Consider the following 57671-nt stretch of genomic DNA (forward strand, 5'->3'; position numbering starts at 1 on the left):
ACTCTGGAACATCAGATCGAGGGGTACCCCTTTTTCCAGGGCCTGCATCTGGGTGGTGACATGGGCCAGGACCACACACTGGGTGGGAACCTCGTACAGTTCCCTGAAATCGCAGAGGGCGCCCATGACGCGCTGAAAATTCTCGACATTATCTTCCACGGGGTTCACACCAAAACAGGCATCCCCACAGCCAAAGGAGAGGCCCTCTTTGAGTGAGGATAAAATGCCTTCGATGCTGTCTGTGGGATGATTGGGCTGATTTCGATAGGAGACGGTACCGGGTAGGCCAATGGTGGTGTTGCAGTGAGCGGATATTTTGATCTTTTTTGCTGCGTAGACAAGGTCCATGGTAGACATCAGCTTGGCGGCGGCGGCGATCATCTCGCTGGTCAGGCCCCGGCTGAGGTTCAGGAGATCCCCCTGGCGACGGGTTTTGAGAATCGTCTCGCGCAGTTCGGCCACGCTCCAGTTTTTCACTTTCTCATACAAGGTGGTGTTCAAACCATCGTAGATGGCCCGGGTCACTTCGTCCCCCTCATAGGGGATCACCGGGTTTTCGTAAATATCTTTCAGCTGCAGATTAGCGAGGCAAAGCTTGGCAGCCACGCGCTCGGTTGCGGATTCAGCAGCGATACCGGCCAGGGCGTCGCCGGACTTTTCATTGTTGGCTTTCGCCAGGACGTCACGAACCGATGAAAAAGAAAAAATCTTGTCACCGATCTGGCTTCTTAAATTCACGTGCACACCTCCTTGCGTTTAACGGACGCATCCGCGTTGACTTACACTCACTCTCTCAAATTGAGGAAGATAGTTTCTTAGATTATCCTTTTATGCTAAAATTTATATCAATGTCGAAGGCCTCACCTGTGACCGCGGGCCTTCGACAGGTTCCTAAGGCGTACGCCCCGGATTCAGCCCCGGCGCGTGCGCTTTTCTTTTTTTTCAGTTAGAACTGAGACAGCTGTCCATTTTCTTTAAGGAAGTTCACCACCTTGGTGGGGGTCTTAAGGGCAGAAGCCTTGGGCGCGAGACGCTTGTTCAGATCTGCCTGGGTGGCAACAAAACCTGGAGATTTCTTGTAAAGCACAGGCTGAATCATCCAGTTCCCGGGCAGAGAATCGCCGATCTGCTCCACAAGCCCTTTCTGGTACCCCATGGACTCAAGACGGGTGATCCAGAGGCGGTTCTCGGCTCGATCCAGCATGGGCAGGTCGTTTGAGCTGTCGCCCCCGATAAGAAAGGGACGCTCTTTGGTGATATACTTGATAATGTTGGCCACTTTGCCGAAATATCCGGTGATGGGATAAACAACCTGGCTGGTCAATTCGTAGTTGGAGAGCTCTTCACGATCCAGATTCGCGTACTTGGCGTTGCTCTTCACAAGAAGCTGATCTTTGTAAAGTTTTCCGTCACGCTTGTCTTTCAGGAGAACGTTCACACCGATAACGTGATCGGGCGCAATGGCGATACCCTTACCGAACTTGGCCTCAAGGCGCTTGTTGAGGTTTTCGGCAACCATCCAGCGAACGGTCCAGATGTTGGAGGCAGAACAGACATACACGTCGTAACCATTTTTAAGCAGGGTGCCATAAAGTTCCACCATTTCGGGGTAGAAAAAGGGCATACGATACCCGTTGATCTTGGTCTCTTTCAGATCGGCAGCACCGGAATCCTGGCTGGCAATGTTGTTGCCGAAAGCCTTCTCACTGAAAGGGATAATCTGATCAGGGGTCATGCCAGCCATGATCTGAACGACCCAGGCGTAGCTGTTGGCGTAAGGAGTCTTCTCACCTTTCTGGTGCTTGGTAGCTGAGAGAAAATCTTCGTAGAACTCCGGGAGGCTCTCGACGGTATCGAGAGAAACCCTCTTGTCACCGAGGACAAAGGAGGGGGTGATATCACGGGAAACCTTCTCCAGTGAGAGCTGCCCGGCTTCCACCATGGCAGCGAAGGTGGCTTCGCCGATATCACGGCAGATGGAGGTGTTATCAAAGTCAAAGGCGGCCTTTTTGCCCTGGAAGGCATTTTCGGCAATGATTTTTTCCAATCTGGCTTTGACTGCAGGATTCCAGTTGCTCTCTTCAAGCTTGACCACGGGTGCCTTGGGGGTGGTCTCAACACCCGCCTTAACACCACATCCCGTCAGCAATGTTCCGCCGACGAACAGGGCTCCTACCATCCACGCCATACCTTTCTTGAACATCATACTTAAAACTCCTTTACGATTTAATATTACAGCAGACACACACCCATCCAAACAGGGTGCATGTTCATCAGATTCATCATTCTCGTACGTTCAGAGTTGTTGTATTTCAGTGAGCCTGAACCACGATACGGGCAGGCATCGAGGTTCAGGTTCACGGGGGAGCCAACGCTCCCCCATGATGCCGGCCGGGCAAAAGGAGACCCGGCCTGAGCGTCCTACATAAGCTGCGCCTTAAGATCATCGCTTGGAGAGGGGATGACCACGTGGTTGTAAACGGGTCCAGAATCGCCCACGCCCTCAACACCTGCGGCAACAGAGGCCTTTACGGAGCCCACATCGCCGGTCATGGTAACAAAGGATTTCCCCGCAAGTCCGGCGGCAAAACGGATCTCAATAAGGTCTACCTGGCCGGCCTTGGCAGCGGCGTCGGCGGCGACAATACAGGCCGCCACGGTATAGGTCTCGATGACACCCAGAGCATTAATCCGGGGCACAATGGTGACGCCAGAGAGGGCGGGCAGCACCATGGGATGGATGCTGGGGATAACAAACCAGTCGATGACCAGGTCGCTTCCCATCTCACGGCCTGCGGCCACGGAGCTTTTGACGGAGCCGGTGTCACCGGCCACCATCACCAGGTACCGTCCGGGACAGGTGGGACGGGCCATCACCAGGTCCACGGTGGCGGCCTTGCTCATCTCGTCTGCGACCTGAATGCCCAGGGCGATGCTGTTGAGTTCCACCACACCGATCGTTCTGTAATTCATACGCTTACCTCTTTATTTTCTAAAACCGGATCACCCGGCCTCTATCCATTTAAAAAGACGAACGGTGTCGCCCTACCCTCTTGAGATCCTCACCACGCCGCCCTCAACCGAGGTGACGATACCGTCAATACTGGCGTGGACCCGGGCTCCCAGGGCACCCTCGGGAATCTCGCCGATCAGGTCCCCTTTGGCCACACGGTCGCCCTCTTTCACCAGGCACTGGGCCGGAGCACCGATATGCTGGGAAAGTGGAATGGCGACACGTTCAGGCACGAAGGCCTCTTCGGGCATCCCTGGGTGGGTGTCGTACTTCAACACATCCAGGCGCTGCATCAATCGCTTGGTGGGCACGTAGCGGACATCGCGCATGGGATGGTTGGTCGGTTCTTCACCGGTGCCCTCCCAACGAATGCCCTCTTTCATGAGCTCTTTCTTGATGAGCATGTTCACTTCACGAGGTGAAATCCCCATGGGGCAGGCGAATTTTTCGCAAATACCGCACTCACAACAAAGGAGGGCTTCCCTGCGCGCTCTGGGATCCTGCACCAAAGCGGAGAGGGACCGCATCAGCTTATGGGGGTGAATGGAGTGCCCCAAAAGATTTCGCGGACAGAGCTCGGTGCAGTGGGTGCACTGGCAGCAGACGGTGCCGGTAATGCGCTTGAGGGCTTCCGGGTCCTTGATCTTGCCCTTGACCACGTTATGCTCGGGGTCCAGAACAATGAGGCCACTGGTGACTTTGGTAACGGACTGATTCGTGTCGGGAAGCACGCGCCCCATCATGGGCCCGCCGTCCACCACCCGATACTCGGGAATTTTCGAACCGCCGGCAAAGTCGAGAAGATCGGAGACGATGGTGCCCACGGGAACCTTGACCACCATATCCCGGCCCACTTCCCCTGTGACCGTCACGTAACGCTCGGTCAGCGGAACCTCTTTCATGGCATGGGCCACGTTGTAGAGGGACTCCACGTTGCTCACCACCACACCGACCTGAAGAGGAATCCCGGCCTCGGGCACGGTGCGACCGGTGACCTCACGGACGAGGACCTGCTCATCCCCTGCGGGATAAAAATCCCGCAGCTCAAAGACTTCAAGGCGACCGGTGATGTCTTTGGCCACGGCGGCTTTCACCGACTCCATGGCATGGGCATGCTTGCCCTTGAGGCAGATCACGCCCCGCTTGGCGCCCGTGGCATCGAGGACAGTGTTGAGCCCCTCCACGAGAACATCCACCTCGTGCTCCATGATGTAGGGATCACTCATGAGCAGGGGCTCACAGGAGGCACCGTTCACCAGAACGGTGTCCACCTCGGCATTGATCTTGACATGCGTCGGGAACCCGGCGCCGCCGGCGCCTACCACGCCGGCCTGTTTTACCTTCTCTACAATCTGATCTTTCATATGAAATTCCAATGGTTGATCTTGCCTTATTAATACGCTTTTCGAAGCAACTGCCGAAGGTCCCTCAGGGAAGGACGCCGCGGGTTGGTTCCGGTGCAGGCATCATCCATGGCATGCCGGGCCATGGTCTCAAGAGAGTCCTGAAAGTCGCCCTCATTGATCCCCAAGCCACTGATCCTGTTGGGGATATCCATCTGGCTGTTGAGCCATCGCACCGCTTCGATCAAACTCTCGTTGCCCTGTTCCACGGTCTCACAGGGGAGCCCGAGTTTCCTGGCGATGGTTCGATATCGATCCCGCACGTCAAAGCTGTTAAAGCGGATAACGTAGGGAAGGATCACGGCATTGGCTTTGCCATGGGGGATATGAAACAGCCCGCCCAGGGTGTGGGCGATGCTGTGGGTCACACCGAGGCCGCTGTTGTTGAAGGCCATCCCCGCCATGCAGGAGGCCAGAAGCATATTCTGGCGCGCCTCCATGTCATCCCCGTTGCGATAACACCGGAGAAGATACCGGAATACATACTTGATGGCGTGCACAGCGTAGAGGTCGGTGAAGGCGTTGGCTGGAGTCGAGACAAAAGCCTCCAGGGCATGAGAAAGGACATCCATCCCGGTGGCAGCGGTCACCGACGGAGGCACAGACCGGGTAAAGCGCGCGTCCAGCACCGCCATGTCCGGAACAATGAGATCATCCATGAGGGGAATCTTCATCTGCTGCTCGGTGTCGGTGATCACGGTGACCGCGGTCACTTCAGAGCCGGTGCCGCTGGTGGTGGGAACGACCACCAGCTGGGGCTTGCCCTTGGAAGGGTCGGCTTTGTAGGCGAAATACATAATCGCCTTGGCCGCATCAATGGACGAGCCACCCCCTAAGGCAATGATCAAATCCGCGCCATCGGCCAGAAAATTGACCGTGCCTTTTATTACCGTTTCAAGGGAAGGATCCGGCTCCACCTTATCGTAAACGCTGCTGCTGATGTTTGCACGTTCCAGCCCACTGATAATGCGGTCGGCAAACCCTATCTTCACCATAAAGGGATCGGTGACGATAAAGGCGTGCCGCCCCGTCAATTTCTCCAAGGTGTTGATGGCATTTTCGCCGTAGCAAATCTGGGTGCGTCCGTTAAATTGGGTCACGGTCAAACTCCTTAAGCTTACTGCTCTTCCCAGTTGGCGGGATAGGTAACGTACATGAACCGTGCGTACTCAGGCACACTGAAAGCGATGGAGGTGTCTTTGGGAATAAAGATGATATCCCCTTTATTTCCAACGATCTTGCGGCCGTCGATAACAATCTCCAGGGTGCCGTCGATGATGTAATCCACTTCATCGTACTTCAGCGTCCAATCAAAGGAGGTGGTCTTCATCTCCATAACGCCGCATCCAAGACGGGGGCTCTCGTCAAGTGTGACGATATCCGAAAGCAGAACCTGGTCGCCGGCTTTGCCGGTATCAAAAGGAGCGGGCTTCACGGTGCTGGTTTTCACACAGAGAACGCCGCTTTTTTTATCCACGACCTTCTCAAATGCCGGAGTATTCGCTCCGCCCAACTGCTCAGACACAACTTTTCGAATCAGCTCTTCAAGGACTTTTTCGTTAATATCCATTTTGAACTCCTTTTCCGCCTCAGCGGTCCACTCAAAGTGAATGATTTTCCACTTTTGGTTGGCATATTTTCAGGGGGTGCGGTCTTTCGTTCCCCTTTGCTTGTCTGGAGAGAGGGATAAACACGTTTAATAAAACTTGTTCTTGGTTCTTCGTTCTTCGTTCAAGGTATTCGCTTCGCTCATGGCCAAATTTGTAAACGTCGAAGCATATGAACTCATCACTCTTCTTTTTTGTGACGGAGCGCAGCGACTCCTCAACCAAGCACCAAGAACGAATGCTTATCGCCCTCTCCAGGCAAACAAAGGCGGCGGCACACACAACCTGTGCCGCCACCCGAAAAGCTTAGGCTTCCTTCTTTTTGGGAAGAATCAGCTCCACTTCTGAGTGAGGACGGGGAATCACATGAACGCTGATGAGCTCACCCACACGGTCGGCAGCGGCGGCGCCTGCATCGGTGGCTGCCTTGACGGCGCCTACGTCACCACGAACCATAACCGTTACAAGACCAGACCCGACCTGCTCACGGCCCACCAGTTCAACGTTGGCTGCTTTGACCATGGCGTCCGCTGCTTCGATGGCGCCTACAAGACCTTTGGTTTCAACCATTCCAAGTGCTTTCATATTCTCTCCTCCTTAAAAAATAGGTATTTTCTGCTGTTAAATTATGATGCCTGCATCAGCATGACGCTGAAAATATCTTGCGAAGGGGACCACCCCCCTATCCGCAAGAACCATTTCAATTATGCGTTTTCCTTGATTATCTCAACGACCTTGCCACTAACCGCCTTCACCTGTGCTTCATCGGTGATGCCATACTCTTTTTTCAAGAGTGCAGCGACGGTGGCTTCAAGCTGATCTTCTTCCGATCTCTCCGGCTTCGCCCCATAGACTATGGTCACGCCTTTGTTCCGTAAAAAATCTTTGGCGCCGGGGGTAAGGATAATCGAGCCATCCATGTAGAAGTTACCGCCACAGACGAGCGTTTCCACGTCCTTTTCGCTCACAAGTTTCTTTGCCATAATTTACCTCGTTATTTTTGCGATCCGCCCGTAAACTTAAGCTACGAACGCCTCACCAACGCGTTGACGACCGAGGAGTCGGGCGAGGGAATCACCACTGCCTCCACAAGGTCTTTTCCAAGGGTCTCTCTTGCCGCGGCAATCGACTCCTCCACGGAGGCCACATCACCCGTCATCACAAAATAGGATTTCCCGTTGATACCGTTTCCCGTCACAATCCTCGCAAGGAAGGCGGTGGATCGTTTAACGGCTTGATCGGCCGCTGCGACCCCCGAGGAGGCCGTCCGGCACTCCACCACGCCGATGGCGCCGTGGCCGGAGACAGAAAGGCTTCGTTTCAGGGCCTCGACCACCTCGGGCGAGATGCCCCCGATGGTATAACTTCCCGCCAGGGCATACCCAGCCTCTTCGGCAGCTTTGACCGAGGTGGCCACAGATTCACGATCGCCCGAAACATAAATCATAAAGCGCCCGGAGCAGATGGTTCCCGCCTTCACCAGGGTCACCCCGGCAGCTTTCACCATAATATCGGCCAGAACGGCCCCTGCCGCGATGCTTCTGCTCTCTATGAGTCCCAGCGAATCCATGCTCTATACCCCTTCCTGAACCTCGACCTCATCGATAATTCCGACGATGGTGGCGTCCACAGGTGCATCGGTAATGTGCCCTGCGTTTCGGGCAGAACTTCCGGTGGCCACCAAAACGCGATCCCCGATGCCTGCACCAATAAAATCAACGGCTACCAGACTATCAAGTTCCTCATTGGTGCTGGCGTCCAGACGCCTGACCACCATCAATTTCATTCCGGTCAGGCCCTCTTCCTTCCGAGTGGCCCATACATTTCCGATCACTTTGCCAACGATCATCTTCGTCGCCTCATTGTCTTGGGTTTGGGTCGAGCCTCAAAAAGGCCCTTTCCCGAGTTATCCCCGGATAATAGTCAGTCCAAGGTCTCTGGCGCTCTCCACGGCAAGGGGCGTCACCTGAGCGTCACGGGGGAGCAGTAACTCACGCGCCCCTTTCTGCTTGGCTGCGGCCACATCCGCGTCCGTCACGAGGAGTTTCCGAAGTCTGACGGCCTCACGCTGGGTCGTATCAAACGCTTTAAGGCCAAAGGAAGCCAGAGCCGCCTCCTGTCCCTCAAAAAGACGCATCAACCCTTCAGGGGCTGTCTGATCGTACCGCTTGTAGTCAAACTCCATCACCTCCACCTCCTGACCGGCGAGGAGAGCCGCAAGGACGATCTCCATCAAGGGTCCGTCGGCCTTGCCTGCGGCCATATCGGCCATATGACGGATGGAGAGAAAAGGGACAATGCGGCGTATTTTTGCCTCAGAGCCCGGGTCCTCATCGGGATAGAGAAAGGTGTGCTCCTTGCCCAGCCGTTTTTGGGCGGCCTGGCATTTCGGACAGGTTCTATCGCCGATGATCAGCACACGAGGGGTTTCCCCCTGTCCGTTGACCTGCTTGAGGACTTCGGCTGCAATGGCTTTTACCAGTGCTTCAACATCCATGGTTCATCTCCTGTTCGCCTTGAAGCGCAGAGCTCAGGGCAATGCCCATGGGGGTCACCAGAAAAGGATTGGCCGGCTTGTGTACGGGGATCCCGAGCTCATTTTCGAACACAGTCTCCATGCCGGTCAGGCAGCAGGTGCCGCCCACGAGATAGACAGAGGATATATTCCGTCCCTCAATATGCCCTTTCACGATGGTGGCCATCTTCTGGATCACGGGACGGACCGCGGCAAAAATCTCTTTATGCCGGGAGTTATCCTTCTTGATCGCCTCGGCCTCTTCAAAGCTCACCTTGTAGGCGCCCGAGAGAACGAGAGAGAGATGGGTTCCGCCCGTGGCTTCATCGGCCACGTAGACCACCTTACCCTCCTCAATCACGGAGAGGCCGGTGGTTCCGCCGCCGATGTCCACGATGACACCATTTTGAACCCCGAGGACGGCGTTGGCCGCCGTGGGCTCGTCCAGCAGGTTGGTCACTTCCATCCCCGCGCCTTCCACCACATAGCCGTGGGTCTTGCAGTCCGACTCCCCGGTCCCCGGAGGAACCGCAATGGCGGCCTTCTCCAGTTCCCGTCCGAGACGTTCCTCCAGCTGGGCTTTCAGGCGTTTGACCACCCGCATGGCCCCGATGTAATCCACCACGAGGCCATCTTTGATGACCTGGGCGAACTCCATGGCACAGGCCACAGGCTCCCGTTTGCTGTTCATCACCACCAGAACGATATAGGCCGTTCCAAGGTCCACGCCCACGAGCAGTTCTTCCGTGGGTGAGACCTCCCGTGTGGTTTCTATGCACGTTTCAAGATCGGCGATAATCCGATCAACGGATGAAAAGTCCAAATCACGCCTCCTGGGTCACGCCCACAATCCGGCCACGGGCGTTTTTGCCCAGACCGCAGCTGTTGGCTTCGTCAAAGTCGATGTGCATGGCCAGTTTAAAGTTGGGGTTTACCCGGACAACGACATCCTTGAACACCGCAGGACGGGTCCCGTCCATATGGACATCCACTTTCTGGTTGTCGAAAACACCGAACGTCGCTGCGTCAGCCGGAGACATGTGGATATGACGAGCGGCCACGATGACCCCTTCTTCCAGGCCGGCCAGACCGCTGCCCGAGGTGAGGACGATGCCGGGGGTGCCAGCCACGTCACCGGACTGACGGACCGGAACTTTCATCCCTAAAATCCGTGCGTCGGTAAGGGACAGTTCCACCTGGCTCTTGGGCCGGGACGGCCCCAGAATCGCCACGTTATCGATGACACCGCTGGGACCGATCAGCCGAACCCGCTCCTTGCAGAGGTACTGTCCCGGCTGGGAAAGTTCCTTTACATGGGTCAGGGGCGCACCGAAGAGTTCCTTAATGTCCTCGTCACACAGATGGACATGACGACCGGAGAGTTCTACGGGGAGGGACTCATCACAGGTCTTCTTCTCCGAAAAGCCCTTCCCGGAAGCCCCTTCAGGGGTCCCCATCTGAGCCATGACCTTCTTGATAATATCTTCTACAATTCTCTGATCCATCTGATCTCCTACTTGTAAATACCGCCCTTGTCCTTGAGCATCATGATGTACAATGCGCTGCTCATACGATTCAGGGCCTGGACGATGTCGGGTTTGTCCAGCTGAAAAGCTTCTTTCAGTGCACTGACCGCCGACACTTCCATTTCCCGGACCAGGGCCCTCAGACGGTTGAGTCCGAGGATCAGCTCACCCATGTCATACGTGGGGAGCAGGTGACCAATTCCAAAATACTTCTTCGGGTTGTGTGAATGAGCCCTTAACTCCGCATCGGACAAACCGATAATGGGCTTTTCCGGAACGGGCGTGTCCAGGACATCACGCCGCATAATATCCCGAGTCCACTCGAGGATCTCTGAAAGATCCGTCACCAGGGCTTTTTTTCCAGCCTCATGCGCTTTGGCCTGCAGAAGAAGAATCTCCCCCTGGCAGGTGTCGAGGCGACCTCTGAAAACGATACGCGGGTGATCCTTGGGGACCAGCCGGTTGCCGGTGAGCTGGGTCATATGCTCAGGCTTTGTTTCATAGAAACCGCCGTCGATGGCCGACACATATTTCGGGCCGGCCACCTTCTCCGCCTCTGATTTCTTCGGGGCGGTCTCGGGCTGTGAAGAGCATGGCTCTTGGGCGCCCCTGACGACCTTAACCCCCTTCTCACCGAGAAGCTGGGATGCGGAGGGGGTCAGAATCTGACCCTCCTCCAGCCTGAAAGTCTCAGGAACGTCCTTTCTGAAGAGATCCCTCAGATAGGATTCCGATATGACTTTCATGGTTTATTATCCTTCAAGCTTGGGAAGAATCAGTTCGACTTCGCCATGGGGACGGGGAATCACGTGAACACTGATCAACTCACCCACACGGTCAGCGGCTGCGGCACCGGCATCTGTAGCAGCCTTAACAGCGCCCACATCACCACGTACCATCACGGTGACGAGACCGGCACCCACCTGGCTGCGACCGATCAGGGTCACGTTTGCGGCCTTAACCATGGAATCCGCTGCTTCCACTGCACCTACAAGACCACGTGTTTCAATCATTCCAAGAGCGTTCTGTGAACTCATGTTTTTTCTCCTCATGTTATCGTATTAAAATCGTTCGCTTTAAAAACCTGCCCCTGTACAGAGCAATTTGCTTGCCAATTCCTTTGAGAAACCGGCCACAACGGCAGGTTTCAAAGCCCCTCACGGGGCAAATCTCATGTTTATTTAAACAGTTCCACTCATTTTCTTGAGCTGTTCTATAATCATGTTTGTCACCGCCTGCACGTCGAGATTCTCGACCGGAGCAGAACCGGTGGTCGCAGCCGCATCGTCCAGGCCGTAGGCAATGCGCCGAATGTTGAAAAGCTGCTGGGGGCCCACGTTCTCGGAGGTGGCGCTGCCGCCCACGGTCCCGCACCCAAGGGTGAGGGAGGGAGCCATGTTGGTGGTGAGTCCCACGGCACCCTGGGTGGTCGGGGTGTTGACCAGGCAGCGGGAAACAGGCTTCTTCATGGCAAACTCACGAATCACGGTCTCGTTATTGGAGTGGATGCCGATGGAGTGACCGAGGCCGCCGTTCTTCAGGAGCTTGTAGCAAATCTCGCAGGCTTCCTGCCAGTCGTTGACCACATAAAAGCCCAGCAGGGCTGTGAGCTTCTCTTTGGAGAAGGGGAATTTGGGACCTACGCCCGGCTCGTCGCAGAGCAGCATGGTGGTGCCCGCAGGAATCTCGATCCCGGCTACCTTTGCGATATCCGCAGCGGAACGCCCGACGATGTTTGGATTCATGGCACCGTTGGGACGTTCCATGACACGTTTGACCTTGGCAAGCTTCTCGCCTTCGAGGAAGTAACCGCCCTGAGCGATGACACTGGCCTTGACCTTATCGGCGATGCAGGCTTCCGTCACGATGGACTGCTCGGAGGCACAAACAGTTCCATTGTCAAAGGTTTTCGAGGAAAAGATCTTCTGAACCGCGACATCCACATCGGCGCTTCGCTCGATAAAGGCAGGCACGTTGCCGGAGCCCACGCCAAGGGCGGGAGTTCCTGAGCTGTAAGCCGCCTTCACCATGGCGTTGCCGCCGGTGGCAACGATGATATCGGCGATCTTCATCAACTCATCGGTCCCCTGCATGGTGGGAACGCTGATGACACCCACCAGATCTTCAGAAAAATCCATGGCTTTCAGGACCCCTTTGATCATGTTGACGGTGGCGGTAATACACTTCACCGCGCTAGGGTGGGGGCTGAAGACAATGGCGTTGGCACTTTTAAGCGAGATAATAGCCTTATAAAGGGTGGTGCTCGTGGGGTTGGTGGAAGGAATTAGACCCGCGACCACGCCCATGGGCGCAGCAATTTCAACGATTTTTCTTTCACTGTCCTCGTTGATGATCCCTACGGTTTTGGTGCCTTTGTAGTAGTTGACCAATTTTTCAGAGGCGAGGATGTTTTTCTGTTTCTTGTCCTCCCATTTACCAAAACCGGTCTCTTCACTGGCCATCTTGCCCAAGGTTTCGGCCATCTCGACGCCCACCTTGGCAATAGCCTCCACAAGGGCGTCTACACGTTCCTGACCCGCATTTTGAAGCTCAGGCTGAACAGCGCGTGCTGCGCGAACCAAGGCCCGTGTTTCCTGAATTGAGAGCAAATCCTTATCTACCATCTTACGTCCTCTCTTACTTCTCTAATGTCTTCATATATTGAGCAAACGCCTCAAGAAGATCTTTCTTCTTGGCATATTTAATCTCACCCCTCGCAATGGAGAAGGTGGGAAGCTGCCGGGCGAGACGCCTCAATTTGGTCACTTTCAACTTTTTAAGATCTGCCAGGTCGAAGCTCAGCGGTTCACTGCCAGAGTCAGAAGTAAATGAAGCTTCTGATGTCTTGACGGAAGCCTCGGAGCAAGGAGCCTCCTCACAAACCGGGAGGGGGGCTGACGCCATCACAGGCTCCAACATCTGGCCTGCCGGCTTGTTGGCGGAACCGGATCGATGGGGAAAGCACCGGGGGCACTTTCCCTCTTCGATCAGAATCCCTTCAAGACCTTCGGCGGTCCGAGCAATCACGGTAATCGAGCAAACCTCACCCAGGCGAGTCGCCGCTGCGCTGGCAGCATCCACAGAGGCCTTGACAGCGGACACATCGCCTGTGAACAGAATGGAGACGAGTCCCCCGCCCACAGCCTGTAAGCCGAGAATGGTGACATCGGCGGTTTTCACCGCCACATCCCCTGCTTCCACGGCCGGGACGAGACCCATGGTCTCGATCAATCCTAAAGCCTTGCCGTTCACCTTATCGTTCATTGGGACCTCCCGTGATTAATACTTCAGAGGATTCTCAGCCACCTGAAGAACGGCATCAGCAAAGGCATCGCAGGCTGCCTTGCAGGCAGACTGGGAACCGGTCAGCAGGCCCCCGCCGAAGTTGGTCTCGGAAGGAGGACCGAAAAACTCTACCATCTTCACGTCGGCAGCCTTCAGGGCTGCATCCAGAGCGTAGACCGCCTCAATGGGAGGAGCGATCAGGTAGGCCATGGCCTCTCCCTCGGGGATACTGCCCAGCCCGGAGAGAAAAGACCCGGTTCGGGAGACGCAGTGGGCGTAGTAGGGGATGGAATCATCGTCGTTGGCGCTGTAGAAACAGGCGTCATTTTCGATAAACTCGATGGCTGCGTTGATGCCGCTTTTTACCTCTGCGGGATCAGGGCCGGAGAGAATGCCGATAAATTCACCGGCAAGCTTGGTGCTGGCATTACCGGCGCCCCCGTAAAAGCTCTTGGCATAAGCCACCTTGACATCGGCCTTTTTGGTGGCTTCGTCGATGGCGGTGTACCCCACATCATCGCAGTCGGTGGTGATCATGCCGATGCTTCGGTGCCCTTCGGGCAGTTCGAGGCGCTTGATCAGGTCCGAATCCACGTTGGGGATCATCTTAACGCTGAGGACGGTTGTGCGAAGTGCATCACCTTTCATGTGTTCAAGTCTCCTGGCTCTTCGTTAAATTTGAAGGTCGATGCCGCTTGCTTTCTGCTCGAGCATCTTCTTGACGATATCCGCAATCTGAGCTCCAGCTTCCACGGCAGGAGTTCCGCCCTTGTGAATATTGGAGATGATGGTGCGCTTGGACTCAGAGATGCCTTCATGGCAGTTGTAAACCATATAAGCACTCATGGACTCGCCCGTGGCGAGACCGGGACGCTCGCCCACGAGGGCGACGGTAATCTCAGGTTTCAGCACCTCAGAGGCGCTGTCCATGGAGGGAACGCGTGCGTAACGAATAAAGAACGGTTTCCCCGCATCGATCCCCAGGTTTTTCAAGCCCTGAAGTGCCGCTTCCATGGTGTCCTTGGCGTTGGTCTCAATGGCGGTGGAGCTGAGGCCATCGATCACCACAAACTGAACCGTGGGTGTTCCCTTGCACGCAGCCTTCACCGTCTCGATGCTCGCCGCGTCAAGCTTACGTCCAAGGTCAGGCCGGGTGAGAAACTCATCCTTGTCGGCACACATGGTTTTCATATCCAGCAAGCCCCAATCCTTGATAAAATCGGGACAAACGTTGTTGAAAACAGCGTCCTGAGCCACGGCATGGTCAGCACGAAAACGCAGGGAGGAACCGGTAAGATACCGGGGGCCAGCGCGCCAGATGCCGATACGGGCAGGGGTGGTCGCCTTCATCTTGAGATACGCATCGCGGTTGTGAGGTTCCGGCACGAGAAGCTGTTTTCTCAAATCGATGGCTGCGAGATCACATCCTTCTGCGCAATCCGGGGTCACCGCCTCAGCCACAGCGGCGGCAGCCGGAGCGGCAATCTCTCCGCCCATGCTGGAGAGCACCTCTGCAATGATATTCTTGATCTTGTTTTCTGAAATCACGTCGATTCTCCTTGGCTATCGAATGAATAAAGATGCGTCGCCAGCCCTGCGGGTCATCTTACCGTTTTCCCAGAGGCCCATCTTTTCAAGCCAGGCTTCAAACTCAGGGACAGGGCGCAGGCCCATGAGTTCACGCAAGGTGGGAACTTCATGGTAACCGGGGCACTGGTAGTTGAGCATGATGTCATCACCCTGAGGAACGGAGATGAGATAGTTCACCCCGGCCGTGCAAAGGAGCATGCCAAGGTTCTCGACGTCGTTCTGGTCTGCCTTCATGTGGTTGGTGTAACAGGCATCAACACCCATGGAGATACCGGAGAGCTTGCCCATGAAGTGATCTTCAAGGGCTGCACGGGTCACCTGCTTGCTGTCATAAAGGTACTCGGGACCGATGAAGCCAACCACGGTGTTCACCATGAAGGGCTTGTAGTGCCTGGCCAGACCATAACAACGGGCTTCCATGGTCAGCTGATCGACACCGTGATGGGCGCCGGAAGAGAGCTCGGAGCCCTGACCGGTTTCAAAATACATCACGTTGGGTCCCTCAGAGGTCCCCTCTTTGCGCATCAGATCTTCGGCTTCGGAGAGAAGCGCCACCGAAACACCAAAATCTTCGTTGCCCTTCTGAGAACCTGCAATGGACTGGAAGATCATGTCACAGGGGGCGCCTTTTCGAATCGCGTCCATCTGAGTGGTGATGTGAGCCAGCACGCAGTTCTGGGTAGGGATCTCATACTCGTCCATGATCTCGCGGAACATGGTGAGGATAGAGATGCAGGAGTCGGTGGTGTCATTGACCGGGTTGAGACCGATGACCGCATCGCCGGACCCGTAAGACAACCCTTCCAGAGTCGAGATACGAATGCCGTCGGGATCGTCGGTGGTGTGGTTGGGCTGCAGACGCCAGGCCAGGGTCCCGGGAAGGCCGATGGTGGTGTTGCAGTGGGCGGTGATGGTGATCTTCTTGGCACCGTAAACCAGGTCCAGGTTACTCATGAGCTTGGTGACGGCTGCGATCATCTCGGAGGTCAGCCCGCGGGAGGCCCGGAGGAGATCAGCGCCGGTGGTTTCATTTGCCAGAATCCATTCACGAAGTTCAGCCACGGTCCAGTTCTTCATGGCCCCGTAGATTTTTTCGTTGAGGTCATCCTGGATAAGCCGGGTGACTTCATCATCTTCATAAGGAACCGCAGGGTTGTTCCGGATGTCGGCAAGGGTGATATTGCTCAGAATCTCCTTGGCGGCAACCATTTGAGTCACAGACTCGGCAGCCACTCCGGCAAGCCGGTCACCCGACTTCTCCTCGTTGGCTTTGGCCATGACATCGTAGAGATCCTTGAACTCATAGACGGACCCGAAAAGGGTTGTTTTCAATCTCATGTTTACGTCCTTATCGTAAGTAGAGTAAAACGCTGCGTCGATCTCTCCTGCGCACGCCACAATATGGCGAAAACACAGTGTGCGGGATCATGCCTGATGGACATGGAAGAAACCCATGCACCGGGTGTTTCGTTGGAGTAAGGGAACAAAGCACACCTTTTTTCAGGGTGCGGCCCAGGTTCATCGGGCAAATTGGAGTTTGCGGGTCCCACCCGTCAAGATCTGCCCGTTCCCTATACATGACGCAGAAACGTAAAACACCCATGCTGCATAGCGCATCCTCAGCTCGATGCCGGATGAAATCCGACAAAATTTCAGGTGGGGTTGAATCAACATTGAACCAATCACCCCCCTGATTACGAACCTTGTGAAAGCCGAAAAATCGAAGCTTTCACCCTGATGCACTTCTCCCGAACACCTTTGTAAGGGAATCCGCTTGAGTCGGTTCCTCCCCGTCAATCATTGCCGGAAAGGAAAACCGTATCTTCTTCTTTCATTATTTAAAGGAGCACCTCAGGTGCCCTCGTGTAACCCGTTGAAATAAAATTCTAACCCGGATATTTCATGAAAAACAATCAGGGCTAAGGAATCATTCGTAATGACAGTTCTTTGCAGTCATATTTTCAGTCGTTTCAAAAATGCAAAATGTAATCTACAGTATTCGGTTCGATTTTCTCACCCTTCGGGCGAGCCGGGTGCACTCATCTGCCGCGTTATCAGAGCCTTGAGGTAAACCACTACATCTTCAGCTCTGATGCCTTGCATATGAGCGCACCCAACTCGTGAAATATCCGGGCTAAGGTTCATTCAATAACTGAAGAGCAATGTCTTCACGATCACGGGGACCACATTGCCCCCGGCAAGCTCGCGGCCGATATCGATATAGTCTCCATTTTCAACCTTCACCGTATCGATACAGATGACATCCTTCCGACCTTGAAGCTTGGCTTGGAGCGTCTGCCCCAGGGCCTTCGCCAGATCATTTTCCACCACCACGGTCAGCGGAGCATCTTCCTCCAGGACGGCTTCCATGCCGGCAAGGAGGCTCTCGGCCAGACGATGCAGAGCCTGAAAGCCGATGTCCAATGGCCCCTTGAAGGCCAGGGCGGGCATCTGTTTCTCTCCTTCCTGGAGCTTGTACCAGGCCACCTTTTCACGGATCACCTCGCTCCACTGTTCAAAAGGAAGGGCTTCATCCTCGCAGGAGAGCTTCAACACGGGAACGTTCTGAATGGGAAGAGAGGTCCCGGAGACAAAAATGGTGCTGCCGCTGATGTCGGTGGTATGGGATCCGGCCCCCACGACGGTGGCGCCGATGGTTTCAACCGGTGTCAGCACCGAAATGGCCTCGCCAATCAACGAGTGGGAGATCGCCTGCCCCAAAAGAAGACCGATATCCCCGTACAAAAAGGGATCGCAGGCGATGTCCTCGGAAACGCAATCGGCCACGCCGCCGGAAATAGTTATGTAATCGATGGTGTAATCGCGCCTCAGGTCTTTATCCGTACAGATCAGGCCCAGGTCGTCGGTGGCGGGTCGAATCCCGACCACCTCTTCCAGGAGCTCGCCCATGCGCATGGCGATCTTGGTCAGAAACCCTCGATCCACCGGCTGTCCCACCGTAACGGGGATGCGGTTGGATTCGGCCAGTTTCATTATTTTATCGGAGATATAGGTTATTTTCCCTTCCTCTACCTTGATGAGGCGACCTCCGATATCGAGGCAGCTGGTGTCCAGCACCTCCCCATTGTCGAACACGGCGATGTTGGTGGTCCCGCCGCCGATGTCGAGGTTGGCCACCACCGCGCCACGTTTCTTGGATTCGCCGGACGCGTTGGCCCCTTTACCGGCGATGATCCCCTCAAGGGCAGGACCGGCCGTGGCCACCACAAACTCACCGGCAAAATGGCTGAGCGCTTTTTGAACCTCGGCGGCGTTCTCTTTCCGGGCGGTCTCGCCGGTAATGATGACCGCCCCGGTCTGGACCTGATCTGGAACGACCCCTGCTTTTTCGTACTCTTCCTTCACGATGAGGCGGACCTTCTCCCCATCGATTTCGGTGGCGGATTTTAAGGGGGTAAAGTGAATCTCACTTCGGTAGATAACCTCCTTATCAGCGATCTTAATACGCGGCACGGAGATCATCGAGGCCGTGTTTTCAATGGTGATCCGGCTAAAAACCAACTGAGTGGTAGACGTTCCGATATCAATGCCGACACTTAAGATGCTCTCTTTCATGGATAAACTCCGCTCCGTAAAATCCTGACCCGTTCCTGTGTACCGAAAACAAAAAAAGCCTGAAGATCTCCGCAGATAGTCGCGGGGTTCTTCAGGCTTCGTCGCCTTTTGGTGTCTCCACCCCATTGTGGAGACTTCAATTTATCATATCTATCTTGCCGGAGACTCCGGCATGACCTGTTCTCTTTTAATCCGTCTGAGGCAACACGGGATATTCCGTGGGAACCTCGCTGGTGGCCTCATCCAGGGGGAAGTCAAAAAACACCTTGGTGCCCCCTTCGCCCGACTCGGTGGTCAGGGTGCCGTGGAGCTTGTCTTTCACGATGATATTCACAATCCGTGTCCCCAAGGCCCCTTCTCGAACCTGGCTCACATCAAAACCCACCCCGTCATCGGTGATCACAATACTGCCGTAGCTGGACGCCTTTCCGATTTCCACATAAATTCGGCCCTTGTCCCGTCCCTTGAAGGCATGCTTCAAGCTGTTCTGGATCACCTCGTTGGCCACCAGGGCGATGGAGGTCGCCGTATCGGAGTTGCACATAAAGGTGTCTCCCTGGGTAAAGACCTGGACCTCTTTGCCACCCACCATGGAGTAGTCCACGATGCTGCTCTTAATGCGCTGGAGCATGGTGAGAAGGTCCACGTCATCCACCCCGTTCTGGGCGAGAATTTCATGGGTGGCCGCGATGCTCAGCACGCGGCTGATGCTCTCACTGAAGGCCGTCTTTGCCGAGGCGTCGTCCACACGTCGAGACTGCAGCCGAAGGAGGCTGGCAATGGTCTGCAGGTTGTTCTTCACCCGATGGTGAATCTCCCTGATCGCGACAGACTTGAGAATCAACTCCTTCTCTTGGGCTTTCACATCTGTCTCATCCCTTATTAACATGACCACTCCCGATACGTTGAAATCCCGATTCTGCATGACAGCGTATTTGATGTTCAGCACCAGGCTGCCCACCTTCACTTCGTTATGACTCAGTTGTCTCTTTTCAAGGATATCCTGATAAAGCACCTGATCCAGGACCATGTTGGAAAAATGAATCCCCTCAAGCTTATCGAGATACCCGAGTTTTCTAAAAATCGCTTCCGCAACCGGGTTGACGTAGGTCGAGACCCCGGTTTCATTAAACATCACAATGCCGTCGCTGTCGTGATAGGGCAAGGAAGGGGCCCCGGCCCTTGAGGTCATCAGCGCTTCCATCAGCTGCTCGGTGGTCCGGGAAAGAACCGACAGATTGTTCCGGGTTTTCACATGATCGGTGACATCTTTTTCGGCAATGAGCACCCCGATAACCCGACCTTCATCATTCTTAATGGGGGAGACGTTCTGACGAACATTTTTGTTCTCCTGGGTCACGGCCCACATGTCCGTCGTGGGCATCCCCACCTCCAGGGTTCTGAGCACCGCAGGCTCCTTGCTCCGATACGCCATCTCTCCCACAACCGATCCCGCATAGAGTGAATCCCGGCTGTTGGGTTTGGCTTGAGCCACCACCACGGCCTCGTCCGGATCACGCGTAATGCAATCAATAAAGATATCCGCTCCGGTGCAGTCGGCGATAATGCTGAGGTTCTCCGCCACAGATGTGAGCTTTGCAATATCCTTGACCGTCAAATCATTGTATTTGCGGCATAGTTCTTCGATCATGTGAATCCCCGTTGATTCCTGTATAGAAGTTATCCGTTCAGCACGATAACCTTGGCGATCTCTTTCATAGAGCACCGCTTGTCCATACTCAGCTTTCGAATCCTGTTGTACGCCATCTCTTCACTGATTTTGTACGTCTTCATCATGATACCCTTGGCGCGCTCCACCAGCTTTCGGCCTTCAAGCTGGCCCTGGGCCTTCTGCTTGTCACTTTCAATCTGGGCAATTTCAGCGCCCTTGGCCACGGCAATCTCCACCATGGGCAACAAAGAGGCTTCTTTGATGGGCTTCACCACATACCCCATGACCCCGACTTCCTTGGCCTGATCCACAAACTCTTTGCCAGAGTAGGCGGTCAAAAGCAGGATGCCCCCTGCGGTGTCCTCATCCCGGATCATCCGAGACGCTTTAAGCCCATCCAAAAGCGGCATCTTAATGTCCATCAACACGAGATCCGGCTTGTGCTTGCGGCACATCTCCACCGCATCAAATCCATCGGAGGCCTCACCCAGCACCTCGTAGCCAGCCCCTTCGAGAATTTCCCGAATGTCCATCCGTGTGATGGGCTCGTCATCTGCTATGACAATTCTGTACCCCATGCCTTCTTACTCCTGATTCTTTCTATGAAACCGCCGAAAAAGGATCCCTTCCTTTAACGACCCGCCAGCATATCCTGAACGATATCAAGGCCGATGTTCGCCTTTGCGCTTACCCGGATAATGTCTTTGGCGCCTGCGTTTTTTAAAAACCGTTCCGCCCGGTCGACATTGCACCCTTCCACGTCCACTTTGGTGATGATTCCCACCACTTTCCGATTGAATATGGTGGCAAACTGCGGGGGAAACAGGCTGCTGATCCGTGTGGCGTCCTGTACCATGGCCACCACCTCACAATCCACTGAGGACGTGATCAAAGCCGGATAAAATCGCCTGTTCTCCAGGAACTCACCGGGTGTATCAATAAACCGGCCGCAAAACTCCACGGCCTGGGTTTTTCGTGTTGAAAACTCATCTCCGGAGAGCACGCGAATCAAGGTGGTTTTCCCCACACTGGACTCTCCTATGAGCATCATCTTCTTCATCTCGTCAGCCATGGGCTAAGACCGCGTCATTTCGACGGAGGCGTAGTGCAACGTCTCGTCAAAGTAATCAAGAACCCCCTTGAGGGACGACTCAACGCTGGCAACGTCCCCAATGAGAACCAGGGACCCCCCGAACCGATCCAGAAAACCGATCTCGACCCCCGCCGCCTTGGTGGCAATATCGGCGGCAATGATCACCCCTTCACTCGGCGTGATCGTCAGAATACCAATGGCGTCGCCCGTCTCATCATCCAGACCGAGCTTCATATAGATGCTTTGATGGGGGCTTGCAATCACATGGGCCAGCGTTACCTGTTTACCCGGCACATATTCTTGTATCACCCGTTGCTTCTGTTCTTTCGCGTCAACTATCACATCTACCCCCAAAAACAAAAAAAGCTTGACCCGGTAAGCCAGAAAAACTGGTCTTCTCCGAAGCAAGCATCATCGCTGTCGTTACACGCCGTTGTGTAAGAAAATAAGTTGTTTAGTGGTTATCATAATCGCCTTTAAATTGACAAGCCTTTTTTTCAACGCAGACAACCCCTTCCGATGTCCAATAACCCGAGAGCACACCTCGACAAGCCCCATAAAACCTTGAATTAACATGAAATCAGCCCTGACATTCTGTCGACCAAGCCGTAAGTCCATGCCGGGTTGTTCAGCAAAAAATCTGCCCAGAAAAGCCCATATACTAAATTCAGACAAGAAGGGACCATTCGATATGACATCAAAGGGTTAGTGTCTAAAGCCTATTGCAATTCACGTGCCACTATCTAAGGACATATTTTCCCCACCCCAGAGAGGCTTGCCCACCCTTTGCCCTCAAATCCAACAGAAGGGGGTGCACAAGCGCACCCTACCCTCTCATCGAGAGCCCCTGCGGACAGGCCATGGACAAAACCGTCACCGACGGTATCTCAAAAAAATGGCCGCGCAGAAACTGCGCGGCCATTCCAATTCGCGTCTTTTTGTCCACACGATGTAAACACATGTCTAAAAAAGACGGATCAATCATCACCCCATTAAGCAAAGAGCGATCAGAAGCCTTTATTATGCGGCAGCACGAGCTTCTTCGGTGACGCCATTTTCTTTCTCTTCCTTTTCAAGAGCCAGAGCGGCAGGCACAGAGAGAAGATATGCCAGACCAAAGCCTGCAGCGCCCCCCAGAAGCTTGCCAGACATAACCGGAAGAATCATGTTGGGCTGAAAGTTGGCGGTAAAGGAGAGATGATCGCCAAAGGTGAAGGCAGCACATACAGAGAAGGCCACACAAAGGACCTTGTCCTTGGGACGCATGTCAGCGATGAGTCGGAACATGGCAAGGATGTTGGCAGCAGCAGCAAGGATACCCGCGGCACCGGTACTCTCAAGGCCAACCATATGGCCAATTTTATCCATGGGACCGGCGGCGTACTTCTTGATCAGGTAAACCATGGGGAAGGCACCGCAAAGCATAATCCCGATGAAACCAGCAACCTCCAGAGCCCTGAAGTTATCCGCCTCATCAGCGATGATGGGATCGAAACCCCAGGCACCGAAAACAGAAGCAAAGAAACCGGTGAAGTATTCAACGATGGAGAAGACAAGGACCAGAGTCAGAGCGATGTTCATGCTGCGACCAAAGAAGAGGAACCCCTTGATCATGGTATTGGGAACCATCTTGAGACCAACGGCCAGACTCACACAGAAGATAGTCAGAGGCATCAGGTTCAGGAAGATCATCTTAAACGTGAGACCCAGAGCAAAGGCAGAATCAGCGTTGACTGAGATCATGCCACGAACCATCATATCGGACATAGAGATCATGCTGCAGGAGATGAACACACCGATGGGAATACTGAGGAGACCGGCCATTACGCCAAGAGCCATATATTTATGGTCTTTTTTGTCCAGCATGGTCAAGCCCACGGGAATGGAGAAGACGATGGTCGCACCGGACATATAACCGACAACCATGGCCATGATCCAGCCTTCACGAGACAGCGCCAAAACATCGGCAAGCTGATACCCGCCCATATCAACGGCGATGATGGTCGTGGCCGCAATCGCAGGGTCCGCGCCGATGGCGTTGAACATGGGGCCACAGACACTTTTTACAAAGGCAGAAAGATAGGGGCTTGCAGCCAGAATACCAGCGGTAGGGATAAAGATGGGCCCGATACTGTGCAGACCTTCAAGAAACTCCTGTCCGAGGGGACTTTCGTCGTCCTTGATGTATGAAAAGGCACCAAGAACAGCACAGATCATAATAATGTAAATAATGTATTGACCAATATTGCCCATGAGAAAAACTCCTAATTCTACTAAATTCAGTGGTGGATCGCCTACCTGTGCCACCCATAATCATCTGGGCAGGCTTCAAATGTGCGACCAAAAATTATCCTCGTTTTTGCTGTCGCCCGATAATTTTGGCCAAAAAAAAACTCGCAGACAGGGTATATTTCTCCCCGCAGCAAGCTTCATCGACTCATTTCAACAACACGCCTTTGTGCTGTCCTACTCCAATTTTTTAAATTCTTTACCACAGTCAAACTCACATTGACAAGAGACCATATTGAATAATTTTATTTTTTTAACAATGTTCATACGTGGTCCACTTATTGCATTACAAACTGCATCTCGGGGGATGCATTGAAATGTCTTATTCCCTTCGTGCAACCCCAGCCGTTTGCCCCCACCCGACCCACACAGTCCCTGCAACGCAAAAGGAAGACCGACGCCCCGGCGCAAGAATCACGCAACGCCGACCCGCCACTGCCTTTGCCTTTGCCTTTTTATAAGGTTTTCCAAGACAGCCCCCAACGGACCCGTTATGATACCCGCCAACCCCAAAATGCCCACACAACCCAGCCAAGGAGACGCATGACAATTCCTTCCACGACCATCCCTTACCTCCCCCATCGCCCTCAACACCCCCTGGACTGGAATGGATCAGAATGGAGCGCCGTCCCTTTTCTGACGCTTCCACACTTTCGCCCGGAAAGCAGCGACCACCGTCCCCCCACCCGGGTCAAATTAGCCTGTACCCCCGAGGGAATCTGCGGTCTGTTCGATGTCATCGACCGCTTCGTGCGCTGCACCCGAACCCACTTTCAAGACGAGGTCTACAAAGACAGCTGCGTGGAGTTCTTTATTCAGCCCAAAGCCGACTGCGGGTACTTCAATTTTGAATTCAACTGCGGCGGGGCACTACTGGCCTCTTACATCACCGACCCCACACGCACGGAAAAGGGCTTTGAAGCCTTCTCACCGCTCTCCTCGGCCCAGGGCGCTCTCGTTAAGAGCTTTCACTCTCTGCCGAGGGTTGTGGATCCCGAAAGGCAGATGCCGACCCCCTGGCTCCTTGGATTTTTCATGCCCTTTGCACTCCTTGAGTCCTTCGTCGGCCCCCTTGGCGAGATAAACCGTCAGCACTGGCGCGGCAACCTTTATAAATGTGCCGACGCATCCTCTCACCCCCACTGGGGATCCTGGGCACCGGTGGATGCGCTTAACTTTCACCGACCCCAATGCTTTGGAAGGCTTGACGTTGAGGCGTGAGATCCGCCGGACAACCAGCAAGTCAAGCAAAAGTTCCCTCAGCGCTACCCGCCGCAACCCATACCGCCGCAAGAAGATCCTCTTCTCTATCGACGTTCTGCCGCCATTGCAGCCGGCCAACGAAATCAATCGAGACTTGCCCCTTCCCCTGCAAATAAGATAAAAGTGCATTCGTTTATAACGCAATCTATGCTTTTTAGAATGAAAGGTATACGTATCCCAAAACTTATGGAACAGATCCTGATCGTTGATGATGACCCGGGTATATGCGAGTTTATGACGGACATCATATCCGCGATGGGGTATGGAGCTCAGTCGGCCCTGACGCTGAAAAAAGGGCTGGACATGGCCTACTCCACTCCCTGTGAAATAATCTTTTTGGATGTTCATATGCCCGACGGCAGCGGACTGACTGCCGTAACAAACTTCAGAAAGAGCCCCTCCTCTCCGGCAGTCATCATCCTGACAGGGGATGGGACCGCCGACGGTGCGGTCCAAGCCATCGAAAGCGGTGCCTGGGATTATATGGTCAAGCCTGCCACACCCGACGCCATCAGATGGGTGCTCAAACACGCCTTGGAGCTCCGTCAAGCAAGAGTGCCCTCCCCCTCATCGACCTCCTTCAAGCGAGAAAAAATCGCAGGAGACAGCCCGGAGCTCACCCAATGCCTGACGGTGGCAGCCGATGCTGCCGGAAACAATGCCAACATCTTAATCACCGGCGAAAGCGGGACAGGCAAAGAACTGTTTGCCCGGGCCATCCATCATAACAGCGACAGGGCAAAAAAGCCCTTTGTGGTTGTGGACTGCGCCGCTCTGCCTGCGCCCCTGGTGGAAAGCGTTCTATTTGGCCATCAAAAAGGAGCCTTCACCGGAGCCTCAGAAGCCCGGACGGGACTCATTCGGGAAGCGGACGGAGGAACACTTTTCCTCGATGAATTGGGAGAGCTCTCAGCCTCAAATCAAAAACGGTTTCTTCGGGTCCTTCAGGAACGACGCATTCGCCCCATCGGGGGCTGTCGAGAAGAGGCCGTCGACTTCCGACTCATTGCCGCCACCCACCGGAACATTGAGGCGATGGCCCACGAAGGCTCCTTCAGGGAGGATCTTCTCTTTCGCCTGCGCGGGCTCTCACTGGCCCTCCCCCCTTTAAGGATCCGTCACGGGGACACCCACATTATCGCCATGCGTGCCATCGAAACATGCTGCCACCGCTTCGGATTTTCAGACAAAGGGTTTTATCCCGAATTCCTGGAAGCCCTGATCCTCTACCCATGGCCCGGGAATGCGCGCGAGCTGATCGCTGCCATGGAAGCGGCCGTGATCAAGGCAAAATCAGACCCACTCCTGCACCCTATCCACCTGCCCCTCCATATCCGGGCGGAGTTGGCCCGTACGTCAGTGCTCAAGGGGTCAATACAGCCCGATATCGCTGAAAGGGGAAGAGAAGACGGGACGTCTCTTCCGGCTCATGCCCATCATATGAGCACCGCCGAACAAAAATACCTTCGAAGGGTTGCCACCGCCGCAGGCGGTAACATCCGGGAAATATGTCGAATCGCCAACCTTTCGCGAGCCCAGGTCTATCGGTTAATCAAAAAGCACGGCATTTCCATTTAAAACAGGTTTCCAGACAAGCTCGAACGCCGCCTCCCTCAAAAGCGAATCGCTCCCGCCATTCTCATGAGTGAGACGGCGTCTCATCCCTGAGATGTCATCCCCGGTATCCCAGATGTCCCAGCCCTCCGACCTCCCCGCCTATCAACCTGAATATATGTCGACTTCAGTCACATCCGCATGGCATTCGCCCATTGGTACGATATTTGCTGAGCCATCACACCACTGGACTGCAGTCCATAACCAAAGCCTGGGGGAAAAATCAGGCTGGCCAAAAGGAGAGGGTTTTCGCTTGTGAAGAACTGGAAATTGAGAACGAAAATGTTAGCAACCATCTGTTCCGTAGTGCTCATTACCTACCTGGTCACCATTGTCTTTGTGACCGTAAAAGCCACGGACATGGTAAAAAAAGAGGCCTTGGAAAAATCCCTCGAGATTGCCCACCGGCACGGGGGAATCCTGAAAACAGAGCTTGAGAAGGCCATGGCCGCCGGTCGGATCCTGGCCCAGAGCCTTGAAGGAATCAATGAGAGCACCTTTGTACCTGAAAAAGCCATGCTGGACGGCATCACCCGGAAAGTGCTGGAAAAAAACAGCGATTTTTCAGGTGTCTGGATCATGATGGACCCGGACACAATGTACAAAGACTTCTACAGCGCCTGGTTTTATCGAAGCGGAAACACGATTATCTCAGCACCTTACACCACAAAAGAGGCCTATTTTAAAGCCGCTGCCGATGCCTACTACACCAAGGCAAAAACCGCCATGGCAGAAGCCATCTTAACCCCCTATGTGGACCCTGAAATCAACGCCCTGATGACGACCACCTCCATACCGGTTCTCGCAGGCGGTCGATGCATCGGGGTGGTCGGGGTGGACCTTGTGCTTGATCACTTGAGCGCCATGGTCCGTGAGATCAAGCCCTTCGGCACCGGCAGTATCAGCCTGATATCTAACAATGGGACCTACGTCGCCCACACCCATCCAGAAAAAATCGCCCAGGACATTGGCACATCCCAAACCTGGACGGCGGCCAAGGAGGCGATCAAAGCCAACCGTATCTATACGATGACAGAAGATTCAGCCCTCCTTGACACGGAAATTTACCGGATTTTCGTCCCCTTCACCATCGGCAACACGCAAGCCCCCTGGGCCGTCGCCGTGGATATCCCCATGGATAAGGTGCTCCAAGGACCCAGAAATTTGATGCAAGCCTGCATTTTGATTGGGATCATAGCCGTGCTGACCGCCATCATAGCCATCGTTCTTTTTTCAGGACGACTCGTCAAACCCATTGTCGCCGCCGTCAACGGGCTGAAAGACATCGCCGAAGGGGAAGGAGATCTCACCCTGCGGCTTGATAAAGCCACAAACGACGAGGTAGGAGATCTGGCGCACTGGTTCAACACCTTTATGGACAGGCTTCAGGTGATGATCAAAGACATGACCGGAGACGCAGAGACCCTGCTGGCCTCCGGGACCTACCTCCTTGACATGTCGAACAGCATCACCCAGGAAACGGACACCACCCTTCAGAGTTCGGCCACGGTAAAAACGGCCACTGACGAGCTGAATTCACGCATGGAATCCGTTGCCGCGGCCATGGAGCAGGCCTCCACCAATGTCTCCCTTGTCGCCTCGTCTGCGGAAGAGATGAACGCCACCACAACGGAAATCGCAGAAAACTCGGAACGCGCCCGGGAGGTCACCGAAACAGCGGTTCAACGTGCCCACCAGGCCACGGAAAGCATGGTCCACCTGGGTAACACCGCCGCAACCATCAACAAAGTGACGGAGGCCATCACAGATATTTCCGAGCAGACCAACCTCCTGGCTCTCAACGCCACCATTGAGGCCGCACGGGCCGGAGAGGCCGGTAAAGGGTTCGCCGTGGTGGCCGGAGAGATCAAGGAGCTGGCCAAACAGACGGCAGAAGCCACCCGGGAAATCCAGGGAAGTATCGAGGCGGTTCAGACCGCCGCCGAATCGGGCATCTCCAGCATCGAAGGCATTACAAAAGTCATTGGTGACGTCAACGCCATGGTCACCACCATTGCCACGGCCGTGGAAGAACAATCCATCGGAACACGAGAGATCGCCGACAACACAAGCCAGGTCGCCATGGGTATCCATGAGGTCAACGAGAACATGGCGCAGGTTGCCACGGCAACGGAAAAAATTGCCCGAGAGGAACTGGAAGTCAACCGATCCGTTGAAGATATTGCGTCCTCAAGCATGGAATCCACGATCAACGCCCGAGAGATGGGCCAGATCTCTGCTCACTTGCATGCCCTGGCAGGACAGTTCAAAGTGGGGGAAAAATCCTTTGCCATCGGCGACGTGAAAATAGCCCACCTTAAATGGGTGACCACCATTAAATCCGTCGTCGCCGATCGAAAGGAGATGAAAGCGGAAGAGGTCACCTCCCACAATGCCTGTGAGTTTGGGAAATGGTACGCAGCCCAGAAAACAAACCTGTCATCAAACCCCGCGTTCAAAAAAGTGGGCAGCTTGCATGAACGGGTTCATACCCAGGCCCGGGAAATCGTCGGCCTCAAGAATCAAGGACGAAATAAGGAGGCCCTCGCGCTGATTGGGACCTTTGAAGAGACCCGCAGCGCCCTGTTCGACAGCCTGGATGAACTCTACAGAAACTAACCTGGCTCGCTGAATCAAACAAAAGCCCTGGCATCCGATCGAATGCCAGGGTTTTTCATGGCCACCCCATCGCCTGACACCCGCCCCAAACCAAGACAATTCACGCCCCTCCCCCGATGGGATCCGTCCACCGAGGCCTGTGAGGATGACACCGCATCCAAAATATACTATACTGAGTAACATTATCTTTTGCCCCTGCCCCTTCTCGCTCGCCTGCGCCCCACCCCCGGAACCAACTGAATCAACCCGCTTGCCCGAAAGAGTAAACCCATGAACAGAAACCTCTTCGTTCTCTTGATCCTTCTCGCCGCGTCCCTCTCGGCGCTCCTCTTTCATGTGGCGGACACGCCCCTTTCCTTTCACGGCCCCCCCATCAAAATCGGAGTCGTGGTGCCCTTAAGCGGAGAGTTTGAGCCCCAGGGACGCATGGCGCTTCAAGGGGCGTTGATGGCTGCAGAAGAGATCAACCAGGGCGGAGTGCTGGGGGGAAAGCAGATTCGGCTTGAGATACGCGACAGCCAGTCAGACGCCGATACGGCCGAAGTCGCCTGTCAAAGCCTGATGACAGAAAAAAAGGTCGTCGCCATTCTCGCGGCCACCGGCTCCCCCTCACGAAAACGCATGGCCACCCTTGCCGAGTCAGAAGGGTTCCCCCTGCTCTACGCCGCTGATTATGAAGGGGGCGAGTGCGCCCCCCATGTCTTTTACTACAGCGAAATCCCCGACCACACCATTCGCCCCATGATCTCTTATTTGCAGGAGACCCAAGGCCCTGATGTCTTCATTTTCGGCCTCGACGTCCCCTTGTCCCACAAAATCGCCGATATCGCCACCCGGGAAATTGACGCCCGGGGAGGGCGGGTGGTCGGCCAGGAATTCACCCCTTACGGCACCCCGGATTACAGCCCTGTCCTGCAGCGTATCAAGGCGTCAAAATCCCGGACTCTGCTGCTCACTCCGTCTGCAAAGGACGGAACCCGATTCATCCATCAATTCAACGCATCCTCCCTGAAGGGAAAGGTCACCATCGCTGCCATCGCCTTCAATGAGAGTCACCTCACGCAATTCAGCCCCGGTGACCTCGAAGGCATCCACACCTGCCTGCACTTCATGGCCAGCCTGGACTCACCCGAAACGAAAGCCTTTGTTGCCAGGCACCGACATCTTTTTCCAAACGCCCTTTACCCGCCAACCCACATCACCGAAGGGAGCTTCGGCCTCTTAAAAATTTTCAGCTCCGCCCTCGACCGGGCCGGAAGTCTCGACATGATAAAAACCATGGCGCTGATGCCGGGAACCCGCATCCAGGGAGGCCATGGTGTCATTACCCTGAGAGACGACCGTCACGTTAATATGAACATGGTGATTGGAAAATTTACTCAGGGTGAATTACAGGCAGTAAAAAAAATGGGGGAGGTGAAACCGACCAGCCAGTGCCCCCGCCCTCATTGAGAATGATCGGGTTCAAGGCCATCCCGGTGCCATAATTTTATTCGTTTATCCGTTTCCATTCATCAAATAATTCTTTATACTATCTAATCATTTCACTCTGAAACCAAAGAATGGATTTTTATGCTAAAAAGCAAAGAACAAAGAGAATACGATCGATATGAAATGCGCCAGACCCTTTCCTTTCGAACCCAGTCCGCAAGCGATCATAAGTTGGGAAAGACCTGCAACCTGAGCAAAAAAGGGATACTGCTGGAAACCAGCCAAAAAATATCCCAGGGCGAAGAATTAGAGCTCATTATTAATATTGACCAACAGTCAGTCCATTTTAAGGGGAGATGCATCTATTGCCTGAAGGCAGGCGCCAACCTCTATCAAGCCGGGATTCTTATTTTACAAATCAATACAGAAGGCCTGGAGGCCTTCCTCGCGCTGATCGAAAAGTTGAAAACTGAAAAAAGGCAGATAAACCTTGCCCTGAGCCCGGAAACAGGAGCCATAAACAATCTCGTCCAACGGGTTGCCTCCGAGCACAAAATCATCTCCCAATATGTGGTGGTCCTGCAGAAAGCCCTGGACGAAGCAGGGGGCACACCCCTCCATCTGGGAGAGCTCGAAACCGTCCTCCTGCATATGAAAAAGGCGCTATCGACACATTTTTATGTTGAAGAGAAGGTCTTCTTTAAAATTGGCCTGACCTCCCTGCCAACAGAATACCACGGATTGATCATGGAACTGTCACAGGATCACTCTGTGTTGGTGCATGAACTCAAGACCCTCACAACATCTGCCCAGGAAGGCATGAAAAAAGGGAGCCCCTGGGGAGCCAAAGAAAAAGGTGACCTGGAAAAATTCCTGCTCAAAGTAAAAACCCATGCCCGAAAAGAACTCACGGAGTTTTTTCCCATCCTTGAATCAAACGAGAATGCCAAAGCACAGATTATGAAGGTGTTACGGAATATCATCGACGTGTGAGGGTGCGGGTAGCATGGTGCAGCTGGAAGGATGGGCTCCTGCGGTGACGGTTCACGGATTAAATACGGCGTCGTCAAGGGGACCATCCACCTTAAGGTTCCGAAGAAAAACCGTCTCCTGGCTTCCGTTTGAAAAGAGCTTCACCACCTTGATGGGCAAATGGAACTCCGGGTGCACCCACAGCAGATAGGTCACCTCCTCGCTCTCGATCAGGAGCCGAGGACAAAGAGAGGTCTCCACCACCTCAGGTGGCAGAAGAGTCACAACACCCTGCCGTGCGTAGCGCATGACAGACTGGATCAGGGCCCCCATATCAGAGCGATCAACCGTATGCCCTTTGGGATCGGTAATCAGACGGTTGTCGGGGGAAAGGCTCAAGGTCAGGAGCCGGGTTGAAAAGGGGCGCAGGGACACCTTATTTATATTTGGATCGTAAATCAGTCGTGCGCCTTTGTGGGGCCGAATAAAATCCATCCGAATAAACCCCGGTTTTTTATAGGTATAGACAATCCGGTTACGCCCATCCTCCCCGTCCGAATCCAAAAGCGTGGTATAGTTTGTTAACGCATCAAACCGCCCCACCATCTCATCCAGAAGAGGATGCCCCTCTCCCCAGACAGGACTCGCACAAAACAGACAGACCCAGACAAAGAAAAGCCAGACAACACGGCGACGCATCAGCAATCCTCCGCTGCGAGATACCGAGTAAACCCGGTCATTCCTTGAGCCATCAAGCTCTTATGATTCTCAATGAAGTACCCTTTTATAAAAGGTGACAAAAGACTCATCCAGAGGCGCGTGGTCCGTACCTTCAGAGAAAATACACCGCATGTGCCCCGACGTGTCTGCTGAATACGGCAGGAGCATTGCCCTTCCAGGTCTCCATGAATATCAGCCGTAATAAGGGCCAGGTCGTTGACCTCCCGGAGGACAGCCTGAATGTTCAGGCCATAGGGCAAAAGCCCTTTCCATCGCGTGCTGTATTGCTTGCCCTCCGTTCCCACGGAGAGTTCATTCTCGGGCAGGCAAAATTCCAGCCCTTCCCACCACTGGGGCCAGGCCTCCACATGAAGCATCCCGTTCCACACCGCTGCCACAGGAGCCTCTACCGCCCATTCCTGTTCAAAGCGATAATACCTCCATCGATCCAACCTCAAAAAATCCACGTCGCCCCGCTCCATTGCAAAAAATTCAGATGCTGATCGCCTGCCCCTGGGCAGGAGTGCACATGAGCACGGCACATTAACACAGCCTCACCCCATAGAGAAGCAACAAGTCACCCAACTTAACTATTTCTTAATTCTACCACGACTCTGGACTCGATACGGAAAAAAATAAATACAAAAAAGATCACAGAGGATCATGCGCCTTTGAAGGGAACGGGACCATTCATATCGCAATGAATAAACAGATCCCGACAATGATTGCGATGATCACCGCTAAGAGAACAACACGCTTTTAAAAAGGACACCGGAGAGCTCAACTTTATAGAAACAACGTTCTGAAGCTTGACAGGCCCCATCATTCATGGAATGCCAAAGATGTCGCCTCTACCTCTTACAAGGACGACACCCGAACATGGGGACACCAACGATGACGACTTATCGCCACCGCCGGAGCCGATTGAAAGAGAAGACTTCCATCAAAAAGCCGAGGAATTATGTCTAAATCAGGTGATTCAAAACGCGATGTTAAGAAAAAACCTCAAAAAACTCTCAAGGAAAAGAAACAGGCAAAACGTGATAAAAAAATGAGTAAAGCCTCAGTTCCTGAGGGATAGGGTTGCTGAAAAAATAGACAAGAGAACGCTTCCGGCGATAAAACAAGCCTTATTCGAGCCGAGTCACCATGGTTCTAAGGCGTCTATTTTTTCATAAACCTTAACGGCTTCCCCGCACCTTCTTCCTTCACCGGGACGGAAGCTGCGGGGAGAAATTCTCCTTAACCCAACCGCCCTCCTTTTACCTATGCTGACTCACAGACCCATAACGGAAAATGACTGGCCTCAAATTCTTCAGATTCAAAAAGAAAGTTACGAAGAAAATCTTCAGGAGAGCCTCACCGCATTGCAGAGCCGCTGGCTCATGTCGCCGGATTTTTGTTTTGTCGCAGAAGCCGACGCCCTGGTCGTCGGTTATGCCCTGGCGCACCCCTGGAGAAATCATCACGTGCCGGCCCTGGGCATCCCCCTTGAGCCACCCGTCAACCACACCCTCCTTTATATGCATGACGTGGCCGTCTCGTTAGCCTCCCGAGGCACTGGGGTTGCCGCACGTCTGGTCAATGTCCTGATCTCCCGGGCCACTGCCTGCCATGTGCCCCACATGGCCCTGACGTCTGTGCAAGGCAGCGCCCCCTTCTGGGAAAAATATGGTTTTCAGGTTGTGGAGTATGGCGGTGACTTGACGGGCTATGGGAAAGGAGCGGTCTACATGAAAAAGCACCTCAATCCCCATGGGGACGCCTAACCCGGCTCGCCCGGAAAACCTGCGTTCAAGGCGACACACCTTGCCGAGGCTCTTTTCATTTCACAAAAGCGGAAAAGAGTGACACGAATTGAAAAGGATGGCGATGGCGGCTGTTTATATGTCGTTTGCAGAAAGCCGACGCGCGACAGAGGCAAGAAGGGAATGGATGCGCCCCTGGGTGGCATACATATGGGGAGTTGCGGTGAGAATATCCACGTATTTCCCGGAGCCTGCGAGCGTCATAAAGTGAGACATGCCCTCACCGCAGGGGGGGATAAAGAAACAGGCCTCGGGGTCGAAACCGCCACAGGCATATCTTTCCATGGGCATCTTTCCGAGATTGGATATCACAGCGGACGCGGAGTACAGATCCGTCGCTTGACTCTCCGCCGCAGACTGCCGGTAGACTCTCTTCATAAGTGACAAAGGGATAAAGGAAAGGACAGGATACCACGAAGGCAGGGATTCATTTTGCCCCGCCAGGAGTAATGAGAGTTTGCCCTGGACGGATGTCACGGTGTCTTGATCTGACACCTCAAAATGAATCATGCTGGACAGATTATTGGTAGAACGAAGCCCCGGGATTCTTTTCCTCATATCCACCGGGATCAGAAAAGAGACTCGCCCCGGTTGATACTTCCAGGCTTCTTCGGCAAGTAAAATCGCCAGCTTTGAAACAAGATGCTTGAATTTTCCTTCCAGCCGGATGCGTTGCCAGGCGACGGCCTGGCTGTCTCCCTGGGATTTACCCGTTGGAATGATGCAATCACTGGGCCTTATTTTGGTCGCACTGTTTTGGTTTTTATCGCGGGTCATGGAGGAAATGTCCATGTCTGTCACCCGTGAACGCGAGCCCACCGGTTTTTTTCCGTTCAGTGCAGCGAAAACATCTTCAACCCAAAGCTGAGTTCCACGGCCATCCATCATCCCATGGTTGGTTCTAAAAACGATCCGCGTTGTGTCCCCGGGCAAAAGCACAACCTGAGAGGTCGGCCCCTTCACCGGATGAAGAGGCTCCGTTAAAAACGGCGCGTTCAATGAATGGAACCCATCCCACGCAGAATCCCGGATGACCTTCACCGATGCCGAGCCCCCTGAGGCCACCCATTTGGCAAAGCAATACCGCCCCTTCAAGCGCAGCCGACTCCCCGGATGTGCGCGGCACGCAGCATCCACGGCCTTTTGTAACTCAACCTCATCAATGGTCCCCACCCCTTCCACCACCAACTGATTGGCGAAAGGCCTGGCCGCCCAATCGGCAACCAGGAGCGTTTTTTCGGCAGGAGATAATTTTCGACTGAACATCGCAACAGACTCCATAAATAAAAATAAAGAACAGGAATAACAAACAAATCCGGCGGCATGGTGACTTAACCCGGGGTCCCGGAGATCACCCCCTGCTCGCCAGAGGGACTCGTTTAACAGATTGAATCGGCGTGGCTTTTCCATCTCGCACTGTCACCGCATCATGGATCGGGGCATCATCCCAGTCCCGCAACAGGGCTTCGGCAGAGGCGACCAGAAAGGCATCGTTGGGGACACTGACCCCGGAGTTGATCCGGACGGCGTTGCCCACTTTAACCCGGTGGCCGATCGCGGCCCCTAAAAAATGGGTTTCACTGTCTGCCAACCCCTCCCCGGTGTTTGCACAAACAGGGATGGATTTTCCAAAAGAAAGGTCCAGGATGGTGGCTCCGAAGGCCATGAAGCTGTCACGCCCGAAGAGACACATCTGATACCCCCCACCGGAGGAAACCATGGCACCGGGGTAGGCCACCGAAAGGTTTAGCATGGCACGTGTCGGCAGGTAGGCCTTGCGACCCACAACGCTCATCTGAACAATAGAGTAGGGATCAATCACCGCCTCTACGCCAATATAACATCCCCGGACTACCGAAAAGGCTCCGATCTTTGCGCCTTTTTTGACGGTTGAAAACTCAACCACCGCCGTCGGGTGAATGTCCGCCCCTTTTTCAATTTCGTTAAGCTGCTGCATCACCTTCCACTTGTTAATGGAGCGGGATTTCATCAGGAGCCGTGTGATTTTAAGGGCCTTTTTAAACATCGAAGAGGACGTGAATTCACGTTTCCCTTTCTCCATCGCATAGCTCATCGACAAATGGTTCACACGCAGGATGTGCGTCCAGTGATCCATCTGAAACACCATCTCTGTCCCCAGCCAGAACGGTTGTTTCTCGGAGATCCCAAGGGCCGGGTGTTTCACGGCGGTCACCACGTCGTCCGGGTCCACCGCCCGCAGGTCAAGTTCCGTCACCACGACAGGGCACGTTTCAAACTCCGGGCGGGCACCTGGCAACATCCACGCCATCTCATACATCCCAGGCCCGTCCAACTCCTGTAACGCACCTGTCGACGACAACCAGTGGCTGTTTTTCACGCACAGGCGGCCATAATCACCTGCGATTATTTTTTCCACCAGCTCTGAAGTGAACCATGTGCGATCCGAAAAAAGAAAAAAAGGCTCATCGTCCGGGACCGCATCCACCCAGGTTACACCGGCGTCATTCAGCGCATTGCGTTGAACCTCCGATAAGGGCTGATCCATAATCCGGGTTTTTCCAATCCCATCGCCAAAGGGGTTGATCGTCTTGTTCGTTTCAACACAAAAGGCTTTGATCATGCCCATCTCCTGCGTTCCGTTAAATAATGCCTCTGGCACGCCCTTCAGCTTTTCAATTCCTCAAGGCATCGTGCTGCTTTTTCCGCTCCCCCTGCCTTCACAAAGGACGCCTTGATTCTGAGCGCATTCTCACGGTAGGAGGGGTCATGAATCAGCGTCATCACCGCATCGTGCATGTCACTGGGTTTAAAACGCCGATACTTGAGTCGGAGCCCGGCACCGGCGGCAACCACCTGGCTCGCTACTTTTGACTGGTCATCTTTGATGGGGGTGACCACAAGGGGCAATCCGTTCATCAGAGATTCACAGACCGTATTATGCCCGGCATGGCTGACCACACAGTCCACATGGGGCAAGACGTCCAGTTGAGGGATGCGCTTTCGGATGATAAAATTATCCGGTATCCTGTCAAAAAAGTCACCCGGTGCAACCGCCACCACGGTCAGGTCCCGGTGTTCAAACGCCTCAACAATTTTACTGAAAAAGGCTTTTCCATGGTCTTGATTGACGGTACCCAGGGAGATCAAGACCTTGGGTGTGGTCGTTTTTTTCAGTCTCGCAAAGGGAAAAGGCGTCGTATCGATACGATGGGTAATCGAAGGACCGACGAAGCGATAATGATCCGGGAATCTGCAGTGTTCCCCCACAAACAAAGGCGATGAAAAGATAACGGCAAGACGCGCCGATGTATTCACCTTTTCGTTGCAAGCCACTCCGACGCTCTGCTGGAATTCAATCATCCGGTCGTGTTCCCACTGATTCACCCGATGAAAGCCTTCTAAGGGTTCCTGAACGCCTGCGGAGGTGGTGCAGAAGGTGGCGTAAGGGATTTTTTTCTGCCATGCGACCACGGCACCGGCAAAGGCCTGTTGATCGTTAATGATCACATCCGGCTTCACCCGTTCGACGATGGACGCCACCCCTTGCATGGTTCCTCTGGCCATGGGAATAAAGACATCTTCATATAAAAACTTCAAACTTTGCAGACCCGAGACAGACGGAGATTTTTTAACTATCTTTCGATAATCCTCCGGGCCCATGTTGTCTTCTACGGCCATAAAGGTTCCCCCCTTGGGCAACCGGTCCCCTAAAGGGCCGTCACCGCCCACAAGCAGAGCCTCGTGGCCGGCCCAAAGAACCTCATGCCCGCAGCTAAGCAGCTGAGCGCCGACGGAGAGCGTTGGATTGATATGCCCCGCCAGGGGTGGAACCACAAAGAGAAAGCGCCCCATAAATTTACCCTTCCAGAGTCCGCACACACATTATTGACATGTTAACCACCTCGTCACCTGTTCACAGAGCTCTTCGGTTGCCTCCCATATCACCGAATGGGTACACCCTTTGATCACTCTGAAGTCGCATTGGGGAAGGAGGGACTTGAGGATCTCGCCTTTGTCCCGGATATCTGAGTGTTCGCCGTAAATAGCAAGTACCGGGCAGGCAATCTCTGCCAGGGAGTGCTCGGAAATGGGCCTGAAATTCCGGATATCATGGACCAGTGAGGTGCCATAGACCAGCCCATGGGCATTGTCTGCCAGCCGGTTACGCTTTCGGGAGCTGTGACGCCCGAGCCACGTTTTAAACGACGCGGCAATGGCCCGGTCACGGGCATCTCCCTCAAGCGAAAGGGTCTCTGTCATGTCCGCGGCAAATCCGCTGTCCCCGATGTGGGCATCAATGAGAACAATCCCCGCTGTTCGTTCCGGATAGGCCAGGGCAAACGCCAGGTTGAGAATCCCGCCAAAACTGTTTCCGACCAGGTAAACAGGATCCACCAGGCCCAACCCGTCGAGGAGAGCCGCCAAATCCGCCACAAAATCAGGGAGGGTGTAACCGGATTCAGGTCGCTGTGTTTTGCCATGCCCCCTCAAGTCATACATCAGGGCACGAGCGAAACCTGAAACCCGGGTACCCAGTGTAAAATACCAGCTCGACAGGTTGTCCATGATCAACCCGTGATGAAAGACAACGGTCTTCTCTCCGGACCCAAGATACTGATAATGAATATCAATCGCATTGGCTCTAATCACTGCCACAAAAAAACTCCAAAAATTGATGGTTTACCTCACCGGAACACTCCACAGGCAGATAATGCCCCCCAGGCAAGACGACAAGGGTTGAATCCGGGATGTTTCCCGCGAGGCGCTGACCGGCATCCCTGCAGGAGGAGTGGTCCCCATACAGAAGCAGGGCGGGGACGGACAGGGAGGCCAACAGGGCATCGTCTATATCCGGTTCTTTTTGGAGGTCGGAAAAAAGGGTGCTTTCACACGCCAGATATTCGAGTGAGGCCCTTAATTTTCGCGCCTGCCGTTTGCCGCTGAGAATCAACCCCTGCAACCAGGACGGCAAGGCCTCAATCATCTCCTCCGGGCTTCGGTTAAGGAACACCCCCATCTCTGCCAGATCCGACGGCGGGAGCGGAGCGTCCACGATCCCCAGTTTGTTTATTTTTTCAGGATGGCTGAGTGCATAATTCAAAGCAACCAGGCCCCCGTAACTGTGGCCCGCAAGGGAGAGGGTCTTTAACTGAAAATGGTGAATCACCGCGTCCAGATCACCCACCATAGAGGGGATATCAAAACCGGTACGGACCTTTTCACTTTTGCCATGTCCCCGCATATCATACAGAATCACCCGATGGGTTTTCGCCAGCAAAGGGGCTGCGGTAAAATACCACATGGCCAGGCTGCCCACCAAAAGCCCATGCAGCAAGACAATGGTCTTCTCGCAATCCGGGTTCAGTTGCTGCACATGAAGCCGGGTGCCGTTTGCGTTCAGGTAAGGCATGAGTCAATGTAATCCACCACCTCAGCCACGCTCAGGTGAATGATCGCGTCCAGTTCCATGGCCGAGAGCCACTGGGCAAAATCAACCCTTTCTCCGTAATGGTCCCTGATTTTTTCGGCAAATTCCACAATTTCAATGCTCTCCATCTCAAGGTCGTCTGCAAACGTGGTTTCCAGCACAATGTCCATATCATCCATGTAGTCTTCTCCGATAACGTCACGAATGAAGCCCGCCACCGTCTCCAGGATGTTACCTTTTAAAGATTCTTCCATTATCATTATTATGACCTTCTATGGTTAAAGTGGGTGGAAAAACATGCCTCTGGAGGCCAGGGGCTGATTCACTTGGCCCCAGATTTCTCGCGTTACCCCGAACGTTATTTCGGCCTCCGACAGGGTTGGCTCCGTGGCGGCAAATTCGATAGGCTTTGATCGGCATACCGGCCTGGGTCATCCTTTCCGCCGCAGCCTTAAAAAAGTTCAGAAAAGAATGGACCGAAACGATGATCAAGGCAGAAATAACTCCGACGGCAAGGAGGGCGAGAAAGTCACTTTCGCGATAAACGCCTTGAAAACAGGTCTTCACAAGTCAGAAGAACTTTTTGAACTTGATATGATCGGTCCCTTCGGGGACCACCGATGCCACCGAATAATTAGGCTCGGATGCCGTCATGAGCCAGTAGGTCTCACCGGAAGGCCCCACCGCTTCACACCGCCCGATGGTCTCCTGCCCAATCAAAGAGATCTCGGCTGGATAGACAGGTGAAATCCCCTCGGCAAACAATCGATTCCGAACCGCGTCCTTTAAAACAATCAGCGTGTTCAACCACGCCCTCTTCCGTTTGGGTTCAATGCGGTCATACAGCGCTTTTTCTGCCTGCGTACAATATCGTCGGCTGATGTACTGGGTGGCGTTGGCCGTTTTATAAACATCCCGGTAAATCAAAAAATCGTTCTCATCCACAGAGGAGAGAAGGTTTGATCCGGCGTCTCGCATCACCTCAAAGAGCGCCTCGTCCGTATCAAACCGCCTGTCATCCCACCCTGTAACCCCCGCCCAGAGAGTGCCACCCACCGTCAACTCCATATCTGCCGATGCGGAGCCCGGTTTCATGGGATACGCTTTCACCAGGCAGTCCACCTCCTCACCGTCCCCTGGGTTATCCGAATAAAATTCGATTTTCCCTATCCGGATGGGCATGGCGAGCCTGTCTGTCTGAGTCATTTCCATGACCCAATAGCCAAAGAGCTGCCCCGCATTATCAAGCAACGACCCTTGCCCTTCTGCCGCGGTGATGACCCCGCGGATGCCATTGTCCCCTAAGGTTCCAGTCTCCTTCACGCCCTGATAGGCCGGGCCGTGAAACATCCACCCCTCGCGGTAAAGCCTGTCACAGGAGACCGGCGCTTTTTGGGGATTCCGCAGAAGAAAGGGGGCCGGTTCAGGTGGGGTCGGGTAGGTATCGGCGAGTCGAACCCTGCCGGAGAAATAGCCTTTAATGACCATCTGAACATATTCTACGCCGTCATAGTCGGCTTCAAGTTCTGCCGTAAAGGGCTGGCTCAGATCGATCCAGTTAAACGCCTGTATCTTTTCAATGGCCGTAACTTTTTTACCTGGAACCATTTTTTTAGCGTATTCACACAGAATATCGATGGACATGGTCATGGGCACCACCGGAAATTTTTCAGATAGCTGGGTGCAGCCCTCACTTTGTGGGAACAATGAATGATCGATCAGCCAGGGGTATCCCTCAAGGGAAAGATCCAGTGCGCAGGTTCTCTTCCTTGCCCCCGGATCCTGGTCAACAGGGGCTGCGGGAAGACACCTTTTCTGGCTTTCCGGCAGGGACTGCCACGTCTCAAGGACTTCTTTATGCATGTGGACAATACCGTTCAGGGTCTCCTCATACGCCGCCAGCACAGGATGATTCTCAGAATTTGTCAGCACCGCTGAGGACGCAGGCCCAACGTGTGAGAAGTCGAGGCGGGTCTCAAGCCTGACCAGTGGAACCCCCAGCGTCAGGGGCATCTCCATGGCCGTCCCCCCCGAAGGCACGGATAAAGGCTCTGCCAGCATCCCAGCCCCCGGAAGATCCGGTTCCAGCCCTTCAATAAAACAGGCGGCAAGGGCCCTTCTCAATTGGCGCATCCCGCTCATTTTCGGGGTATTTGTGTTGATGGCGGCAAACTTTTTGCCTTTTAAAATGTCCTGAACAAATCCGGTGAGGCTTCCGGTCCCGGCCTGAATAAAGACCCGAACGCCCTCCTCATATAATGTTAAAATAAGCTCTCGGAAACGGACCGGCTTGACCAGGTGATCGAGCATCAGAGCCCTTAAGGCCTCCCGCTCTTCTGGATACGGCCCGCAGGTTGTCGCAGACCACAGGGGTGTCTTCATCCTTCCGATATCCAGCGCATCGAATTTTGCTCGATGAACACCCAGTGAATCAGCGTACAAAGGAGAATGGAACCCGGATCTAAAGGGAAGCTTCAGACACAAGATCCCCTCTTTTTTCATGGCATTAAGGGCCGCATTAACGCTTGCATCAATCCCGCACAGGATCACCTGATGAGAGCAGTTGTCCGTGCTCACGCAGATATCCTCAAGGTCATCAAAGAAGGATTCCGCGGTCCGGATATCGCATCCTGCCGCAGCAAAGGCCACATCCGGCACCTCTAAGGACCCGGCCTCCAGATTCTGAATAAATTCATCGAGGCCCTTCGAGTCGATGACACCGGTGGCGATCATCCCGGACCACTCTCCGATGCTGTGCCCGGCGACCACATCGGGGGTTATTCCCAGATCACCCAGCAGGGAGTGGACAAATTGATTGACGCGGATAATCCCGACGCCGGTCTCTTCAAGGTTCTCCGGGTGCAGGCAACCCGGCAGGGTTTTATCAAAAAACGCAGCCACATCGTCGAGCTTCGGTTCAAACGCACTGTCCACCCCAGGAAACAGAAAGGCGGTTTTCCCGCCCCCTGTCACCAACCCTTCAGACGTATAATAAATATCCCCACGCCCTCGCCAGGCCCCACCCCGAAGGATTATTTTCCTGGCCTTGTCCCGCTTTTTTTCATCTGGATTAAACACCACAAGCCGGAACGCGCCTCCGTCAAGGCGTGTCTCTCCCTTTTCAAGGGCATCCAGCACCTCCTCCCGGGACCCAACGCTGATCAAGAGGAGGGGCTCCGCCGCCTCTTCCAGGGGGGCCGGCACGGGGGCGGTTGAAACAGAAGCCTCGGCCTCCCTGTCATGCTCGGACATCACAAGATGCACATTGACCCCGCCAAAACCGAAGGCATTGACACCAGCGATTCGCTGGAGCCCTTCGGAATGCCAGGGCTCCGCCTGATGAATCAACCGGAACCCGGTCGGGTCGAGGGCCTCATCCGGCTGATCACAGTTCAGGGAGGGGAAGCGAACCTTATGATAAAGGGACAAGGCGGTCTTAATAAACCCGGCGACCCCGGCTGCCGGCATACAATGACCAATCATGGACTTGACAGACCCCAAGCCGGGCTTCGTTCCCATGCCTGTCTGCCCGAAAAATCCGGCGAGTGTTTGCAGTTCCGACAGATCTCCGGCACGGGTGCCGGTGCCATGGGCTTCAAGGGTGCCGATATGCTCGGGGTTCAGCCCGGACATCTTCCAGGCTCGTTCAAGGGCCAGGGTCTGGCCTCCGACATCCGGAGACATCAGGCTGGACGCTTTGCCATCGCTTGAGACCCCGATGCCTTTGATGACAGCATAAATTTTATCACCGTCTGCCACGGCATCCTCGTAACGTTTCAAGACCACCACACCAACGCCTTCTCCGATCAAGAGCCCGTCGGCATCTTTGTCAAAGGGCCGAATCACACCGGTCTTCGAGAGAACACCCAGCTGCGTGAACACACTCCAGAACGAAACGTCGTGGCAGAGATGAACCCCGCCAGCCAGCATCAGGTCGCACTGCCGGTGCTGAAGCGCTTTGGCCGCCTGGTCAATGGCCATAAGAGAGCTTGCGCACGCGGCATCAATGGTATAGGCCGGCCCACACAGATTCAGTCGGTTCGCCACACGCGACGCCGTCAGATTGGGGACCAGCCCAATCACGGTATCCGGCCCATAATGGCCCAGCTTGCTCTGAAACTCGGCCTTGATCTCACCGATGGCCTTTTTTGACATTTCGGGAAACAGGGATTCCAGGCAGGAGACCAGCTGCTGGGCAGTACGAACGTGTTGTTCCAGCCTGACCATGCCTGGACCGATATAATTGCCCCGCCCCAGGATAATACCCGTCTGACGGCCTGGCAGGTCGGACACGTCATAGCCGGCATCCCTGAGCGCCTCACAGCTCACCTTGAGGGTAAGCAACTGGTCCGGTTCAGCCCCTTCGGCCGCAATGGGCATGATGCCATGCGAGATGGGGTCAAAGGTTGCGTACCCATCGATAAACCCGCCCCGGCGGCAATAAAACCGATCACTGGACGTGGATTCGGGATCGTAATACAAGGGGTCCCATCGATGTTGAGGAACCTCTGTAATCGCATCGTACCCGGTGGTGAGGTTGTCATGGTAAGCCGCCAGATCAGGAGCACCTGGCAAAATACAGGCCATCCCTGTGACCGCAATGTTGCAGGGATCACTCATTCACAAGTCCCCCTTGAAGCAGCATGGATTCAGGGCTTCCACACATGAGAATCACCCGGGCATCCTCTTTTTTCCCATACCGTATTTCATCCAGCAGGGCCTTGGTGCCCTCCTGGGACGCAATAAGGCCGATGCCCGCTTTTTCATATTCCCGTGACAACGCCTCGGACACCATGCCCTGACCGGCCCAGGGCCCCCAATTGATGGAAAAAGCCCGCCCTTTAATCCTGAGATTGATATCCATGGCAAGCTTGTCCAGCGTATCATTTGCAGAGGAGTAATCTACCTGGCCCTTATTCCCAAATGCCGAGGCAATACTTGAGAAAAATGAGACAAACTGAACATCTTCATGAAGGCACTCGCAGAGAACCTGGGCGGGCACGGTTTTGGTTGCAAAAACGTTTTCAAAGGATTCTTTTGATTTCTGATGGAGGTACTTGTCATCAATGACTCCGGCCCCATGGAGAACCCCGTCGATACGCCCATGTGCCTTGTAGATGTCATCAATCAGCTCGGAAAAAGCTTTTTTATCCGTCACATCCATGGACACATACTCATACCGGCCGCCCTTCTCACCAATAGCCCTGAGTGTGTCTCGCAACTGCCGTTCGGAACGGATCGCCTTAAGCTTTGATTCAATGTCCGCTGGTTTTTGACAGTCCCCCCGGGCGATGATCGCCTTCCTCAGCTCGACATCAGAAAAAATTCCGGAAAAATCAGCCGATTCCTGGAGACCCGGCCGTTCTGACCGACCGACAAGAATCAATGTGCATCCATACCGATCCGCAAGTTCAAGGACCACGCTTGCGGTAATGCCCTTTCCGCCGCCCAGGGCCAGAATCACCGAATCACTGTCCAGTAAAATGTCTCCCTCCCCTTCTGTCGCCAGGGGATTGGAGTGAATGTTGTAAAGCTGTCTCAACCCGTTGGCGTACCCGACTTCGCAGATCACATCATCGACAAACATCTCGTCAACGATATGATCGGTCAGCCTCTCCGGGGGCTCGTGCGGGCTGACATCAATGTATCGACAACGGGTTTGGTGCCACTCTTTGGAGAGGCTTTTTATAAACCCGGCCTCTCCCCGATACTGTGCCAGGGATGCCCTTACAGCAGAGGCTTCACCAAAATCCCCACCAAGCCCGGTCACGCCGTAGAGCCATTTGATTTTGTCCGGGTTCGTCTGTTTGACTAAATCAAACAGATCCGTGGCCGGACCACGGCCCTCTTTTTCAGACAAGGGGCTCAAGTAAATCAGGCCATCCATGTCCCCAAGAAGTCCGCTGTCATCAGGAAGGGTAACCACATGGACATCGGCCCCTTTCTCTTTAAGGGCCTCACTCAAACGGTCCACCACCCCCAGGGAGTCCTTGGTCAGGGCAAAACTCTGGCCGGATATATCGTATCCGTTCATCATGGGTTCGGGTGCCCTGGCGAGGACGGCTTTATACCGGGTCAATGCCAGGGGACTCTGGGAATCCTGGGTCTGGATGTCGCTGTCGGAGTCCCCCCCCGCCACCTTGTCATGCAACCAGTCGATAATACCCTGAAGCGTTTTAATGGCGGCCAGAGCCTCCATAATCTCTTCCGGGTTTTCATCCGCCTCAGAATTTTCATCCTCGCCAGGAACCAGAGCAAGGCGTGCGTTCAATTCCCCCAATATCTCGATACGCTTGATGGAATCAATGCTGAGATCCGCTTCAAGGTCGAGGTTCAGGTCAAGCATTTCGATGGGGTATCCGGTTTTGTCGGCGATAATTTCCAGTAACAGCTCCTTGACCGGCTTCGTCTCGGGCAACCGGTCTTGAACGGGCCTTTCAACCGATTTCGACGCGCCCTCCCCCCGGCCAGGAGCTGGCGCGGAAAGGGGTTCTAAGGCGGGAGCCCCCAAGTAACCCAGCATCACATCCCGCTGGGCCTGCATGATCTCTTTGACGTTATGAAGATAGCCCTTCACCGTTTCATCCCGGTTATCCCCTGAAGTCAGGGTGCCAGAGGAGGAAAACCCAGAAAGTTTCAAGGGGACTTCCACCGGCCGCATGGCGGTATCCGGAAGATCCCCCACCACCGGGACGCTCCTGTGTCCGTTCACGGCCCATACCGTCGAATTGAGTGTGTAGGATTCGGGCGAGTTCAGGTCAAAGACGATGGCCCCTCTCCCCTCAAAGAGGGTCTCTAAGTCAAAGGAACGTCCCGTCGAGAGGTATTGAGCCAGCACCGTCATCAAACGCCGGATCCCGTTTTCCCCTTTTTTATCGGTGCAGAAGGCCCGATGCTGCCCCCCTGCCGTGTCCTGTACCAACCCTGTCAACACAGCCCCTGGTCCAATTTCGATAAACACCGTTGCGCCCTCTTTTTCCATGGACGTAATCTGATCTGCAAAGCGCACGGGTTTGACAAGATGTTCCGAAAGACGCTCTCTGATTTTTTCCGGCGAGACGGGGTAGGGTTCCGCGGTGGTATTGGACCAGACAGGCAGGGACGGTGTCTGCAGGGGCACCCCCTTTAAATAGCTCAGAAACTCGGCTTGGGCCTTATAAATAAGCGGGCTGTGAAAAGCGCAGGCCACAGGGATCTCTCGAGCTGTCACCCCCTGCTTTTTTAAATATGTCAGCGCCATATCAACCGCGTCCGAGGCACCGGATATCACCGACTGCGTGGGTGAATTATAATTTGCGACCACCACCCCGGCGATATCTTTAATGCAGGCATCACGTGCCTCCTCTCCCCCCAGGACGGCTGCCATCTTGCCCGGATCACTCTCCACGGAACGGAGAATGGCCTCGGCCCTATGTTTACTGACCACCGCCACATCGTTGATATCGATCGCACCGCTGTAACACAAAGCCGGTATTTCACCATAACTGTGTCCACCGAGCATATCCGGTTCAATACCCAGCTTTTTGAGCAGCGCCGCCATGGCCAGAGAGACAACCCCGATCAGTTGCTGTGCATGAACCGTCTCTTTCACCGCATCGCGAGCCCGCGCTTTCTCGTCAGGAGAAAACGCATCGGCAGGGTAAAGCAAAGGAACCAGCGCCTCGACAAAGACCAGAAAATCCTTCAAAAAAGGAAAGGTCACGAAGAGATCCGACAGCATGCCCGGATATTGACTCCCCTGGCCTGCAAACAAAAAGGCCACCTTCCCATCCACCGGCTTCACATAATGAACATCCGGGTGGTCTCTGCCGTCTTGAACCGCCGCCAGCGAGGCCAGGAGGTCCTCACGGCTTTCAGCGACGATGGCTGCGTAGACCGGTTCTTTTTTCAAGACGAGGCTGTAGGCCAGATCCCGCAAGCGGGCATTCGGCCTCAGGGTTAAAAAATCTCGGATTCCGCGGATAGTCTGTCGGGCTTCTTCGGCATCAAGGCCTCTGATAAGAATCAATTCAGCAGGCCAGTCTTCAAGGGAGGTAAAGGGAACCGGCGGCTGTTGTTCCGTGCAGTTTTTTAGAACCACATGAAAATTGGTGCCCCCAAACCCAAAGGCGCTGACACCGGCAATTCTATCTTTCGCCAACCAGGGCCGTGCCATGGAGCTGAAGACAAAGGGACTTGTTTTGGGGTCATAAAAGGAATTGGTTTGATGGAGATTGATCGTCGGGGGAAGCACCCCGTGGTAAAGAGAGAGCATCACCTTGATGATGCCAGCCATTCCCGAGGCACATTTGGTATGGCCTATCTGGGACTTGACGGTCCCCAGGGCGCAGGTCCCCTTCGCGGCACCGGCGTTCACAAAGGTTTCGGTAAGGGATGACAATTCGGTTTTGTCCCCCACAATCGTCCCGGTGCCATGGGCTTCGATCAGGCCGACCTCCGCAGCAGAAATACCGGCCTGCGCATAGGCCCTTGTGACTGCCTTGGCCTGCCCCTCTTTCCTCGGCGCCGTCAAGCCAAGGCTCCGGCCATCACTTGAGCCACCGATCCCCTTAATAACGGCATAGATGCGATCGCCATCCTGGACGGCATCCTCATAACGTTTCAAGACAACCGCCGCCACGCCTTCGCCCATGCACAGACCATCCGTCTCCGCATCAAAGGGCTTGCTTTCCCCCCCGCTGGATAAGGTGTACAGACTCGAGAACATCAGGTAATCATTGATACTGTTATGACTGTCCGCGCCACCGGCGATCACCAGGTTCGAGCCCCCTGACGCCAGCTCCCGGCAGCCCGAATCGATGGCCGCCATAGACGAGGCACAGGCCGCATCCACCGTGTAGTTTCTGCCACCGAGGTCCAAGCGATTGGCAATCCGACCTGAAATTACATTTCCGAGAACACCGGGGAAGGAGTCTTCGGTCAGTGTGGGCAGGACGGCGTCGAGTTCCGGCGGGATATCGCCAAAATACTGGGGAAAAATATTTCTTAATCCGTAGGCCCCGGCCAGGTCGGTTCCGGCCTCGACACCAAAGATAACCGAGGTATTTTCCCTGTCAAAATCGAGGTCTTTATACCCGGCATCGGCAAGCGCTCCGGCAGAAACGTGCAGGGACAGGAGCTGAACAGGGTCAATCGCTGCCAGAGATTGCGGGGGAATGCCATAATCAATCGGATCGAAATAGCACTCAGGGAGAAATCCCCCCCATTTCGTGTTAGTTTTTTTCCCGGCAAGACCCAATTCCGGCTTTTTCGCTTCCGGGTCATAATACAGGGCCTTGTTCCAGCGACTATCTGGAACCTCGCTGATCAGGTTTTTAGCCGTCAGAATATGCTTCCAGTAGGAGGCGTGATCCGGTGATTCAGGAAAGACAGAGGAGGCCCCGATGATGGCAATATCCACCTGGAGCCCCTGTTTCTTTGGATAAGGAGGAACATCCAAGGCCGTTACAATGCGGGCCGCCCCTTCGGAGACCTCTTGATGCAGGGCTTCGACGGTCGTGGTGCCCGTTCGCAAAGAGGCGACTTGACCGATCATATAAAGCCCCTGCTCTGCTTGAAAACGCTCATCGACCGAAAGATTGGAATCACCCACCCAGGTCATGCCCTGGGCCGCTATCCGAAGCCGCCCCATATTCATTTGTTCAAGGGCTGTCCAGACCATTTCCCCCTTGCCGCCTTCCTCGGTCAGCGTTGCTTTCACCGACTCAAAATAATCCACGTAGCGGCTGGCAAGGCATCGTATTTCATGGCCGGGAGCCGTAGACAGGATACGGGTGGCCTTTTTGTTAATCGCTTTTTGCTGATAGGTTTTAAGCAGAGCGCCTGTTTTCACCGCTTCCTCTGTATAAAGATAGGAGGTTCCCATCAACAGACCGACCCGGGCTCCACGGGCAACCAGAGGTGCGGTCATAACCGCGAGCATGGCCGACGAACAGGCATCGTGAATGCCTCCGGCAAAAAGAAGGCTCACATCGTCAAGCCGGTCGCGTTTCATCAACCGGTCAATCTGCTGCTCCCACAGAACAAAGCTGCTCAAGGGGCCGATGTGACCGCCACACTCTCTTCCTTCGAAAACAAACTTCCGGGCTCCTTCTTTAAGAAAAAGATCGAGAAGTCCGGGAGTCGGGACGTGCAGGAAGGTTTGCACTCCGGCTCGTTCGAGGCTTTCAGCTTGGGAAGGCCTCCCCCCCGCGATGAGAGCATAATGGGGTTTTGCCTTAAAAATATGCCCCAGCTGTTCGGAGAAAATTTCGTTCGGTAAAAAGCCAAGGAGCCCCACCCCCCAGCGTTTTTCCCCCAATAACGTGGCTGTACCTTCAAGCAGCTCGGCCGCCTGTTCCCCCGTAAAAGTGGACAATGCAATAAACGGAAGCCCACCCTTCTGCGCGATAGAATCTGCAAATTCAGGATTCTCGCTAATAGAGGACATGGGTCCCTGGGCAATGGGGTAGGCCAAATGATGCTCACCTGCAAAAAGAGACCCTGCCCCCAAGGGATTCAGGTGCCGAGCCTGCCGGATGTGGGCATAAATGGATTCTTTTACTGAAAAGACAAAAGATTCTGCCGATTTGTATCGATCATAAATCGTCTTTGCAAAAGCAACATCCTGGCCCATGGGAATATAATGGCGGGCCACATCCAGCCCCCCGTACCGAGAGATGATATCATCTGCAGAGTCCCCGTCACAGGGGTCTAAAGCACCCGGACGAGAAAGAATCCTGTGACCGGACCACACCTTTGTCTCCGTGCCATCGAGCCTTTTTATGATCTCCTTCAGGCTGTCAGGGACCCTGGATTCACGTAACAGGGAAAGCTGACTGTCAAAAACAACACCGGCCCCCCCCAACGCAAGAACCGCCGCGGCAGTATGAAGACCACACCCACCCTGGACAAAAACCGGAACAGTCAACGAGGCCTTCAAACTCTGGAAAAGAACAAAGGAAGACATCACCTGAATCTCTCCGCCGCTTTCACTTCCCTTGGCGATCACCGCCCACGCGCCGGCGTTTTCGGCACGAACAGCGCTCTCCAGAGTTGACGCCTGTACGGCTATTTTTTTGCCTGGATACAAAGAAATTTTCCGGGAATCAGAAAGCATAATGACACCGACATTTTCCGGAATCTCATCCCTGGACAAATGAACGCCATCAGGAATACGAATCCCGAATTCGCCACTGATTTTTTTCGATAGTCTCTTTAACGCCTCTTTCCCACGCTCCGGCTGATGCCCAATATCCAAGACTGAAAATGCACCGGCACGATGCAACGCATGGGCAAGTTGTTCATCCGGACACTCAAAAGGGGTCACGGTCATTAGACTGCAGGGATTCCATTCCTTCATCTTAAACTCTCCGAGGCACCGCACGATTCAAGGCCGATGCCTGGTTGTTGAGGTCGACACAAGGCTCAAAGGTTATTAAAAAGGGTTGCATTTGCGTCACGATAAACAATCCTTCGATGGAAGACCTCTCAACCCAAGAGGACGCCCCAAAGTACTAAAAAGATAAAACGAAAAAACCGTCGTTTCAGCCGGAAGCACGAGGTCGGCTGTGATGCAAAAATTGTCCCTGATTTTTTCTCCGGCACGCGCCATGGCTCATAAGAATCTGTTTTAATGACAAACCTGGCAAAGCCTTAACACCCTTGCCGACAGCCAAGGGTTCCGTACTGAAATAATCAGCTTTTCGCAGCGAAACCGTCTCTGTTTCCTGGAAGCATAAAATGACTTATTCAATAATCTATAACTCATTTTATGGCCTTATAAAAAACAGTATTACAAGCTAAAAAAGTTAGCTCAGAACGCTATAATGAGATTTCTAAAGGATCTTTAATTCCTCTTTCGTACCCCATGCGATATGGCGATATGCACCCGGGAAAAAGCCACTTCCAGGTCAAAACCAGAGATACCTCATCTATTTAGCAAACGACAGACCCGATACAGCAGGGACTGAAGAAAAGATGCATCTATCTGAATAATCGATGATTACACGATAGATCAGCCATATTTACAGAGAGCCTAAAACGCCGTCCGCAACATAAACATTGTTTAAAGCGATTCATATATGTATAGTTCCTTTTCGATGATGTAAAGCACTATTTTTTACTGTTAATTTAAAACCGCGAAATGCCCAGTTAAAAATTCTCAAATAATGCCTCAAAAAGATATATTATATTTACTCAAAGAATCATCACATAAACAATAAGACCACAGAGACAGCCCATGCGCCAAATTGAAATCACACAGGTCACAAAAAATTATCGTCTTGGAAAAACGACGATTCAGGCTCTTAAAGGGGTCAATTTCACCGTTGAGGAGGGAGAATTTCTTTCCGTTGTCGGAGCCTCGGGCAGCGGAAAAACCACGCTTCTGAATATCATCGGCTGTATCGATGCGGCCTCTGAAGGGAGCGTTAAAATAGACGGAATTGAAATTAAGAGATTAAATGACAACGAACTTACGGATTTAAGGCTGCGAAAAATAGGGTTTATTTTTCAGACATTTAATCTCATTCCAGTCTTGAATGTCTTTGAAAACATCGAGTTCCCCCTGCTCCTGATGAACCATTTGCCCAAAAAAGCCGTCGTCTCACGGGTCAACGCTCTCATTGAACAGGTCGGTTTAACCGACTTTGTCCGACACAAACCGGCTGAATTGTCGGGAGGCCAGCGTCAACGCGTGGCCATCGCCCGATCCCTTGTCACAAACCCTGCGATTGTTCTTGCGGATGAGCCCACGGCCAACCTGGATACAGAAACCGGAAACTCTATATTGGCACTCATGAAGGCCATCAATATGAGAGAAAAAAGCACCTTTATCTTCTCCACCCACGATCCTGAGGTACTGAAATATGCGGATCGAATCGTCAACATCAGAGACGGCAGGGTGGTCAATCCAGAGCCCCCCGTCGCCCTCTGCCTCGATGGCAGGGGCTACTGAGATGGGGCTGCTCATAAAAATTGCGTTCAGGAATCTCTTACGCCACAAAGGTCGCAGCCTGGTCATCGGGGCCATTCTTTTTGCCGGTGCCCTGGTCATGTCCTTGGGCAACGGCATTATTTCAGGCATGGAAAAGGGGCTTGAAGCCAACATCATCCATCAATGGACCGGGCATCTCATCATTATGTCCTCACGGCAGACAAACGATGATGCTTTATTCAGCCCCAAACCCATGAAGGTCATTCGCCATTATCCCCAGGTTGAGACCGCCCTGAGAAACGACCGCAACGTCCGTGCCTTTTTACCGGCAACCAAGGGGCTTGTCATGGTGCTGAATATCGGTGCCCGGAAAAGAGCGGCCGAGCATCCGGTGCTCAGCATGCTCCTGGGAGTTGACTTTCAACACTACCGAAAAATGTTCAACAACAGTGTGAGCCTTCTTGAAGGGAGCGGATTAGGCCCGGACGAGAAAGGGCTTTTGGTCAACGTCTATGAACGAAAGAAAATTTATGAGTCAGAAAACACCTGGCTTCTCCCTCTCGGCACGGGTCTTAATCGAAGCAAGATGCCTCCCGACGCTTTATCTGAGATAGACACCCTTGAGACCGCATCGAGCTTGGTCTTAATGGGAATCGGAGATGACAACAGCGCCCTTGACGTATTTGCTCACGTAAAGGGTATTTATGAGTTCAAGGCTTTAAATCTCCTTTTCAAAGAGATCAACCTGATTGACCTGGAGTCCTTCAGGGAGTGTTTTGACTATGTAACCCGAGCCGAAAGCCAGACCGCTGTGTCCAAAGAAAACAGTGAGATTCTGGATGCCACAGAAGAATCCCTGATGCACTATTTTTCGAAGACGGCACTCATTGAAGGGCCTGGTCTTGAGACCGATCTGGGGACGGATGCTTTAAAAAAAGAGGTGGATACCGGCGGGATGATCACCGCCACAGCCCACGATGCCTACAACCTTATCTTTGTAAAATTGCATCACGGTCAAATACTTGAAGCAACCCTTCACAACCTGAACAACCGCTTCCAGTCAAACGGAACGGATGCAAGGGCGGTCTCCTGGAGAAAGGCAATCGGGTATATCTCTGATATATCCCTTCTTTTCCGCATCGCACTGAATATTTTTGTCTTCTTTATCTTTTTTGTGGCTGTGATCATCATCATCAACACCCTGACCCTGAATACCCTGGAGCGAACACCGGAAATAGGCACCATGAGAGCCATCGGAGCCCCAAAACGATTTATCACGAGAATGCTGATTCTCGAGACCTTGTTCTTGGCATGTCTCTTCGGAAGCCTCGGCCTCATAAGTGGCTCTCTCCTCACCCTGTTTCTATCGGGTCTTGACCTGGCGGCCTCCAACGAAATGATGAGCTTAGCCTTCGGCGGAGACACATTCTGCCCGGTCATGGATCTAAACGGCATGACACACGTTTTTATTCAACTCACCGTTGTCACCCTGATGGCTGTTCTTTATCCGGTGCATCTTGCAAAAAAAGTATCACCCCTTGACGCCGTGGCACGGGATTAGCCCGGATAGGCCTATCATGAAACTTATCTTTCGTATCGCATTCAGAAACCTTATCCGGCAGAAGCGCCGGAACCTCCTGCTGGGCACCGGCATCGCCTTTGGTATCATGATTCTTTTTATCTCTCAGTCCTACACGAAAGGGCTGTCAGATATTCTCATCAACTCGTTTATTTCAAGTGTTTTTGGGCATATCCAGGTGAATGCGACGGAAAAGTCCGACCGCTCCATTGCCATCATACGCGATAAAGACGCGGTGCTTGAAACCATCCACCAAACCCTTGACGATGTGAATTATTGTTGGGAATCCGTCTCCACATTGACCCGAACGATCGGAAACGGCAGCGGTGCCCTGATGCTGGTGGTCGGAATTGAAAAACACAATGGGGATTTTCTCCGTTCCTTGAACGTGGCGGAAGGTGACATCCGTGATTTCACCGAAGAGAGAACAGACACACCCATCATTCTATATGCACCCAAGGCGGAAGAGTTGAACGTGAAAACCGGGGAGACGGTCAATATGAAACTGACCACGATATACGGCCAGGTTCAAAGTACTCGGGCGACGGTTGCCGCGATCGTAAAACCGGAAAATATTTTCATGACCATGGCCGGATTTATCCCCCTGGACACCCTCAAATCTCTCCTCGGATATCGCCCCCACGAAACATCACGCATCAATATTGTCCTGAATCATATCCGCAAACCCGAAGAGACAGTGGCTCAAGCGGATCGCCTTCACCGGGCATTTAAACCGAAACCTGTTTTTTTCAACCTGACCCTGACCGGCCGCCACGGTCAAACCCAGGCCCTGGCCGGAGGATTGCAGACCCAGCCTGAGATCACTCCCTTATTTTTAGAAGAGTTCAATCTCCCAACCGACATGGCCGATACGTTTTCGGCAGATGCCATGTCCGTCATCATCGGCAAAGGGATTGCTGACACACTCCAGGAAGAGGTCAACGGCACCCTGACCCTTAGCTACCATACAAAGTTTGACGGCCCACACGCCCCAGACGCTGTCTTTACGATTCGCGGCGTAATCGATGAGCCCTCCGGAGCCTATGCCGATGTCGCGTTCTTTAATGTGTCCGGTTTTTATCCCATCTATTCCGAAGATCTCCCACGCGTCATCTCCGGCAATGATCAGGTCAACGACCTGACGACCCGAGATCCTCTGCGGATGGCTCTTGCTTATGACAAAATGCTCCTCAAACGCCCTGCAGACAGCAGGGAATGGAAAAAGCTGCTGAGGCAGATCAACAAACACCGCGGCCCGGGCACTCTCATGCACATCACGAGCATGAATGAAACGGCTGAGGATGTTCTAAAAATAGAATCCGCCCTCAACCTGATCTGCATCATCACCGTCATCATCCTTTTTATGATCATCCTGACCGGAACGGTGAATGCCCTTCGTATGACCCTGCGGGAACGCACCCGGGAGATCGGTACCATTCGCAGTATTGGCATGCAAAAAAAACATGTGGTCCGTCTCTTTGTGATCGAATCAGGACTCCTGGCCCTCTTTGCCTCCGCAGCCGGAACAGCCGGTGCCCTTCTTCTCATGTTCCTGCTCACAAAGATCTCATTTCAGGTGGACAACCTCTTCAGCCTGTTGATCGACAACGGACACCTCCACTTTTTACCCGATCTGACGACAGGGTTGGTGAATATCATTCTAACCGTTGCCGTAACCGTGTTTACTATCTGGTTTCCTGTAAAAAAAGCCGTCGGTACGTCCATCACTGGAGCGTTGAGTTGCTACGAATAAATCCAATAACCTCGTTTTAACACCTTGCTGAGCACCATGAGCAAAAGATCTCAGGAGCAGAGAATGACCCATCTTCGACTTATTTTTATAGCCCTCTTCATCCTTTCACTGGCACCAGAGAGGTCCCTGGCCGGCCAGGTGCAAGAGATCCTCGAGTGCCTCGAGGAAAGCCTGACCGTCGACCATGATTTTTCGGCCAAAATGGTCATGGTTGAAGAAAAGGCAGGGCAAGGCAAAAAAAAACACGAGCTCGTTTACTACCGACGAGACTCTGATGATTCCTTTCTTCTGGTGGCCACCTACCCGTCCACCAAAAAAGGCAACGGCTACCTCCGGGTGGGGGATAATTTCTGGGTCTATCGCCGGAACACCCGCTCCTTTCAGCATGTAAACCGAGATGAATCCGTCTCCGGTACCAACATGAAGCTTGAGACCTTTGAGAAGAAAAAGCTGACGGAGCTTTACCGGTCCGACAAAACCAAAAATGGGCGAGATCTCATTTATAAGGACAGGCTGGGAGACATCCCTGTGTATAAGTTTATTTTGTATGCAAAAGTAAAAGACGTTGCCTATCCAAAGCAAATCATGTGGGTCAGGCGGGATAATTTTTTGCCTTTAAAGATTGAATATTTTTCGGTCTCTGGAACCCATATGCTCACGAGTCTGTACCTTAAATACACTAAAATCAAAGGGCGTTACTTCTGGATCAAGCTGTTGAATATCGATGAGTTTGAAAAAGGGAACAAAACCGTGGCCGATATTTCGGGGATTTCCTTAGCCCCCCTGGATGACGTCATTTTTACAAAGCCATATTTAGAGAATCTCAGCAATTGATGGCCTTGCTAAAAACCCAAGGGGTGTGGACATGAAATTCAGAGTTTATCTGCTTATCGTTCTCATGTTGCATGGGTTTGCCAACCCATGTTTGAGCCGTGACGATCTTGACATGGACAATCTTTTTTCAAATGACGGGTTCATTATTCAAATAGATGACCTCGAAAACGAGTCCGTCATGTCGATAATCAATGGCAGATCCGTGAACTTTTCCGGTTCGTTATACAACAAGTCGAGATACACCACCAAACGAAGCGATTACACGTTGAAGACGATCTTCGTTGATTATGTTAGCCAGTTACCCGAAAGCTTTCGTGAACAGAATCAGGCAGATATTGATAAATTTAAAGAGACCTATCACATAGGAGACGATGACTGGTTTACCTCAACCATGACCGCGAATCTTCTTTTTGATATCCGGCTGGTGGACAACGTCCGGGGCTTCATGAATCTGGACGCCATCTACTATCCCTACGGATTTTCCGAATACCACCTGGCAAGGGACGAAAACCAGAAAATCCTGGAAATAGAAGAGGAAAAAGACACAGACCTGATCCTCAAAGAGATTTTCATTGATGCCAACATCAATAAAAAAGTATTTCTTCGGGGAGGAAAACAGGTCCTGCAATGGGGCCGGGGGTTCTTTTTCAACCCCACCGATCTGATCAATATCGAAAAAAAACGGTTTCTCGATATGGACGCCAACCGGGAAGGAACCTACGGATTAAAGGCGCATGTCCCCTTTGGAATAAAATATAATGTTTATGGCTTCATAGACCTGGGAACCGAGGAAGACACCGATTATTTTGCCTATGCGGGAAAATTCGAATTTCTTCTGGATAAAACAGAAATATCCCTCTCCTCCTGGAAAAAAAAGGGGGTGGACCCGATCTTCGGGTTCGATATTTCCACCCGATGGGAAAATATAGACATCTTAGGCGAGCTCAGCCTCACGTCGAAAGAGACCGTCCTCCGGCCCAATAATGATTTCACCGTAACGGAGACCGAAGACAGATGGGTCCCGCGGTACAGCCTCGCGCTGATGACGTCCTTTGATTTCATGGATATCAACGACAGAATCACCCTTGGATCGGAACTGTACTACAACCATGCGGGCTACTCTGAAAATATTTTTGACGACCCGGCCAAAGTGCTGACCCTCTTTGCCAACGATCTGTACACC

46 protein-coding genes and 1 pseudogene (1 of these 47 running past the window's edge) are annotated in these 57671 nt (G+C 53.5%); 11 read left to right on the plus strand and 36 right to left on the minus strand.

Going from position 1 to position 57671, the window contains the following annotated elements; genetic code table 11:
* The 26 genes and pseudogenes from eutB to eutH form a co-directional block, all read right to left on the minus strand.
* On the minus strand, nt 1–738 hold a 738-nt coding region (eutB, locus tag Q1Q75_RS12955; protein WP_300671275.1), incomplete at its 3' end, for an ethanolamine ammonia-lyase subunit EutB.
* Between the two features lie 208 nt (nt 739–946).
* A complete protein-coding gene (locus Q1Q75_RS12960; RefSeq protein WP_300671278.1) occupies nt 947–2206 on the minus strand; it encodes a hypothetical protein in 1260 nt (419 codons plus the stop codon).
* Between the two features lie 215 nt (nt 2207–2421).
* Nucleotides 2422–2973, minus strand: coding sequence for a BMC domain-containing protein (locus tag Q1Q75_RS12965; protein WP_300671281.1), 552 nt, complete (start codon nt 2971–2973; stop codon nt 2422–2424).
* Nucleotides 2974–3045: 72 nt separating this feature from the next.
* Nucleotides 3046–4377 (minus strand): 4Fe-4S dicluster domain-containing protein, encoded by a 1332-nt coding sequence (locus tag Q1Q75_RS12970; RefSeq protein WP_300671285.1) that lies wholly within the window; start codon nt 4375–4377, stop codon nt 3046–3048.
* 29 nt (nt 4378–4406) lie between these two features.
* Nucleotides 4407–5516, minus strand: coding sequence for a 1-propanol dehydrogenase PduQ (locus tag Q1Q75_RS12975; protein WP_300671287.1), 1110 nt, complete (start codon nt 5514–5516; stop codon nt 4407–4409).
* Between the two features lie 17 nt (nt 5517–5533).
* Nucleotides 5534–5986 carry a cupin domain-containing protein gene (locus tag Q1Q75_RS12980; protein ID WP_300671290.1) on the minus strand — a complete coding sequence of 151 codons (453 nt, stop codon included), beginning with the start codon at nt 5984–5986 and terminating at the stop codon, nt 5534–5536.
* A gap of 343 nt (nt 5987–6329) precedes the next feature.
* Nucleotides 6330–6608: an ethanolamine utilization microcompartment protein EutM gene (eutM, locus tag Q1Q75_RS12985; protein WP_300671292.1), complete on the minus strand. Its 279-nt coding sequence runs from the start codon at nt 6606–6608 to the stop codon at nt 6330–6332.
* A 119-nt stretch (nt 6609–6727) separates the two neighbouring features.
* Nucleotides 6728–7006 carry a hypothetical protein gene (locus Q1Q75_RS12990; RefSeq protein ID WP_300671295.1) on the minus strand — a complete coding sequence of 93 codons (279 nt, stop codon included), beginning with the start codon at nt 7004–7006 and terminating at the stop codon, nt 6728–6730.
* Nucleotides 7007–7047: 41 nt separating this feature from the next.
* Entirely contained in the window at nt 7048–7593 is a 546-nt protein-coding gene (locus Q1Q75_RS12995) for a BMC domain-containing protein (RefSeq protein WP_300671298.1), read from the minus strand.
* Between the two features lie 3 nt (nt 7594–7596).
* Nucleotides 7597–7872: a EutN/CcmL family microcompartment protein gene (locus Q1Q75_RS13000; protein ID WP_300671301.1), complete on the minus strand. Its 276-nt coding sequence runs from the start codon at nt 7870–7872 to the stop codon at nt 7597–7599.
* Between the two features lie 57 nt (nt 7873–7929).
* A complete protein-coding gene (locus tag Q1Q75_RS13005) occupies nt 7930–8520 on the minus strand; it encodes a hypothetical protein (protein WP_300671304.1) in 591 nt (196 codons plus the stop codon).
* Nucleotides 8510–9361, minus strand: coding sequence for an ethanolamine utilization protein EutJ (eutJ, locus tag Q1Q75_RS13010; RefSeq protein WP_300671306.1), 852 nt, complete (start codon nt 9359–9361; stop codon nt 8510–8512). Before eutJ ends, Q1Q75_RS13005 begins: the two co-directional genes overlap by 11 nt.
* A gap of 1 nt (nt 9362) precedes the next feature.
* Complete coding sequence (locus Q1Q75_RS13015; RefSeq protein ID WP_300671309.1) at nt 9363–10043, minus strand: phosphate propanoyltransferase; 681 nt, start codon at nt 10041–10043, stop codon at nt 9363–9365.
* Between the two features lie 8 nt (nt 10044–10051).
* Nucleotides 10052–10810 (minus strand): hypothetical protein, encoded by a 759-nt coding sequence (locus tag Q1Q75_RS13020; RefSeq protein ID WP_300671312.1) that lies wholly within the window; start codon nt 10808–10810, stop codon nt 10052–10054.
* A 6-nt stretch (nt 10811–10816) separates the two neighbouring features.
* Nucleotides 10817–11101 carry a BMC domain-containing protein gene (locus tag Q1Q75_RS13025; RefSeq protein ID WP_300671315.1) on the minus strand — a complete coding sequence of 95 codons (285 nt, stop codon included), beginning with the start codon at nt 11099–11101 and terminating at the stop codon, nt 10817–10819.
* 144 nt (nt 11102–11245) lie between these two features.
* The gene (locus tag Q1Q75_RS13030) at nt 11246–12688 is read right to left on the minus strand and encodes an acetaldehyde dehydrogenase (acetylating) (RefSeq protein ID WP_300671318.1); all 1443 of its coding nucleotides are present in this window, start codon (nt 12686–12688) and stop codon (nt 11246–11248) included.
* A gap of 391 nt (nt 12689–13079) precedes the next feature.
* A pseudogene (locus Q1Q75_RS22620) lies at nt 13080–13328 on the minus strand (BMC domain-containing protein); the annotation flags it as partial.
* A gap of 15 nt (nt 13329–13343) precedes the next feature.
* Entirely contained in the window at nt 13344–13997 is a 654-nt protein-coding gene (gene eutL / locus Q1Q75_RS13040; protein WP_300671323.1) for an ethanolamine utilization microcompartment protein EutL, read from the minus strand.
* Between the two features lie 24 nt (nt 13998–14021).
* On the minus strand, nt 14022–14897 hold the full coding sequence (eutC, locus tag Q1Q75_RS13045) for an ethanolamine ammonia-lyase subunit EutC (protein WP_300671326.1): 876 nt from the start codon (nt 14895–14897) through the stop codon (nt 14022–14024).
* A 15-nt stretch (nt 14898–14912) separates the two neighbouring features.
* Entirely contained in the window at nt 14913–16277 is a 1365-nt protein-coding gene (locus Q1Q75_RS13050; RefSeq protein WP_300671330.1) for an ethanolamine ammonia-lyase subunit EutB, read from the minus strand.
* 807 nt (nt 16278–17084) lie between these two features.
* Nucleotides 17085–18515 carry an ethanolamine ammonia-lyase reactivating factor EutA gene (gene eutA, locus Q1Q75_RS13055; protein WP_300671332.1) on the minus strand — a complete coding sequence of 477 codons (1431 nt, stop codon included), beginning with the start codon at nt 18513–18515 and terminating at the stop codon, nt 17085–17087.
* 187 nt (nt 18516–18702) lie between these two features.
* Entirely contained in the window at nt 18703–20166 is a 1464-nt protein-coding gene (locus Q1Q75_RS13060; protein ID WP_300671335.1) for a histidine kinase N-terminal domain-containing protein, read from the minus strand.
* A 29-nt stretch (nt 20167–20195) separates the two neighbouring features.
* The gene (locus Q1Q75_RS13065) at nt 20196–20765 is read right to left on the minus strand and encodes a response regulator (RefSeq protein ID WP_300671338.1); all 570 of its coding nucleotides are present in this window, start codon (nt 20763–20765) and stop codon (nt 20196–20198) included.
* Nucleotides 20766–20818: 53 nt separating this feature from the next.
* Nucleotides 20819–21259, minus strand: a complete 441-nt coding sequence (eutP, locus tag Q1Q75_RS13070; protein ID WP_300671340.1) for a EutP/PduV family microcompartment system protein — start codon at nt 21257–21259, stop codon at nt 20819–20821.
* 3 nt (nt 21260–21262) lie between these two features.
* Complete coding sequence (locus Q1Q75_RS13075) at nt 21263–21622, minus strand: BMC domain-containing protein (RefSeq protein WP_300671343.1); 360 nt, start codon at nt 21620–21622, stop codon at nt 21263–21265.
* Between the two features lie 678 nt (nt 21623–22300).
* On the minus strand, nt 22301–23533 hold the full coding sequence (eutH, locus tag Q1Q75_RS13080) for an ethanolamine utilization protein EutH (RefSeq protein ID WP_300671345.1): 1233 nt from the start codon (nt 23531–23533) through the stop codon (nt 22301–22303).
* A 579-nt stretch (nt 23534–24112) separates the two neighbouring features.
* On the opposite strand from eutH, the gene Q1Q75_RS13085 reads away from it, so the two are divergent.
* From Q1Q75_RS13085 to Q1Q75_RS13105, 5 genes are all read left to right on the plus strand, one after another.
* Nucleotides 24113–24790 carry a carbohydrate-binding family 9-like protein gene (locus Q1Q75_RS13085; RefSeq protein WP_300671348.1) on the plus strand — a complete coding sequence of 226 codons (678 nt, stop codon included), beginning with the start codon at nt 24113–24115 and terminating at the stop codon, nt 24788–24790.
* A 228-nt stretch (nt 24791–25018) separates the two neighbouring features.
* Entirely contained in the window at nt 25019–26410 is a 1392-nt protein-coding gene (locus tag Q1Q75_RS13090; RefSeq protein ID WP_300671351.1) for a sigma-54 dependent transcriptional regulator, read from the plus strand.
* A 318-nt stretch (nt 26411–26728) separates the two neighbouring features.
* Complete coding sequence (locus tag Q1Q75_RS13095; RefSeq protein WP_300671354.1) at nt 26729–29065, plus strand: methyl-accepting chemotaxis protein; 2337 nt, start codon at nt 26729–26731, stop codon at nt 29063–29065.
* Nucleotides 29066–29335: 270 nt separating this feature from the next.
* Nucleotides 29336–30517, plus strand: a complete 1182-nt coding sequence (locus Q1Q75_RS13100; RefSeq protein ID WP_300671356.1) for an ABC transporter substrate-binding protein — start codon at nt 29336–29338, stop codon at nt 30515–30517.
* Nucleotides 30518–30637: 120 nt separating this feature from the next.
* The gene (locus Q1Q75_RS13105; protein WP_300671359.1) at nt 30638–31489 is read left to right on the plus strand and encodes a hemerythrin domain-containing protein; all 852 of its coding nucleotides are present in this window, start codon (nt 30638–30640) and stop codon (nt 31487–31489) included.
* A gap of 51 nt (nt 31490–31540) precedes the next feature.
* On the opposite strand, the gene Q1Q75_RS13110 is transcribed toward Q1Q75_RS13105, so the two are convergent.
* The gene (locus Q1Q75_RS13110) at nt 31541–32167 is read right to left on the minus strand and encodes a hypothetical protein (RefSeq protein WP_300671361.1); all 627 of its coding nucleotides are present in this window, start codon (nt 32165–32167) and stop codon (nt 31541–31543) included.
* A complete protein-coding gene (locus Q1Q75_RS13115) occupies nt 32167–32655 on the minus strand; it encodes a hypothetical protein (RefSeq protein WP_300671364.1) in 489 nt (162 codons plus the stop codon). The genes Q1Q75_RS13110 and Q1Q75_RS13115 overlap by 1 nt, the downstream gene beginning before the upstream one ends.
* Nucleotides 32656–33456: 801 nt before the next feature.
* Here Q1Q75_RS13115 and Q1Q75_RS13120 point away from each other — a divergent pair.
* A complete protein-coding gene (locus Q1Q75_RS13120; RefSeq protein WP_300671367.1) occupies nt 33457–33957 on the plus strand; it encodes a GNAT family N-acetyltransferase in 501 nt (166 codons plus the stop codon).
* Between the two features lie 114 nt (nt 33958–34071).
* Here Q1Q75_RS13120 and Q1Q75_RS13125 read toward each other — a convergent pair whose 3' ends face one another.
* From Q1Q75_RS13125 to Q1Q75_RS13160, 8 genes are all read right to left on the minus strand, one after another.
* Entirely contained in the window at nt 34072–35262 is a 1191-nt protein-coding gene (locus tag Q1Q75_RS13125; RefSeq protein ID WP_300671369.1) for a hypothetical protein, read from the minus strand.
* 85 nt (nt 35263–35347) lie between these two features.
* A complete protein-coding gene (locus tag Q1Q75_RS13130; RefSeq protein WP_300671372.1) occupies nt 35348–36598 on the minus strand; it encodes a hypothetical protein in 1251 nt (416 codons plus the stop codon).
* A 44-nt stretch (nt 36599–36642) separates the two neighbouring features.
* Nucleotides 36643–37830, minus strand: a complete 1188-nt coding sequence (locus tag Q1Q75_RS13135) for a nucleotide disphospho-sugar-binding domain-containing protein (RefSeq protein ID WP_300671375.1) — start codon at nt 37828–37830, stop codon at nt 36643–36645.
* 30 nt (nt 37831–37860) lie between these two features.
* Nucleotides 37861–38634 (minus strand): alpha/beta hydrolase, encoded by a 774-nt coding sequence (locus tag Q1Q75_RS13140; RefSeq protein WP_300671377.1) that lies wholly within the window; start codon nt 38632–38634, stop codon nt 37861–37863.
* On the minus strand, nt 38621–39388 hold the full coding sequence (locus Q1Q75_RS13145) for an alpha/beta hydrolase (RefSeq protein ID WP_300671380.1): 768 nt from the start codon (nt 39386–39388) through the stop codon (nt 38621–38623). The genes Q1Q75_RS13140 and Q1Q75_RS13145 overlap by 14 nt, the downstream gene beginning before the upstream one ends.
* Entirely contained in the window at nt 39376–39666 is a 291-nt protein-coding gene (locus Q1Q75_RS13150) for a phosphopantetheine-binding protein (RefSeq protein ID WP_300671383.1), read from the minus strand. The genes Q1Q75_RS13145 and Q1Q75_RS13150 overlap by 13 nt, the downstream gene beginning before the upstream one ends.
* Before the next feature lie 310 nt (nt 39667–39976).
* On the minus strand, nt 39977–44026 hold the full coding sequence (locus Q1Q75_RS13155) for a beta-ketoacyl synthase N-terminal-like domain-containing protein (protein WP_300671385.1): 4050 nt from the start codon (nt 44024–44026) through the stop codon (nt 39977–39979).
* A complete protein-coding gene (locus Q1Q75_RS13160) occupies nt 44019–50747 on the minus strand; it encodes a type I polyketide synthase (protein WP_300671386.1) in 6729 nt (2242 codons plus the stop codon). Before Q1Q75_RS13160 ends, Q1Q75_RS13155 begins: the two co-directional genes overlap by 8 nt.
* An 879-nt stretch (nt 50748–51626) precedes the next feature.
* Between Q1Q75_RS13160 and Q1Q75_RS13165 the strand changes: the two genes are divergently transcribed.
* The 5 genes from Q1Q75_RS13165 to Q1Q75_RS13185 form a co-directional block, all read left to right on the plus strand.
* Complete coding sequence (locus Q1Q75_RS13165) at nt 51627–52343, plus strand: ABC transporter ATP-binding protein (RefSeq protein WP_300671388.1); 717 nt, start codon at nt 51627–51629, stop codon at nt 52341–52343.
* A gap of 1 nt (nt 52344) precedes the next feature.
* The gene (locus Q1Q75_RS13170) at nt 52345–53883 is read left to right on the plus strand and encodes an FtsX-like permease family protein (RefSeq protein ID WP_300671391.1); all 1539 of its coding nucleotides are present in this window, start codon (nt 52345–52347) and stop codon (nt 53881–53883) included.
* A 16-nt stretch (nt 53884–53899) separates the two neighbouring features.
* The gene (locus Q1Q75_RS13175; protein ID WP_300671394.1) at nt 53900–55654 is read left to right on the plus strand and encodes an ABC transporter permease; all 1755 of its coding nucleotides are present in this window, start codon (nt 53900–53902) and stop codon (nt 55652–55654) included.
* A gap of 63 nt (nt 55655–55717) precedes the next feature.
* Nucleotides 55718–56488 (plus strand): outer membrane lipoprotein-sorting protein, encoded by a 771-nt coding sequence (locus Q1Q75_RS13180; protein WP_300671397.1) that lies wholly within the window; start codon nt 55718–55720, stop codon nt 56486–56488.
* A 31-nt stretch (nt 56489–56519) separates the two neighbouring features.
* Nucleotides 56520–57671, plus strand: the 5' portion of a protein-coding gene (locus Q1Q75_RS13185; RefSeq protein ID WP_300671399.1) for a hypothetical protein. 261 nt of this gene lie beyond the right edge of the window; 1152 of the gene's 1413 nt are visible here — the first part of the coding sequence; it begins with the start codon at nt 56520–56522; its stop codon lies off the right edge, out of view.

Origin of the sequence: Desulfoluna sp. (genome assembly GCF_030145185.1) — a bacterium.
GTDB lineage: Bacteria > Desulfobacterota > Desulfobacteria > Desulfobacterales > Desulfolunaceae > Desulfoluna.

What these genes read in the sequence shown, in the direction of transcription:
- Q1Q75_RS12960 (WP_300671278.1), bottom strand. Translation starts at nt 2,206, where the DNA reads ATGATGTTCAAGAAAGGTATGGCGTGGATGGTAGGAGCCCTGTTCGTC.
- Q1Q75_RS12965 (WP_300671281.1), bottom strand. Translation starts at nt 2,973, where the DNA reads ATGAATTACAGAACGATCGGTGTGGTGGAACTCAACAGCATCGCCCTG.
- Q1Q75_RS12970 (WP_300671285.1), bottom strand. Translation starts at nt 4,377, where the DNA reads ATGAAAGATCAGATTGTAGAGAAGGTAAAACAGGCCGGCGTGGTAGGC.
- Q1Q75_RS12980 (WP_300671290.1), bottom strand. Translation starts at nt 5,986, where the DNA reads ATGGATATTAACGAAAAAGTCCTTGAAGAGCTGATTCGAAAAGTTGTG.
- eutM (WP_300671292.1), bottom strand. Translation starts at nt 6,608, where the DNA reads ATGAAAGCACTTGGAATGGTTGAAACCAAAGGTCTTGTAGGCGCCATC.
- Q1Q75_RS12990 (WP_300671295.1), bottom strand. Translation starts at nt 7,006, where the DNA reads ATGGCAAAGAAACTTGTGAGCGAAAAGGACGTGGAAACGCTCGTCTGT.
- Q1Q75_RS12995 (WP_300671298.1), bottom strand. Translation starts at nt 7,593, where the DNA reads ATGGATTCGCTGGGACTCATAGAGAGCAGAAGCATCGCGGCAGGGGCC.
- Q1Q75_RS13000 (WP_300671301.1), bottom strand. Translation starts at nt 7,872, where the DNA reads ATGATCGTTGGCAAAGTGATCGGAAATGTATGGGCCACTCGGAAGGAA.
- Q1Q75_RS13005 (WP_300671304.1), bottom strand. Translation starts at nt 8,520, where the DNA reads ATGGATGTTGAAGCACTGGTAAAAGCCATTGCAGCCGAAGTCCTCAAG.
- Q1Q75_RS13015 (WP_300671309.1), bottom strand. Translation starts at nt 10,043, where the DNA reads ATGGATCAGAGAATTGTAGAAGATATTATCAAGAAGGTCATGGCTCAG.
- Q1Q75_RS13020 (WP_300671312.1), bottom strand. Translation starts at nt 10,810, where the DNA reads ATGAAAGTCATATCGGAATCCTATCTGAGGGATCTCTTCAGAAAGGAC.
- Q1Q75_RS13025 (WP_300671315.1), bottom strand. Translation starts at nt 11,101, where the DNA reads ATGAGTTCACAGAACGCTCTTGGAATGATTGAAACACGTGGTCTTGTA.
- Q1Q75_RS13030 (WP_300671318.1), bottom strand. Translation starts at nt 12,688, where the DNA reads ATGGTAGATAAGGATTTGCTCTCAATTCAGGAAACACGGGCCTTGGTT.
- eutL (WP_300671323.1), bottom strand. Translation starts at nt 13,997, where the DNA reads ATGAAAGGTGATGCACTTCGCACAACCGTCCTCAGCGTTAAGATGATC.
- Q1Q75_RS13050 (WP_300671330.1), bottom strand. Translation starts at nt 16,277, where the DNA reads ATGAGATTGAAAACAACCCTTTTCGGGTCCGTCTATGAGTTCAAGGAT.
- eutA (WP_300671332.1), bottom strand. Translation starts at nt 18,515, where the DNA reads ATGAAAGAGAGCATCTTAAGTGTCGGCATTGATATCGGAACGTCTACC.
- Q1Q75_RS13060 (WP_300671335.1), bottom strand. Translation starts at nt 20,166, where the DNA reads ATGATCGAAGAACTATGCCGCAAATACAATGATTTGACGGTCAAGGAT.
- Q1Q75_RS13065 (WP_300671338.1), bottom strand. Translation starts at nt 20,765, where the DNA reads ATGGGGTACAGAATTGTCATAGCAGATGACGAGCCCATCACACGGATG.
- eutP (WP_300671340.1), bottom strand. Translation starts at nt 21,259, where the DNA reads ATGGCTGACGAGATGAAGAAGATGATGCTCATAGGAGAGTCCAGTGTG.
- eutH (WP_300671345.1), bottom strand. Translation starts at nt 23,533, where the DNA reads ATGGGCAATATTGGTCAATACATTATTTACATTATTATGATCTGTGCT.
- Q1Q75_RS13085 (WP_300671348.1), top strand. Translation starts at nt 24,113, where the DNA reads ATGACAATTCCTTCCACGACCATCCCTTACCTCCCCCATCGCCCTCAA.
- Q1Q75_RS13090 (WP_300671351.1), top strand. Translation starts at nt 25,019, where the DNA reads ATGGAACAGATCCTGATCGTTGATGATGACCCGGGTATATGCGAGTTT.
- Q1Q75_RS13095 (WP_300671354.1), top strand. Translation starts at nt 26,729, where the DNA reads ATGTTAGCAACCATCTGTTCCGTAGTGCTCATTACCTACCTGGTCACC.
- Q1Q75_RS13100 (WP_300671356.1), top strand. Translation starts at nt 29,336, where the DNA reads ATGAACAGAAACCTCTTCGTTCTCTTGATCCTTCTCGCCGCGTCCCTC.
- Q1Q75_RS13105 (WP_300671359.1), top strand. Translation starts at nt 30,638, where the DNA reads ATGCTAAAAAGCAAAGAACAAAGAGAATACGATCGATATGAAATGCGC.
- Q1Q75_RS13110 (WP_300671361.1), bottom strand. Translation starts at nt 32,167, where the DNA reads ATGCGTCGCCGTGTTGTCTGGCTTTTCTTTGTCTGGGTCTGTCTGTTT.
- Q1Q75_RS13120 (WP_300671367.1), top strand. Translation starts at nt 33,457, where the DNA reads ATGCTGACTCACAGACCCATAACGGAAAATGACTGGCCTCAAATTCTT.
- Q1Q75_RS13125 (WP_300671369.1), bottom strand. Translation starts at nt 35,262, where the DNA reads ATGTTCAGTCGAAAATTATCTCCTGCCGAAAAAACGCTCCTGGTTGCC.
- Q1Q75_RS13130 (WP_300671372.1), bottom strand. Translation starts at nt 36,598, where the DNA reads ATGATCAAAGCCTTTTGTGTTGAAACGAACAAGACGATCAACCCCTTT.
- Q1Q75_RS13135 (WP_300671375.1), bottom strand. Translation starts at nt 37,830, where the DNA reads ATGGGGCGCTTTCTCTTTGTGGTTCCACCCCTGGCGGGGCATATCAAT.
- Q1Q75_RS13145 (WP_300671380.1), bottom strand. Translation starts at nt 39,388, where the DNA reads ATGCCTTACCTGAACGCAAACGGCACCCGGCTTCATGTGCAGCAACTG.
- Q1Q75_RS13150 (WP_300671383.1), bottom strand. Translation starts at nt 39,666, where the DNA reads ATGATAATGGAAGAATCTTTAAAAGGTAACATCCTGGAGACGGTGGCG.
- Q1Q75_RS13155 (WP_300671385.1), bottom strand. Translation starts at nt 44,026, where the DNA reads ATGAGTGATCCCTGCAACATTGCGGTCACAGGGATGGCCTGTATTTTG.
- Q1Q75_RS13160 (WP_300671386.1), bottom strand. Translation starts at nt 50,747, where the DNA reads ATGAAGGAATGGAATCCCTGCAGTCTAATGACCGTGACCCCTTTTGAG.
- Q1Q75_RS13165 (WP_300671388.1), top strand. Translation starts at nt 51,627, where the DNA reads ATGCGCCAAATTGAAATCACACAGGTCACAAAAAATTATCGTCTTGGA.
- Q1Q75_RS13170 (WP_300671391.1), top strand. Translation starts at nt 52,345, where the DNA reads ATGGGGCTGCTCATAAAAATTGCGTTCAGGAATCTCTTACGCCACAAA.
- Q1Q75_RS13175 (WP_300671394.1), top strand. Translation starts at nt 53,900, where the DNA reads ATGAAACTTATCTTTCGTATCGCATTCAGAAACCTTATCCGGCAGAAG.
- Q1Q75_RS13180 (WP_300671397.1), top strand. Translation starts at nt 55,718, where the DNA reads ATGACCCATCTTCGACTTATTTTTATAGCCCTCTTCATCCTTTCACTG.